This is a genomic window from Gordonia paraffinivorans NBRC 108238 (assembly GCF_000344155.1).
Taxonomy (GTDB): Bacteria; Actinomycetota; Actinomycetes; order Mycobacteriales; family Mycobacteriaceae; genus Gordonia; species Gordonia paraffinivorans.
The window spans coordinates 1-55,934 of sequence record NZ_BAOQ01000033.1 but is presented as its reverse complement, the minus strand read 5'-3'; the positions used below and the strand labels follow the sequence as shown (position 1 = coordinate 55,934).

General features: G+C 69.2%; 55 protein-coding genes, 1 tRNA gene and 1 pseudogene (1 of these 57 running past the window's edge). 38 read left to right on the top strand and 19 right to left on the bottom strand.

The window, feature by feature from the left end; all coding sequences use genetic code 11:
• A protein-coding gene (locus tag GP2_RS15840) for a hypothetical protein (RefSeq protein WP_255218646.1) crosses the window boundary here: on the top strand, positions 1-229 show its 3' end. 359 nt of this gene lie to the left of the window's left edge; only the last 229 of its 588 coding nucleotides appear in the window; its start codon lies beyond the left edge, outside the window; the stop codon is at positions 227-229.
• A 34-nt stretch (positions 230-263) separates the two neighbouring features.
• On the opposite strand, the gene GP2_RS15835 is transcribed toward GP2_RS15840, so the two are convergent.
• The 4 genes from GP2_RS15835 to GP2_RS15820 form a co-directional block, all read right to left on the bottom strand.
• Positions 264-1,661 (bottom strand): hypothetical protein, encoded by a 1,398-nt coding sequence (locus tag GP2_RS15835; protein WP_006901542.1) that lies wholly within the window; start codon positions 1,659-1,661, stop codon positions 264-266.
• 426 nt (positions 1,662-2,087) lie between these two features.
• Positions 2,088-2,163: transfer RNA gene (locus GP2_RS15830), tRNA-Thr, on the bottom strand.
• Positions 2,164-2,247: 84 nt separating this feature from the next.
• Entirely contained in the window at positions 2,248-3,108 is an 861-nt protein-coding gene (locus tag GP2_RS15825) for an esterase/lipase family protein (protein ID WP_006901541.1), read from the bottom strand.
• Complete coding sequence (locus tag GP2_RS15820; RefSeq protein ID WP_006901540.1) at positions 3,105-3,647, bottom strand: hypothetical protein; 543 nt, start codon at positions 3,645-3,647, stop codon at positions 3,105-3,107. The genes GP2_RS15825 and GP2_RS15820 overlap by 4 nt, the downstream gene beginning before the upstream one ends.
• Before the next feature lie 345 nt (positions 3,648-3,992).
• Here GP2_RS15820 and GP2_RS15815 point away from each other — a divergent pair, with 345 nt between their 5' ends.
• The 4 genes from GP2_RS15815 to GP2_RS15800 all read left to right on the top strand — a co-directional run bounded on the left by GP2_RS15815 (position 3,993) and on the right by GP2_RS15800 (position 7,631).
• Positions 3,993-4,688 (top strand): DUF8176 domain-containing protein, encoded by a 696-nt coding sequence (locus tag GP2_RS15815; RefSeq protein WP_255218645.1) that lies wholly within the window; start codon positions 3,993-3,995, stop codon positions 4,686-4,688.
• Positions 4,689-4,759: 71 nt separating this feature from the next.
• Positions 4,760-5,968 carry a hypothetical protein gene (locus tag GP2_RS15810; RefSeq protein WP_255218644.1) on the top strand — a complete coding sequence of 403 codons (1,209 nt, stop codon included), beginning with the start codon at positions 4,760-4,762 and terminating at the stop codon, positions 5,966-5,968.
• Between the two features lie 161 nt (positions 5,969-6,129).
• The gene (locus GP2_RS15805; RefSeq protein WP_006901537.1) at positions 6,130-6,837 is read left to right on the top strand and encodes a hypothetical protein; all 708 of its coding nucleotides are present in this window, start codon (positions 6,130-6,132) and stop codon (positions 6,835-6,837) included.
• 107 nt (positions 6,838-6,944) lie between these two features.
• Positions 6,945-7,631, top strand: a complete 687-nt coding sequence (locus tag GP2_RS15800) for a 4a-hydroxytetrahydrobiopterin dehydratase (protein WP_006901536.1) — start codon at positions 6,945-6,947, stop codon at positions 7,629-7,631.
• 58 nt (positions 7,632-7,689) lie between these two features.
• On the opposite strand, the gene GP2_RS15795 is transcribed toward GP2_RS15800, so the two are convergent.
• Positions 7,690-8,880, bottom strand: a complete 1,191-nt coding sequence (locus GP2_RS15795; RefSeq protein WP_040527249.1) for an NAD(P)-dependent malic enzyme — start codon at positions 8,878-8,880, stop codon at positions 7,690-7,692.
• Positions 8,881-9,158: 278 nt separating this feature from the next.
• Between GP2_RS15795 and GP2_RS15790 the strand changes: the two genes are divergently transcribed.
• From GP2_RS15790 to GP2_RS15780, 3 genes are all read left to right on the top strand, one after another.
• Positions 9,159-9,809 (top strand): GntR family transcriptional regulator, encoded by a 651-nt coding sequence (locus tag GP2_RS15790; protein WP_006901534.1) that lies wholly within the window; start codon positions 9,159-9,161, stop codon positions 9,807-9,809.
• Positions 9,806-11,074, top strand: a complete 1,269-nt coding sequence (locus tag GP2_RS15785; RefSeq protein WP_006901533.1) for an MFS transporter — start codon at positions 9,806-9,808, stop codon at positions 11,072-11,074. The genes GP2_RS15790 and GP2_RS15785 overlap by 4 nt, the downstream gene beginning before the upstream one ends.
• Positions 11,075-11,186: 112 nt before the next feature.
• Entirely contained in the window at positions 11,187-13,295 is a 2,109-nt protein-coding gene (locus GP2_RS15780) for a DUF6541 family protein (protein WP_040527232.1), read from the top strand.
• Here GP2_RS15780 and GP2_RS15775 read toward each other — a convergent pair whose 3' ends face one another.
• Entirely contained in the window at positions 13,296-14,348 is a 1,053-nt protein-coding gene (locus GP2_RS15775) for a pirin family protein (RefSeq protein WP_006901531.1), read from the bottom strand.
• A gap of 107 nt (positions 14,349-14,455) precedes the next feature.
• Between GP2_RS15775 and GP2_RS15770 the strand changes: the two genes are divergently transcribed.
• Genes GP2_RS15770 through GP2_RS15760 form a run of 3 tightly spaced genes read left to right on the top strand, consistent with a single transcriptional unit; the run spans position 14,456 to position 16,426 of the window.
• Positions 14,456-14,863, top strand: coding sequence for a winged helix-turn-helix transcriptional regulator (locus GP2_RS15770; protein ID WP_006901530.1), 408 nt, complete (start codon positions 14,456-14,458; stop codon positions 14,861-14,863).
• Complete coding sequence (locus tag GP2_RS15765) at positions 14,860-15,741, top strand: LLM class flavin-dependent oxidoreductase (protein ID WP_006901529.1); 882 nt, start codon at positions 14,860-14,862, stop codon at positions 15,739-15,741. Before GP2_RS15770 ends, GP2_RS15765 begins: the two co-directional genes overlap by 4 nt.
• Before the next feature lie 43 nt (positions 15,742-15,784).
• Complete coding sequence (locus tag GP2_RS15760) at positions 15,785-16,426, top strand: TetR/AcrR family transcriptional regulator (protein ID WP_040527247.1); 642 nt, start codon at positions 15,785-15,787, stop codon at positions 16,424-16,426.
• 29 nt (positions 16,427-16,455) lie between these two features.
• Here the strand turns inward: GP2_RS15760 and GP2_RS15755 are convergent, their stop codons facing one another.
• Positions 16,456-16,785: a hypothetical protein gene (locus GP2_RS15755; protein WP_006901527.1), complete on the bottom strand. Its 330-nt coding sequence runs from the start codon at positions 16,783-16,785 to the stop codon at positions 16,456-16,458.
• Positions 16,786-16,952: 167 nt separating this feature from the next.
• Between GP2_RS15755 and GP2_RS22245 the strand changes: the two genes are divergently transcribed.
• From GP2_RS22245 to GP2_RS15730, 6 genes are all read left to right on the top strand, one after another.
• Complete coding sequence (locus tag GP2_RS22245; protein WP_006901526.1) at positions 16,953-17,309, top strand: hydroxyethylthiazole kinase; 357 nt, start codon at positions 16,953-16,955, stop codon at positions 17,307-17,309.
• Positions 17,303-17,725, top strand: coding sequence for a hydroxyethylthiazole kinase (locus tag GP2_RS22240; protein WP_006901525.1), 423 nt, complete (start codon positions 17,303-17,305; stop codon positions 17,723-17,725). Before GP2_RS22245 ends, GP2_RS22240 begins: the two co-directional genes overlap by 7 nt.
• A 62-nt stretch (positions 17,726-17,787) precedes the next feature.
• Entirely contained in the window at positions 17,788-19,158 is a 1,371-nt protein-coding gene (locus tag GP2_RS15745) for an LLM class flavin-dependent oxidoreductase (protein WP_006901524.1), read from the top strand.
• Positions 19,155-20,090 (top strand): sulfurtransferase, encoded by a 936-nt coding sequence (locus GP2_RS15740; RefSeq protein WP_006901523.1) that lies wholly within the window; start codon positions 19,155-19,157, stop codon positions 20,088-20,090. The genes GP2_RS15745 and GP2_RS15740 overlap by 4 nt, the downstream gene beginning before the upstream one ends.
• Positions 20,087-20,815 (top strand): HAD family hydrolase, encoded by a 729-nt coding sequence (locus GP2_RS20970; RefSeq protein WP_006901522.1) that lies wholly within the window; start codon positions 20,087-20,089, stop codon positions 20,813-20,815. Before GP2_RS15740 ends, GP2_RS20970 begins: the two co-directional genes overlap by 4 nt.
• Positions 20,816-20,821: 6 nt before the next feature.
• Positions 20,822-21,478 carry a GntR family transcriptional regulator gene (locus GP2_RS15730; protein WP_006901521.1) on the top strand — a complete coding sequence of 219 codons (657 nt, stop codon included), beginning with the start codon at positions 20,822-20,824 and terminating at the stop codon, positions 21,476-21,478.
• A 98-nt stretch (positions 21,479-21,576) separates the two neighbouring features.
• On the opposite strand, the gene GP2_RS15725 is transcribed toward GP2_RS15730, so the two are convergent.
• Positions 21,577-22,296 (bottom strand): cutinase family protein, encoded by a 720-nt coding sequence (locus tag GP2_RS15725; RefSeq protein ID WP_006901520.1) that lies wholly within the window; start codon positions 22,294-22,296, stop codon positions 21,577-21,579.
• Positions 22,297-22,390: 94 nt separating this feature from the next.
• Here GP2_RS15725 and GP2_RS15720 point away from each other — a divergent pair.
• From GP2_RS15720 to lon, 6 genes and pseudogenes are all read left to right on the top strand, one after another.
• A pseudogene (locus GP2_RS15720) lies at positions 22,391-22,774 on the top strand (SRPBCC family protein); the annotation flags it as partial.
• A 39-nt stretch (positions 22,775-22,813) separates the two neighbouring features.
• The gene (locus tag GP2_RS15715) at positions 22,814-23,197 is read left to right on the top strand and encodes a RidA family protein (RefSeq protein WP_051997248.1); all 384 of its coding nucleotides are present in this window, start codon (positions 22,814-22,816) and stop codon (positions 23,195-23,197) included.
• Between the two features lie 228 nt (positions 23,198-23,425).
• Positions 23,426-24,643 carry a hypothetical protein gene (locus GP2_RS15710; protein WP_051997246.1) on the top strand — a complete coding sequence of 406 codons (1,218 nt, stop codon included), beginning with the start codon at positions 23,426-23,428 and terminating at the stop codon, positions 24,641-24,643.
• The gene (locus GP2_RS15705; RefSeq protein WP_006901517.1) at positions 24,640-26,001 is read left to right on the top strand and encodes a lipase family protein; all 1,362 of its coding nucleotides are present in this window, start codon (positions 24,640-24,642) and stop codon (positions 25,999-26,001) included. Before GP2_RS15710 ends, GP2_RS15705 begins: the two co-directional genes overlap by 4 nt.
• Before the next feature lie 501 nt (positions 26,002-26,502).
• Complete coding sequence (locus tag GP2_RS21875) at positions 26,503-26,652, top strand: hypothetical protein (RefSeq protein ID WP_168698461.1); 150 nt, start codon at positions 26,503-26,505, stop codon at positions 26,650-26,652.
• Positions 26,653-26,748: 96 nt separating this feature from the next.
• Positions 26,749-29,076, top strand: a complete 2,328-nt coding sequence (gene lon, locus GP2_RS15700) for an endopeptidase La (protein WP_006901516.1) — start codon at positions 26,749-26,751, stop codon at positions 29,074-29,076.
• A 79-nt stretch (positions 29,077-29,155) separates the two neighbouring features.
• Here lon and GP2_RS15695 read toward each other — a convergent pair whose 3' ends face one another.
• The 4 genes from GP2_RS15695 to GP2_RS15680 form a co-directional block, all read right to left on the bottom strand.
• Entirely contained in the window at positions 29,156-29,980 is an 825-nt protein-coding gene (locus GP2_RS15695) for a DUF1353 domain-containing protein (protein ID WP_006901515.1), read from the bottom strand.
• A gap of 67 nt (positions 29,981-30,047) precedes the next feature.
• Positions 30,048-31,310, bottom strand: coding sequence for a sulfotransferase family protein (locus GP2_RS15690; protein ID WP_006901514.1), 1,263 nt, complete (start codon positions 31,308-31,310; stop codon positions 30,048-30,050).
• Positions 31,307-32,419 (bottom strand): DUF1214 domain-containing protein, encoded by a 1,113-nt coding sequence (locus tag GP2_RS15685; RefSeq protein ID WP_006901513.1) that lies wholly within the window; start codon positions 32,417-32,419, stop codon positions 31,307-31,309. Before GP2_RS15685 ends, GP2_RS15690 begins: the two co-directional genes overlap by 4 nt.
• Positions 32,416-32,652, bottom strand: coding sequence for a hypothetical protein (locus GP2_RS15680; protein ID WP_006901512.1), 237 nt, complete (start codon positions 32,650-32,652; stop codon positions 32,416-32,418). Before GP2_RS15680 ends, GP2_RS15685 begins: the two co-directional genes overlap by 4 nt.
• Before the next feature lie 348 nt (positions 32,653-33,000).
• On the opposite strand from GP2_RS15680, the gene dnaK reads away from it, so the two are divergent.
• The 7 genes from dnaK (at position 33,001) to GP2_RS15645 (ending at position 39,739) form a co-directional block, all read left to right on the top strand.
• On the top strand, positions 33,001-34,851 hold the full coding sequence (dnaK, locus tag GP2_RS15675; protein ID WP_006901511.1) for a molecular chaperone DnaK: 1,851 nt from the start codon (positions 33,001-33,003) through the stop codon (positions 34,849-34,851).
• Entirely contained in the window at positions 34,848-35,528 is a 681-nt protein-coding gene (gene grpE / locus GP2_RS15670; protein ID WP_006901510.1) for a nucleotide exchange factor GrpE, read from the top strand. Before dnaK ends, grpE begins: the two co-directional genes overlap by 4 nt.
• 207 nt (positions 35,529-35,735) lie before the next feature.
• Positions 35,736-36,923, top strand: coding sequence for a molecular chaperone DnaJ (dnaJ, locus tag GP2_RS15665; RefSeq protein WP_006901509.1), 1,188 nt, complete (start codon positions 35,736-35,738; stop codon positions 36,921-36,923).
• 3 nt (positions 36,924-36,926) lie between these two features.
• Complete coding sequence (locus tag GP2_RS15660) at positions 36,927-37,322, top strand: heat shock protein transcriptional repressor HspR (protein ID WP_006901508.1); 396 nt, start codon at positions 36,927-36,929, stop codon at positions 37,320-37,322.
• A gap of 80 nt (positions 37,323-37,402) precedes the next feature.
• Complete coding sequence (locus GP2_RS15655) at positions 37,403-37,876, top strand: SRPBCC family protein (protein ID WP_006901507.1); 474 nt, start codon at positions 37,403-37,405, stop codon at positions 37,874-37,876.
• A 99-nt stretch (positions 37,877-37,975) separates the two neighbouring features.
• A complete protein-coding gene (locus GP2_RS15650; protein ID WP_006901506.1) occupies positions 37,976-38,278 on the top strand; it encodes an antibiotic biosynthesis monooxygenase family protein in 303 nt (100 codons plus the stop codon).
• A 336-nt stretch (positions 38,279-38,614) separates the two neighbouring features.
• Positions 38,615-39,739 (top strand): DUF7159 family protein, encoded by a 1,125-nt coding sequence (locus GP2_RS15645; protein WP_051997247.1) that lies wholly within the window; start codon positions 38,615-38,617, stop codon positions 39,737-39,739.
• Between the two features lie 62 nt (positions 39,740-39,801).
• On the opposite strand, the gene GP2_RS15640 is transcribed toward GP2_RS15645, so the two are convergent.
• Positions 39,802-40,953, bottom strand: a complete 1,152-nt coding sequence (locus GP2_RS15640) for a globin domain-containing protein (protein ID WP_006901504.1) — start codon at positions 40,951-40,953, stop codon at positions 39,802-39,804.
• A 132-nt stretch (positions 40,954-41,085) separates the two neighbouring features.
• Between GP2_RS15640 and GP2_RS15635 the strand changes: the two genes are divergently transcribed.
• Positions 41,086-42,225 (top strand): amidohydrolase family protein, encoded by a 1,140-nt coding sequence (locus GP2_RS15635; RefSeq protein WP_040527231.1) that lies wholly within the window; start codon positions 41,086-41,088, stop codon positions 42,223-42,225.
• Between the two features lie 27 nt (positions 42,226-42,252).
• Here the strand turns inward: GP2_RS15635 and GP2_RS15630 are convergent, their stop codons facing one another.
• Positions 42,253-43,191, bottom strand: coding sequence for a serine/threonine-protein kinase (locus GP2_RS15630; protein ID WP_040527230.1), 939 nt, complete (start codon positions 43,189-43,191; stop codon positions 42,253-42,255).
• Between the two features lie 165 nt (positions 43,192-43,356).
• Here GP2_RS15630 and GP2_RS15625 point away from each other — a divergent pair, with 165 nt between their 5' ends.
• Entirely contained in the window at positions 43,357-44,721 is a 1,365-nt protein-coding gene (locus GP2_RS15625; protein WP_006901501.1) for an FAD-binding oxidoreductase, read from the top strand.
• Position 44,722: 1 nt separating this feature from the next.
• Here GP2_RS15625 and GP2_RS15620 read toward each other — a convergent pair whose 3' ends face one another.
• Complete coding sequence (locus GP2_RS15620; RefSeq protein ID WP_006901500.1) at positions 44,723-45,874, bottom strand: GGDEF domain-containing protein; 1,152 nt, start codon at positions 45,872-45,874, stop codon at positions 44,723-44,725.
• Between the two features lie 336 nt (positions 45,875-46,210).
• On the opposite strand from GP2_RS15620, the gene GP2_RS15615 reads away from it, so the two are divergent.
• Positions 46,211-47,122 (top strand): LysR family transcriptional regulator, encoded by a 912-nt coding sequence (locus GP2_RS15615; RefSeq protein WP_006901499.1) that lies wholly within the window; start codon positions 46,211-46,213, stop codon positions 47,120-47,122.
• A gap of 111 nt (positions 47,123-47,233) precedes the next feature.
• Here GP2_RS15615 and GP2_RS15610 read toward each other — a convergent pair whose 3' ends face one another.
• The 3 genes from GP2_RS15610 to GP2_RS15600 form a co-directional block, all read right to left on the bottom strand.
• Complete coding sequence (locus tag GP2_RS15610; RefSeq protein WP_040527227.1) at positions 47,234-48,916, bottom strand: acyl-CoA dehydrogenase family protein; 1,683 nt, start codon at positions 48,914-48,916, stop codon at positions 47,234-47,236.
• A complete protein-coding gene (locus tag GP2_RS15605; RefSeq protein ID WP_006901497.1) occupies positions 48,913-49,557 on the bottom strand; it encodes a TetR/AcrR family transcriptional regulator C-terminal domain-containing protein in 645 nt (214 codons plus the stop codon). The genes GP2_RS15610 and GP2_RS15605 overlap by 4 nt, the downstream gene beginning before the upstream one ends.
• A gap of 147 nt (positions 49,558-49,704) precedes the next feature.
• Positions 49,705-51,117 (bottom strand): amino acid permease, encoded by a 1,413-nt coding sequence (locus GP2_RS15600; protein ID WP_006901496.1) that lies wholly within the window; start codon positions 51,115-51,117, stop codon positions 49,705-49,707.
• Between the two features lie 234 nt (positions 51,118-51,351).
• Here GP2_RS15600 and GP2_RS15595 point away from each other — a divergent pair, with 234 nt between their 5' ends.
• Together GP2_RS15595 and GP2_RS15590 are read left to right on the top strand one after the other, a co-directional pair.
• Positions 51,352-52,065 (top strand): GAF and ANTAR domain-containing protein, encoded by a 714-nt coding sequence (locus GP2_RS15595; RefSeq protein WP_006901495.1) that lies wholly within the window; start codon positions 51,352-51,354, stop codon positions 52,063-52,065.
• A 76-nt stretch (positions 52,066-52,141) separates the two neighbouring features.
• Entirely contained in the window at positions 52,142-53,095 is a 954-nt protein-coding gene (locus GP2_RS15590) for a ribokinase (protein WP_040527238.1), read from the top strand.
• Between the two features lie 3 nt (positions 53,096-53,098).
• Here GP2_RS15590 and GP2_RS15585 read toward each other — a convergent pair whose 3' ends face one another.
• On the bottom strand, positions 53,099-53,731 hold the full coding sequence (locus GP2_RS15585; RefSeq protein ID WP_006901493.1) for a flavin reductase family protein: 633 nt from the start codon (positions 53,729-53,731) through the stop codon (positions 53,099-53,101).
• A 121-nt stretch (positions 53,732-53,852) separates the two neighbouring features.
• On the opposite strand from GP2_RS15585, the gene GP2_RS15580 reads away from it, so the two are divergent.
• From GP2_RS15580 to GP2_RS15570, 3 genes are all read left to right on the top strand, one after another.
• Complete coding sequence (locus GP2_RS15580; RefSeq protein ID WP_006901492.1) at positions 53,853-54,593, top strand: tyrosine-protein phosphatase; 741 nt, start codon at positions 53,853-53,855, stop codon at positions 54,591-54,593.
• A 182-nt stretch (positions 54,594-54,775) separates the two neighbouring features.
• On the top strand, positions 54,776-55,084 hold the full coding sequence (locus tag GP2_RS15575; RefSeq protein ID WP_006901491.1) for a DUF2470 domain-containing protein: 309 nt from the start codon (positions 54,776-54,778) through the stop codon (positions 55,082-55,084).
• Between the two features lie 37 nt (positions 55,085-55,121).
• Entirely contained in the window at positions 55,122-55,934 is an 813-nt protein-coding gene (locus GP2_RS15570; RefSeq protein WP_006901490.1) for a mycofactocin-coupled SDR family oxidoreductase, read from the top strand.

Sequence of the window (55,934 nt, the reverse complement as noted above, 5' to 3'; positions counted from 1 at the left end):
GGACTCGGGCCGGGCGGACACGTCCTACGCCATCTATCAAGAATGCACGACTCCCCATTCGGCCTTCGGGGTGATCGACGGCTTGGCGCAGTCCTACCTGGTGAGTGGGACCGGCACGCCGGCGAACGGTCCCGGTGACGATGACGGCCACGGCGGGAACGACAGCCCCGGCGGAAACGACGGTCCCGGTGAGAATTCGGGCAACGGGAGCCTGGGCGCCCTGTTCTGACCGACTCTGGTGATCTGAGGCCTTCGGCCGGGGGTCAGGAGTTGTCGGACGCGGAATCGCCTCCGGCCGAGGCCGTTTGGCTCGATGTGCCCGGTCTCCCGGCTGTGCTCTCTCGTCCGGTGTCTCCTCCGGTGGTCGTCTCCGAGCGCTCGTCGTTCGCTGCGCTGACCTCGGTGGGGGAGTCGGACTCGCGCTCCGTATCCACCGAATCCGTCGTCTCGGTTCCCGATCCCCCATCGTCGGAGGCGGCGTCATCGTCGTGCGTGTCGCTCTCGTCGTGGTGATGCTCGTCCGGGGTCTCGTCGACGACGGGCTGGTCGATCACCGGCGGGGTGCCTTCGCCGTCGTGGCTCGCCGGTGGCTGCGTCGGGGGCACGATGCCCTGATTCGGCGCCGGGGTCGGGTTGTTCTCGGGTTCTTTGGGCTCCCCGGGGTTGGCCGGGTCGATGGGCAGCGATCCTCCCTCGTCGAGTGGGACCGCCGAAGTGTCCACCGAAGGCCGCTGGATCGGGAAGAACTTCTGCGCCTTGTCGTTCCACCGTTCGAGGTCGCTCTTGTCGTAGGGGATGCCGAGACGTTCGTAGACCACCGCGAGCAGCAGTGCGAGCGGATGTGCCGCCTCGTAGACGGCGTACGTGGTGTTGTGGCTCGTGAACAGCTTCGGCTCGCCGAGGCGCGCGAGGTCGTCGTAGGTGTGGGGCCCGTTGCCCGAGGTGATGGTGAGGTAGCCGGCGATGTTGACGATCATCGACGCGATCGGACGGTTCGGGTCCCACTGGAAGTTGCTGAGCGGGTCTCCGACGATGATGACCGAGACGACCTTCACCTTGCCGGTGGCTTGCGGGTCGCGGACGCCGTCGGTCTTGATCCCGGCGGCCTCGGCGATCGGCTTCAGCCAGGGGACCGTCTCGAGCCAGGCGTTGAGGCCCCACGGGCTCCGCGGGTCGGAGACGATGACGACGCGGTCCTTGTCCGGGAGCATGAAGTCGTCGTCGTACTCCCGGTCGTCGGTCGGCGGGATCTCGGACACGTCGCCGAGGGGCTCGGCGGTGGTGCGCGGCCGCTCGGTGACGATGACGACGGACCGCGGCTCTCCGGAGCCCGCGAACGCCTCCATGATCGCCAGGTCCTGGTCGAGGGTGACCTGCCTCGTCATCTCCTGTCCGGGGGCGACCGGCGCGAGGGCGGGCGGCAACCCGGTGGGGGTCGGGGTGCTCGGGTGGAAGACCAGGACCGGCTCCGGGCTCCCCGCGGTCAGTCCGCCGGTGATGAGCAGATCCCGGCCGTGACCGGGCGCCGGCGAGAGGCCTGCGAGCCGACCGGTGAAGATGTCGGTGGTGCTGCGGTGGCGGTAAGGGGTGCCTTCACCGACGATCTCGCGGTCGATCAGAGACTCGACCACCACCGCCACGTTGGTCGACGCGACGGCCACGGGTATGACCGATGCCAGCGCGAGGGCGCTGAACGCCAGTGAGGTCGTCGTTCGGCGAGACGGCCTGTGGAAGGCCCTCGTGGTGCGCGCCGACCACGCCTGGCGTGATCTGCGGCGTCCGCCCACGTCTCCTCCTACCTGTCGGATGGAGTGTATTGAGGCTGCGACAGGGGTGTCTGTCATCTGAACGTATTAACGGCAGGGTGTTCTCGCAGTCTCTCGCAGTCGGGTGTCTTCCGGGGCAGGTTGCGCGCCCTCGATGCTCTCGAGAGGGCGGCGCGCGACTCGACGTCGACCGGAGGAGACGAGACGATCGGAGGTCCAAGCCGCTCCGAGGCGAGTCGATGCTCGGATGCGGTGCGTGTGCGCGCTGTGAACTGAAGACGGCGGTTTCCCGAGCCGGGAAACCGCCGCGTGCTGCATCTGTGGAGCCGCCCAGGGGAATCGAACCCCTGACCTATTCATTACGAGTGAATTGCTCTACCGACTGAGCTAGGGCGGCGTGCTGCGCGAGGCAGCGCAGACGAGTCTAGCGAGTCGACGTCCCGCAACAAAACCGGCACCTGGCCGGCCGCCTCGGGCGGGGTCAGAGCGGGTAGTCGGACCCGCAGACGACTGGAACGGGGTGCTCCGGGTCCAGCGCATTGCGCACCAGCGCGGCGACCGTCGGGGAGTACGCCATGCCCACGTGACCGATCCTCGATGCCGGGCACACGTCCTGGATCAGCGTGTTCTCCACGTTCGGGCCCGGGGTCATCAAGGTCACCTGGTAGGGCGTGGAGATGCGGTCGAATCGGGTCGCGAAGTTGACGTAGCGGATCGACGGATGCCGCGGACCCCAATCCGCCTCGCCCGGGGCCCGGACGGGCAGGCGGTCGGTGATCGAACCGACACGGGAGGTCTCCTGGTGTGTGGCGGACAGCGAGACGATCGTGTCCACGTGGTCGGCCCGACCCGGTAGTTGGGTCAGCAGCTGGGCGATCGCCCCGCCCTGGCTGTGGCCGATCAGGTCGACCTTCGATGCGCCGGTGGCGGCGAGCACGCGGTCGAGGAACGCGGCGACGTGCTCGGCCGCTCGTTCCTTGTTCCCCATGCCGCCGGTGTTGCCGCTCCACGACGCCTGTCCATAGGTGGTGCTGAAGACGCAGTACCCGGCATTGGCGAGGGTCGGCGCCAGGTAGGCCCAGTTGGCGCTCTGGTTCATCGCCGTCGCGTGCAACAGGATCACCGGATCGCGGCCCTGGGCGTCACGGCAGTCCCAGCGGTTGCTGCCCGCCGGCGACTCGGTCGCCGGACCGAGGTAGTGTTCGGCGATCGCCTTGTTCACGTCGGTCGTGACGGGGAACGGCGCGGCGTGGGCCGCGCCCGGGGCGAGGGACAGACACGCGGCGGCGATCGCCGAGGCCGCCGCGACGAGACCGGACCGGATGAGGTGCATGGCACTCATTGTCGTCCATTCGGGTCACGTGTGGGTGGAGGTCCGGGCTGTTCCGGCGCTCCGACGCGCCGCAGGAACTCTGCGCCTCGCGGCGACACCGCGTAGCCGACCTCGAGACTCTCGGTCAGTCCGAGGGACTTCAGTCTGGTGACATCGGCCTTGAAAGCCGCTCTGTCCCTGCCGAGTTCGGCGGCGAGCGCGGTCGACACCACCCTGGGGCGTCGCGCGATGACGGCGAGAACGGCGCGGGTCCACGGGCCGTGCTTGGAGCGGGCGTCCATGCGATCGAGGCGTGACCGGATGGCGGCGACGTCGTCGTCGGAGAGGTCGTCGTCCGCGCGAAGCGCGATCCGTGGGTCCTCGCCGATGCAACGGAGTCCGATCCGGTACGTGGGGTTGTGGACGTTCACGCACAGAGCGGTGCGCACGTCTTCGGGAGTGTCGTATCCGGCGCGACGCGCCTCCGTCGTCGTGATGCCGGCAGGATCGATCGCCTCGAGCGAGGTCACCTCGATGACATGGCCGGAGATCGCGGGGGAACACCGCACTGGTTCCTGTGGACGACGTCTGAGACGTTGCTGAGAGCTGTTATAGGGTGACCCGGATCAGCGACGGCATGATGCCGGTTCCTTCGGGGGGATTACCTGCGGTGCCGTGCTGTCGCATGCGTGAAAGACGACGACGGTCGCCGTACGGGGGGAGGGATTCTGGTGCTGCCGCGCGCGCAGTCCCTCTGGTACCCCGCCGTCCCGGCATGGCCTTCGACCGGGACGACGCCGGCCGCCGATCTTGCTGCTCATCTCGGGCGATTCCGCGCCATCGACGCAGTTCAACCCATTTGCAGTGCTTCTCCACTGGCCGTCCTGGAAACCCCGGCGCCGGTCTCCGAGCCGGTGACTCACTTCGCCGGGCGGGGTCCATCCGAGGCGCAGGACCGTCCGTCGTCGGATCTGAATGCGTTCCTGAGGGAGGCCGAGAAGGCGGTCCGCGACAAGCGGAGGGCGTTGACCACGCCACAGCCGATGTGGCGCAGAGCGCTCGGTTCGCGACCGCGGATCGCCGGTGCGGTGGCCGCGGTTCTCGTGGTCGGGGCCACGGTGATGCTCGCCGTCTCGGTCGCGGGTGGCGATGAGCCCGAGCGGGCAGTCTCGGCAGACCCCGCCTCGTCGGTCGCCCCGACCGACGCGGCATCGACCACCGCCGCGGCTCGCGCACCGGCCTGCTCCCCGCACACCGCGGGAGCGGGCACGACGGTGTCGGACGGTGACGACGCCGGCCACCAGAATTCGGGTGCGGGGGCGATCCGCGCGTTCAATCACGCCTACTACGTACTGCGTTCGGCAAAATCCGCCCGCGCGGTGACCACGCCGGGCGCGGTCGCCTCTGAGTACGTGATGCAGCAGTACATCGATCAGCGCCCGACCGGCACGCGGCACTGCCTGAAGATCAGCGAACGGGGCCCCGGTGAGTACTCGGTGGTGCTCACCGAGCTGCAACCCGACGTCGCACCGATCACGTACCGCCAGGTCATCCACACCACGACGGTCAACGGCAAGGTCTACATCGAGTCCATCAAGGCGGTCGAATGAGCACGTGCACAGAACCATTCGGCACAGCAGAGGTCCATGCCGCGCACGCGGCCGAGAAAGGTGACAGAGGAATGAGTCAGAGTCGGGGGCGTCATCGTCGGCATCGTGTGCCGTCGGGTCCGTTGCTGTCGGTGACGTCGGCCGTGGTGGCCGCGTCGATCACCGCGGGAGCCGGTATGGCATACGCCGTTCCGGAGCAGGGCGGCACGGATCCGTCGGATGTCGCTCCGGGACAGGGCGGCACGTCGCCGACGGATGTTGCGCCGGGTGCGCCGGCTCCGGGTGAGACGATCGTCCGACCGGTGGAGGTTCCGGGTCCGGGCACGATCCCTGGTCCTCCCGTCGAGGCGCCGTACCGGTCCTACGACGAATCGCTGTCGCAGTCCTACGCCCAGCCGTACACGCCGGTGATCACCAATCCCGTTGCGCCGCGGGTGGCTCCGCCGGTGCGTCCGATCGCGCCTCCGCCGGACAAGATCCGTATCGGCAACTTCGTGTCCGACATCCCGGAGGGGTTGTCGGACAAGGACGTCAACTCGATCAACGCGTGGTCGGCGTATGGCGAGGCGAAGATCGCGCAGGGCCTGATCTCGGTGGGCGTGCCCGAGGACGAGGCGTCGCGTCGTGCGGCTGCGACGATCATCGGAGTCATGGCCGGCGGCACGGCCGGTGCTGTGGCGCTGGGGATTCCGTCGGCGGTGGTCGGTGCGGGAGGAGGCGCCATCGTGGGTGCGGTTGCCGGCGGTGTCGTCGGCTCGCTGGCCCCCTACTTCGTCCTGGGGCCGGAGTTCGCCCCGATCGGGGCCGGGATCGGCGCAGCGGTGGGCGGTGTCGGCGGCGCTGCTGCCGGGGCGGCGGTCGGCTTTGCCCTCGGTGGCACCGCCGGGGGGCTTCTGGCCTACTCGCTGGGCGCCGGTGATCCGGGTGCGAATCCGGATGAGCCGTGGAAGAACGATGGACCTCGCCGTGCTGCTCCGGAGGTGAAGGGGCCGAATCAGTTCGAGTTCCATCTGTCTGCTGATCAGGCACGCCGTTCGGGTCTTCCGGCCGTCGACTACGTGGTGAACAACCGCGGTGATGTGGACGTGAAGGTCGGTGCCTCTCGATACAAATGGTCGGGAGAGCAGGCGCGCGCGCCGTATGCGGTGCTCGGCTCTGGTGTGGAGAAGTCGGTTCGCGGCTGGACCCGAACGCAGTCGGACAACCTGAAGAGAGCTGTGCCGGGGAGTGACGTTCGGTGGCCCGGTGCAGCTGACGGTCGAAGCGGTGGCGATCGATAGTCCGGTGCGCGTGCCCGCGGGTTGTGGGGCGGCGCTGTGGATGTTGGTCCCTTGATCTCCGCGAGTGTGATGAGCCGCTGATGATGTGGGCGTGACATGGAGGGAAGAATGAGGAAGAGTCCTACGGCTACGGCGACCACCTTTTGGTTCCGTGAGGACCGATGACCGGGTCGACTCCTCTTCGCGACGGCGACCCGCAATCCTGGGATGAGCGGGCCGTCGTCGTCTGCGGCTCGGCGGGTGGCGTCGGCACGTCCGTCGTGTCGGCGCTGCTCGCGGAGCATCGCGCGGCGTCGGGTCTCGGCCTGCTGTCCTGGTGGGTCGACGCCTCGGGCAACGACTGCGACATCGAACTCCGACTTCGTGGCACCGGCGACGACGAGTTGCTGCGCACCGCGTCGGGAACAGGACTGTGGCTTCCGCCGGAGGAGGCGACCGTCACCGACGCCGTCGTCGAGGCGTGGCGCCAAGGGGCAGTGCCCGTCGTCGACGCGGGTGCGCACCCGCTGACCCTGCTGCCCGAGCTCGCCGAAGACGACCTGCCCAACCTCACACCGGTCCTCGTGATCAGCCCCCGGCCCGACCTCCTCAACCGGGCCCGCGTCGTCTTCACCGAATGGGACCGCGCCGGAGTGCTGGAGCAGACCGTCGTCGTGATCACCACCCCGCTGCCCGTACCTCAGCAGGAGGGACTTGCCGAGATGCTGGTCGGTGTGGTGTCCGGCGCGGTCGGCGGTGTGATCGGCCTCGACTACGATCCGGTGATCGGAGCGGGAACCGGCCTCGACGCCGAAGCGCGCCGCGGCTTCCTTCCGGCGACCGCCGCGACCATCGCCGAACTCGCCTCGGCCACCTCCAACCGGCGCTGAAGCCCCGGCAGGGTGCGACCTGGGGTATCGGGAGACGACACCCCGACACCCTTTGTGAACGCGGTGCCCCTTTCGGATCGGCCGCACGTGGAGCAGCATGGGGGAGTATGACCGGGTCAACTCGCACGCCATTGTCCGCCGCGCAGGTCACCGAGACCGTTGCCGACCCGTGGCGCGTGGTCGCCGGGAAACTCGCTGCCGCGTACCGCACGGGTTCGATGGTGAAGGGCGGCGAGTTCGTCTCCCGGATCATCGACGCCGCCGAGGAGGCGAATCACCACCCGGACATCGACCTGCGTTACGGCTCGGTGCATCTCACGCTCACGACACACAGTGCGCACCAGCTCACCGAGGCCGACGTGGCGCTCGCGAACCGGGTCACCGGAATCGCCGCAGACATGGCACTCGAGGTGTTGCCGGCGCCCGCGGCGGCGATCGACCTGGCGATCGACGCTCTCGACATCGCGGCCATCCGCCCGTTCTGGAAGGCCGTGCTCGGTTACTCCGACGGTCATTCGGAGGAATTCGCCGACCTCGTCGACCCGCCCGGGCGGCTACCGACGGTGTGGTTCCAGCAGATGGATTCGCCACGCAAGCAACGGAATCGGGTCCACTTCGACCTGTGCCTCCCGCACGATGTGGTCCACGGACGCCTGCAGGCCGCGATCACCGCGGGCGGTCAGCTGCTGTCGGACGACTACGCGCCCGCATGGTGGGTCCTCGCCGATCCGGAGGGCAACGAGATCTGCCTGTGCACCTGGCAGGACCCGGACGACCAGATGATGTCGCCCTGAGACGAGACCAGCGGGGGCCGAAGCCCCCGCTGGTCGAATTCTCTTGGTGGACCGATCCTTACGAGCAGAGACCCTCGTCCTGGGCGGCCTTCGCGACCGCGGCGGCGACGGCCGGGGCGACGCGCTTGTCCAGCGGGCTCGGCACGATGCGATCTGCGGCGAGGTCGTCGGCGACAACCGAGAAGATGGCGTCGGCGGCAGCGATCTTCATGCCCTCGCTGATCCGGCGCGCACCCGCGTCGAGAGCGCCCCGGAAGACGCCCGGGAACGCGAGCACGTTGTTGATCTGGTTCGGGAAGTCGCTGCGTCCGGTGGCGACGACGGCCGCGTACTTGGCGGCGGTCTCGGGGTGGATCTCCGGGTCGGGGTTCGACAGCGCGAACACGATCGAGTCCTTGTTCATCGACGCGATCAGTTCCTCGGGGATGACACCGGCCGAGACGCCGATGAAGACATCCGCACCCGCGAGGGCCTCGACCGCGCCGCCGGTCACGCCGCGCGGGTTGGTGCGCGAGGCGAGCTCGGCCTTCGACTCGTTGAGGCCGTCACGGCCCTGGGAGACGATGCCCTTCGAGTCGAGCACGATGACGTCGGTGACGCCGGCCGCGAGCAGGATGTTGGCGCACGCGACACCCGCGGCGCCGGCGCCGGAGATGACGACGCGCAGGTTGGTGATGTCACGGCCGAGATGGGTGACGGCACCCTTCAGGGCGGCGAGGACGACGATGGCGGTGCCGTGCTGGTCGTCGTGCATCACCGGGCAGTCCAGGGCCTCGATGACGCGACGCTCGATCTCGAAGCAACGCGGCGCCGAGATGTCCTCGAGGTTGACCGCGCCGAAGCTCGGGCGCAGCCGGATGAGCGTCTCGACGATCTCGTCGGGATCCTTGGTGTCCAGGACGATCGGGATCGAATTGAGCCCGGCGAAGCTGCGGAACAGGGCCGACTTGCCCTCCATGACCGGCAGCGACGCACGCGGGCCGATGTCGCCGAGGCCGAGAACGGCCGAACCGTCGCTCACCACGGCGACCAGCCGGTCGGTCCAGGTGTACTTGTTCACCAGGGTGGCGTCGGTGTCGATGGCGCGCGAGACCTGGGCGACGCCCGGCGTGTAGGCGATCGACAGGTCGCGCTGGGAGTCGATCGGCGCGCGCAGCTCGACCGACAACTTGCCACCGGAGTGAGCCAAGAAGATCTCTTCGTCGGTGATCGGCATGTCGGCGATCGAGGGTTCGGGGATGTCGCCCATGCGTGTGTCCTCCGTGCTCGTCACGGTCGGGTCCTCCTGAGTGCCGCGCACAGTGCGGCGCGGGTTGCATCGTCTCGCCGGCGACGCTGCCCGCGAGCTATTCAAATAACCGCGTCTACGCGAGCGGGTGGCTCAGCGGACGCGGTCGGGCCGCGAAGAGCGGGGGGTGGACGCTCGTCACGGCTGCATCAAGTGTCTCACCGTCCCACCCAGTGGAAGCGCCGGGGTATGGGGTGGTCAGGGCTTCATCGGGCATTGGTAAGGTACAACTTGTGTCTATGTTGCATACTTCGGCCGAATCCGCTGCTGAGCGGGTGTATGCCGAGGTCAAGGAGCAGATTCTCACCAACTCCATCGCCGGCGGCGAACTGATCAGCGAGGGCGAGATCGCCGCGAGGTGCTCGGTGAGCCGCACCCCGGTGCGCGAGGCGTTCCTGCGTCTGGAAGCCGAGGGGTGGATGCGTCTGTATCCGAAGAAGGGCGCGCTCATCGTGCCGATCGGGCAGCGGGAGAAGCGGGACGTCGTCGACGCCCGGCGCCTGCTCGAAGGGCACGCGGTGCGGTCGGTGACGTCGCGTCCGGGCGCGGTGCCCGAACTCGTCGCGCAACTGCGCGAGAACCTCGAGGCGCATCGACACGCCGATCCGTCCGACGTCGTCGAGTTCTCGCGTCTCGACGCCGAGTTCCACCAGTTGATCGCGGCGGCAGGCGACAACCCGATCCTGGCCGACTTCTACGTCACGCTCGGCGAACGTCATCGCCGCATGACGATCGCCTCGGTCCACCGCGACGCGGCCGTCGCAACCCGCATCCTCGACGACCATCTCGAGTTGCTCGACGCCATCGAGGCCGTCGACGCCGATCGTTTCGAAGAACTCCTCGCGGGGCATCTCGCCGGAGTCCACGACCTGCCGGGAGCATCCGCATGAGTCACAACACGTCCCGTCTCGGCTGGCCGGCGGTGTCCCTGGCGGTGTTCGCCACCGCGTGGGGCGGCAACGAGTTCACCCCGCTGCTGGTGATGTACCGGCAGATCAGCGGCCTGTCGCCGGTCGTCGTCGACGCCCTGCTGTTCGCCTACGTCTTCGGCATCGTGCCCGCCTTGCTGATCGGCGGTCCGCTGTCGGACCGCTTCGGACGACGTCCGCTCATGCTGCCCGCGCCGGTCTTCGCGGCACTGGGTTCGGTGCTGCTCGCCGCCGGCTCCCAGTCGGTCGCCCTGTTGACCGTCGGCCGCGTCTGCAGCGGGATCGCGCTCGGCCTGTCGATGGCCGTGGGCGGCAGCTGGATCAAGGAACTCTCCGACCGCGACGGCGCGCGCCCCGGATCGGGCGCGGGACGCGCCGCGATGAGCCTGACCGCCGGTTTCGGCATCGGCGCCGGAGTGGCCGGCGTGCTCGCCGAGTGGGGTCCGAAGCCGCACATCCTGCCGTATGCACTGAACATCGCGATCGCGATCGCGGCCGGCGTTCTGCTGACCCGAGTGCCGGAGACACGGCTGCGCCGTGCGAACCCGGGCCCGCTGCTCGACGACCTGCGCATCCCCGCCGCGGGGCACCGCCGGTTCCTGTTCGTGGTGCTGCCCCTCGCGCCGTGGGTCTTCGGCGCCGCCGCGTCGGCGTACGCGATCATCCCGGCCGTCATGGCGGTCCGCACCTCCGGCGCGCCCATCGCCTTCGCTGCGCTGTGCTGTGTGCTCGGCCTGGGCGCCGGATTCGCCATCCAGTCCGTCGGGCGTCGCATCGACGTGCCGGGGACGTCACGCGGAGTGGTCGTCGCCCTGACGACCCTCGTCGCGGGGATGGCCGTGGCTGCGGCGGCGGCACACGTCATGACCGTGTGGCTGGCGCTGGTCGCCGCGACGCTGCTCGGCTGCGGCTACGGCATGGCGCTCATCGCCGGGCTCCTCGAAGTGCAGCGCATCGCCGGGCCCGACGACCTCGCCGGGTTGACCGCGGTCTTCTACAGCGTCACCTACCTGGGCTTCGCCGTGCCGGCCCTGCTGGCGTGGATCTCCCAGACGTGGACGGCGGTCACCTACACCGAGATGTTCGGCTTCGGCGCGGTCGCCGCCGTGGGCTGTCTCGGCGTCGTCGTGGCAGGGCACGCGCGGAACCGGCCCCGGATCGAGGAGATCCTGATCGACGCCGACGCCGTCGACGACGGGGCGGTGGTCACCGGACAGTCGCGGTGACCCGTCGCCGGGTACCCTGCTGAATGTTTGGTCGGGGCCGGTCCGTCGGACGACGTGACGTGAGGTCCGACCCATTCCGGTGTGACGAGCGACTGTGGAAGGGCACGGGCTGATGGTGCTGGCGGCGTGGGTGGTCATCGTTACCGCGCTCGTGCTGATCCTCCCCGGCGCCTTCGTCGGCCGCCGCATGAGCCTGCCGTGGCCGGTCGCCTTCGCGGCCGGGCCGGCCATCACATTCGCGCTGGTCTCCGTGCTCACCGTCCTGTACTCGGCCGTCGGTTTCGTGTGGAACCCCGTGTCGGCGCTGGTCGGCCTGCTCATCGCGCTCGTCGGCGCCTGGATCTGGTCCCGACTCCTGCAGACCGGCATCGGCCTGCGACTCGCCCCCGCGCCCGCCGACACCGGTGAGCCCGGCGTCGGCCGGACCGCGATCCTGCGCGTCGCGGCGGGGCTCGGCCTGGGCGGCGTCATCATCGCCGTCACCTGCATCCGGCCGGTGGCCAAGACCGCGTTCGCCGGTCTGAACAACATTTCCCAGGTGTGGGACTCGTTGTGGCACGCCAGTTCTCTGCGGTGGATCAACGAGACGGGCATCGGCTCGGCCATGCGCATGGGCGAGTTGATGAACTACGACACCCACGGGTTCAACTACTACCCCAACACCTGGCATGCGCTGGGAGCTCTGCTGTTCCCGTTGACCGGCGCCAACCCGGTCGAGATGTACAACACCTATTCGCCGGCGGTGCTGGCGGTCACGGTGCCGCTGGGGGTCGCCTCGCTGGCCTACTGGTTCGCGCGGCACCGCTACGACGTCGACACCTCCGCCCTCATCGCCGGGGTCGCCGGTGCCGTCGGCGCGCTGTTCCCGTCGCTGCCCTACGTCGAGGTGCAGTTGACCTCGGTGCCGAACGCGGTCGGCGTGAGCCTGGCACCCGCGGTCGCCGTGCTGGTCATCAGCGTCGTCCGCGACCGCCGCCGCGTCGGACCCGCGGCCCTGGCCGTCTCCGGCGTGACGGCCACCCACCCGTCCGGCCTGATCCTGCTCGGCGTCATCGTCGCCCTGTGGTGGCTGCTGGAAGGGGCATGGCGTCCCGCGGCGAGCCGCCTCGCCGACCTCGCGACCCTCGCCGTCACCGCGGCCCTCACCCTCGTCCTGATCTTCCCGGTCGTGCTGGGCACGATCCGCGTCGCCGACACCAACGAGTTGCCGTTCTTCGACTTCCGCGAGGACGGGATCGGCGTGCTCGACGGTCTGGCCCAGGGGGCGTTCAACGGGACGATCCCGCTCAACCTCGACCACTACCCGAACTGGCCGCTCATCATCGTCACCGTCGTGGGCCTGGCCGTGCTGGCCTGGTTGCGATGCTGGGCCGGTCTCGCCGGATGGGTGGTCTTCGCGCTGGTCACCACCAATGCGGTCGTCTCGCTCGGTCCGCTGTCGTATCCGCTCGGTGCGATCGGCGGCTACTTCTACAACTCGCCGCACCGCCTCACCTTCGTCGTCGCGATGTTCTCGGCCGCGGCCGCCGGAACGGCCATCGGCGTCGCGCTCGTCGCGGTGACCCGTTTCCTCGGTCGTCGTCTCCCGCCGTCCGGAGACGACGCCGCGCCCGCGCCGACGAAGAAGTCGCGGGTGCTGGTCGCCGCCACCTACGTCGTGCTGCTCGCGCTCATCGCGGGAGCGGCCGTGGTCCGGTACCCGCCCAACGCCCAGATCGCGTCCAAGGAACGCGGCGGCAAGTACATCGGCCCCGACGATCTCGTCGCCTACGAGTGGTTGGCGTCCCAGCCCGACGCCTACGACGTCCTGGTCCTCAACAACCTCGATCAGGGCACCGGATGGCTGTACCCGGTGACCGGGGTGACGCCGCTGTTCCCGTTCTATCGGGCCAACGAGTTCTCCGACCGGCAACGCGACCTCTTCTGGGGTGCCGCGAAGATCGGCGCCGATCCGGCGATCGACCAGATCGTGCGAGACCTCAACGTGCACTACGTGATCGACTCCCCGCCCAGCTACTGGGAATTCCAGCGCGGCCGACCCGATCCCGAGAACGGCCACCAGGGAGACCCGTTCCTCGAACTCCGCGAGAACGGGGCGCCGGGTCTCACCGAGGTGTTCCGTCAGGGCGAGACCGTCGTCTACCGGGTCAACGAGAAGGTCTACCCGCCGGCGCCGGTACCGGTCCCGCCGCCGGCGGAGGCGCCGGTTCCCGCACCCTGATCAGTGACGCGGTCGCTCGACCCGGCCGTCCGGATACCGGGCGAAGCGGGTCTCCGACCGCGCATGCACCGGCGCGTCCGAGGGCCACGGCCAGCCGCCGAACCCTGTGCGGCGGTAGTCGTCGAAGGCCTGCTGGATCTCCTCGGCGCTGTTCATCACGAACGGGCCGTACTGCACCACCGGCTCGCCGATCTCGGCGCCTTGCAGGACCAGGATCGTCGCGGGCGAGTCCCCGTTGACGACGTGGAGCGCCGCCGGCCGGGACTGCTCGAACCCCTGACCGGATCCGACTGCCACGCCGTCGATCTCGACCCCGGCTCCCGTGCCGTGGACGTACAGCAGGCGAGCGGTGCCGGCGTCGGCCGCGGGCAGGTCGATCACCGCGCCCGGTTCGAGGTCGACGAGCCAGATGGCGACGTCCGACGCCGGGTCCGCCGCCCACGAGTGCGTCGGCGGGGCGAGCGCGGTTGCGTCGTCGAACCGTCCGGCGACGACTCGAAGGACGGCCCGCGAGCCGTCCTCGCCGCGCGTCACCACCGGGATGTCCTCGCGCCACTGCATCGTGAACTCGGGATCGGCGGTCTTGTCGCGCGCCGGTAGGTTGAGCCAGATCTGGTACAGCTCGAAGGGATTGTCGGAATCGGTGTCGAGCAGCGGGAACATCTCCGAGTGGGAGACGCCGCGGCCGGCGGTCACCCACTGGACGTCCCCGTCCCCGTATCGCGCACTGGCGCCGGTCGAGTCGGCGTGATCGACGACGCCCCTGCGGACGATGGTGATCGTCTCGAAGCCGCGATGCGGATGAGCGGGGAAGCCGGGGACCGTGCGCCCGTGGTACATGTTCCAGCCCGACGGATGCCCGAAGTCGCTGCCGAGTTCCCGGTCGGCGACGCCGGTGGCCGGGCCCATCTGCTCGTTGCCGGCGGGGTAGGCGTCGACGTGGTGGGCGGCGAAGAGGAACGGGCCGACGCCGCGCCACGGGTGCCCGAGGTCGACGACGCGTCCCGCTGGGGCGGTCGGGGTCGCCGGACGGCTCTGTTCGGTGAAAGTCATGGTGAAGTCCTTCCCATCGCTGTCTGCGATGCTGCCGGACTCAACACCGGCGACTCCACTCTTATTTCAAGAGTGCTCTCGTTTCGAGAGAGGCGTAGGCTCGCCGTATGGCTGAGACCCGGTCCACCGTGTCGGACGAGGTGACCGTCGACGACGTCCTGGCCGGCTCCGGGACCGTGCGCGCCGCGCTGCAGACGATCGGCGGCGTGTGGCCGATGATGGTCCTGATCGCCCTCGACACCGAGCCACGTCGCTACGGGGAACTCCGCCGCACGGTCACCGGCATCAACGACCGAATGCTCTCCCAGACGCTGCGCCGGTTCGTTCGCGACGGGCTCGCGGACCGCGGCGTGATGCCGACGCGGCGCTCCTGTGTGCAATACACGCTCACCGACCTCGGGGCCGAGGTGCGCGCGGCCGTCGCCGACCTCACGGCGGTGATCATCCGGCTCGCCCCGCGCGTCGAGCAGGCCCGCGAACGCTTTGATCGTCTATCCGGTGAGGAGTCCCTATGACCGACTACGGACAGCCGTTGCGCTTCGGGTTCTTTCCCAGCCCTCGCGCCGACAACCTCGACAACCTGCTGCGCATGGTCGAGATCGCCGAGGATCGCGGCCTCGACCTCGTCAGCATCCAGGACCACCCGTACCAGAAGCGGTTCCTCGACACCTGGACGCTGCTGTCGGTGGTCGGTGCGAGATCGTCGTCGATCCGCCTGTCGCCCAACGTCGCCAACCTCCCCCTGCGGCCTCCGGTGATGCTCGCGAAGGCGGCGGCGAGTCTCGACGTGATCACCGGCGGCCGAGTCGAACTCGGCCTGGGTGCCGGGGCGTTCTGGGACGGCGTGGTCGCCGCCGGGGGACCGAGGCGGTCGCCGGGCGAGGCGGTGCGCGCCCTGACCGAGGCGATCGCCGTCATGCGCGCCTTCTGGTCCGGCGGCACGGTCGATCTCGACGGAGAGTTCTATCCCGTCCACGGACTGCACGCGGGACCCCCTCCGGCGCACCGCATCCCGATCTGGCTCGGCGCACTCGGCCCGCGCATGCTGCGACTGACCGGCGAACTCGCCGACGCCTGGGTCCCGAGCCTGCAGTTCGTGCCGCCCGAGAAGGTCGCGGAGAAGAGCGCGGTCATCGACGACGCCGCCGAGGCCGCCGGCCGCGACCCCGGCGACATCGCGCGGATCTACAACATCGACGGCAACTTCGGGACCGGCGGCGGCCTCCTCGAGGGAAGCCCTGCGCAGTGGGCGGAGCAACTCACCGACCTCACGGTGACGCTGGGGATGAGCACCTACATCCTCGCCACCGACGATCCGGATGATCTGGCGCGTTTCGCGGACGAGGTGGTGCCCGCGGTGCGGGAGCTCGTCGCCGCGGAACGGCAGGGTTGAGCAGCCGATGCCGGCGAACCCCGAGCGACTACGATCGGCGACCGTGCCACCCGTCGACGCCCCCACGCAGCCTGCGGCCTCCGCCGGCCGGCGCGCGAATCGCCGCGGGCAGGCCACGCGCGACGCCATGCTCGACGCGGCGATCAGGTCGCTGGCGTCGGGCGACCCGGCGTCGGTGTCGGGAAACCGGATCGCCAAGGACATCGGCGCCACGTGGGGCGCGATCAAGTATCAGTTCGACGACATCGACGGGCTGTGGGCCGCGGTCCTGCGCCGCACCGCCGAACAGCGCGGCGACCTGCCGGTCAGCGTGAAACCCGAAGCGCCGCTGGCCGAGCGGGTCGAGGCGATCGTCGACCTGCTGTACGACGGGCTGTTGACGAAGGAGTCCCGGGCGATCGAGACGTTGCGGGCCGCGTTGCCCCGCGACCCGGACGAGTTCCGGCGGCTGTTCCCCAAGACCGCGGCGGAGTTCGCGTCCTGGGGTCCGTCGTGGACGGACGCCTGCCAGCGGGCGTTCGCCGATCTGGGTGTCGACCCCGACCGGGTCAAAGAGGTCGCGGCATTCCTACCGGGCGCCATGCGCGGCCTCGTGTCGGAGAAGCAGCTGGGCAGCTTCCAGGATCAGGAGCTCGCCCGAAAGGGCCTCGCGCGGGCGATCGTCGCGCTCCTCTCCTCCGGCTGAGCTGCCGACGCGATCCTCGCGCCTCGCGGTCAGCCCCGCCACACATCCATCGTTCGTGTCACCACGGTCTCGACCGCGAGGGTGACGACGCACAGCATGGCGATGCAGCCGGGGACGAAGACGAGCAGGTCGTCGATGCGTTCCCACGCAGCCGGACTCCACAGCGCGACCCAGGTGAGCACGAGTGCGATCGCGGTGGCGAGCTCACCCACGACGTTGACCGTCATGAACAGGCGTGCGCTCAGCTTGTGACGCTTCGCCATGCGGCGGGAGAAGTGGAAGTCGGCTCCGAAGGCGAGCAGCAGGACGGCGAACACCGACAGCAGCACGCCGAAGTCGTCGGCTGTGAGATCACGCATGCCGACCATCGTGGCCCATGTGAGGCGGAGGCCACATGAGGACACCTGGCACCTTTTGAAACCGGCCTGAATTTAACCGGCTTCTGGCTGGAGCACTCCGCATGCATCTGTATACAACTAAATGCAGTTCGAGTCCCGAAGTGCGAAGAACAAGGAGAACTGTGGAGATGGAGACGACCACCATCGAGTCGCCCGAGGTGCAGGCCGCCATCGCGAGCCTTCGGGACACGGCGCCGTTCGTCTACGGCCTCACCAACTACGTCGCGGCGAACCTGAGCGCCAACGTCCTGCTCGCGCTCGGCGCCGGCCCCGCCATCGGCGCCGCCCCGGGCTTCACCGCCTCGTTCCCGGCAGGCGCCGGCGCCGTCTGGATCAACGGCGCGGCCCTGATGTCGTCGGTCACGCCGGAGGCGCTCGAGGAGGCCGCGGCCACCGCGCACAAGGCGGGTACGCCGTGGGTCTTCGACCCGGTCGCGATCGGTGGGGGGGCAACGAATACGACGAGATCCTCAAGTCGTTGCTGAAGTACAAGCCGGCGATCATCCGCGGCAACGCCAGCGAGATCTCCGCGCTGGCCGGCGGCGAGGGCGGCAGCGGGGTCGACTCGACGCTCGACTCCTCCGAGGTCGTCGACACCGTCAAGCAACTCGCCGTCCGTCTCGACGCCGTCGTCGCGGTGTCGGGACAGGTCGACTACCTGTGCGACCCGGCCGGGCGTGCCACCTCCGTCGAGGGCGGCGACGCACGCATGCCGCAGGTGACCGGAACCGGTTGCAGCCTCGGCGCATTGAGTGCCGGATTCTGCGCGGTCACCGATCCGTTCACCGCCGCGCGGGCCGCACACGCCGCGTTCGCCGCAGCAGGTCAGCGTGCCGGGGCCCGAACCACCGGCACCGGGTCGTTCGCCGTGGCCTTCGTCGACGAGCTCTCCGCACTCTGACGATCCCCGCCGACGACGCGACCAGCCATCCCACCCCGATCCGTCGCAAAGGAGCGAATGACATGTCCCGCAAGCAGATCCATCTGGCCGCATTCATGAATGCAGGTCCGCAGGGAACGGTCGGGTGGCGTCATCCGGAAGCCGGCGACGGTTTCCTCACCGCGGAGCACTACCTGCACATCGCCCGGGTCCTCGAAGACGCCAAGTTCGACATGGCCTTCGTGCCCGATGCGCTCGCCGTGCCGCGCAGCCTCGGCGGCTCGTTCGAGCCCGCGGTCAGATACGGCACCGGGACCCCGCGTCTGGACCCGATGACGGTCATCACCCTGATGAGCTCGGTGACCACGAGACTGGGTGTCGCGGCGACGATGTCGACCGGCTATCAGGAGCCCTACAACCTCGCCCGCTCGATGGGCACCCTCGACCATCTCAGCGGCGGCCGGGCCGGCTGGAACGTCGTCACCAGCTTCCAGGACGCGGAGGCGCAGAACTTCAACCAGGACAAGCTGCCCGACCGCGAGGACCGCTACGCCCGGGCCGAGGAGTTCCTCGAGGTCACCACCCGACTCTGGGACTCCTGGTCCGACGACGCGCTGATCCGGGACAAGGAATCCGGCCGGTTCGCGCGGCCGGAGGAGGTCGAGGCCATCGACCACAAGGGCCGCTTCTTCCAGGTGCAGGGGCCGCTGGGCGTTCCCCGGCCGCCGCAGGGCTACCCGGTCATCGTCCAGGCCGGGGCATCGCCGACCGGACGCGACTTCGCCTCCCGCTGGGCCGACGTCGTGTTCTGCAGTCACGAATCCCTCGAGAGCGCAATCGACTTCTACCGCGACATGAAAGAACGCGCCGCCGCACACGGTCGGGACCCCGAGCAGCTCAAGATCCTGCCCGCGGCGACCACCGTCGTCGGCGCCGACTACCGCGATGAGCTCGCCAAGCACGAGGAGTTCTTCGAGCTCGTCGACCCCGAGGCGGGACTGTCCCGGCTGGCCTACCACGTCAACGTCGACCTCACGCAGTACGACCTCGACGGCCCGCTCCCGTCGCTCGAGGTCGTCGGCGTCGAAGGTCATTACCGTGAGGTCGTCGAGTTCGCCGAACGCGAGAAGCTCTCGATCCGCGAGATCGGCCGCTGGTACGGGGCACGCACCGAGGGCAACATGATCGGATCGGCCGCCGACATCGCCGACACGATGGAGCAGTGGATCGACGCCGGCGCCGCCGACGGCTTCATGATCCAGGCGACCCACGTGCCCGCGGCCTTCGAGGACTTCGCCACCCAGGTGGTGCCGGAGCTGCAGCGGCGCGGTCTGTTCCGCACCGAGTACGAGGGGGAGACCCTTCGCGAGAACCTGGGACTCAACCGGCCCGAGCGGGGCGAATGGCGCAACCGTGCCAAGAGCGTCGCGGTGACTCACGGGGCGACCGCGTGACGCAGGGCGTCACCGCGTCGTCCGGGGCGGTCGGGACCGGTTCGACGAGCCGCGGAGCCTCGCTCTCGGGTTCCCTGGTCTCTGCGGAATGGCTTCGCGACCATGCGGATTCGGTGGTGGTCCTCGACGCCAGCATCGCGCGGTCGGTGGACGCCGCCGGGCTGACGGTGTTCGATCCCGGCCACGAGGTGTTCCGGGCCGCTCACATCCCCGGGGCGCGGTTCGCCGACCTGTTCGCGACCTTCTCCGATCCCTCCTCGCCGATCGCGTTCACCAGGCCCACGGCCGCTCAGATGGCCGCCGCGGCCGCGGAACTCGGCATCACCCCGGCCGACGACATCGTCGTCTACGACCAGCTCAGCGGAGCCTACGCGGCGCGGGTCTGGCTGGTGCTGCGGTCGTTCGGATTCGAGCGCGCCCGGGTTCTCGACGGCGGTTTCGCCCGATGGGCCGCGCTGGGTTGCCCGATCGAATCCGGCGACCCCGCAGCGCCTGACGGGTCGGGACGTGCGATCGAACTCGCCGACCTCGGCACGTCGATCTTCGCCGGTCTCGACGAGGTCCGGTCGATCTCCGCGGACGAGGACTCGACGACGACGCTGATCTGCGCACTCCGGACCCCGGACTACACCGGTGAATCCGGCGGCGACCGTCCCGGCCACATCCCCGGCAGCCTGAGTGTGCCGTTTCCCGACCTGCTCTCGGACGACGGCACGTTCTCGCCGGAGCGGACACGAAAGGTTCTGGAAGGCGTCGGGATCGGGCCCGACGCCGACGTAGTCGTCTACTGCGGCGGCGGCATCAACGCATCGGGAGCGGCGCTGGCGTTCGTCGAGGCCGGATATCCGCTGCCGCGCGTCTACGACGGCTCGCTGAGCGAGTGGCGCAGCGATCCCGACCTGCCGCTCGTGACCGGACCGGATCCGCGATGACCCACGAATCCGCGCCGACCCTGGTCATCTTCGACATCGACGGGACGCTGCTCGACTCGGCCGCCACCCACGACCGGGTGGCCATCGACGTCCTCGCCCGCCACGGACTCGATGTCCTCGCCAAGCCGTGGGAGGCCTACCGCGCCTTCACCGACTCGGCAGTGACCGGCGAGGTGTGCCAGGACACGCACGGCGTGCCGGCGGACCCGGAGTTCATCGCGGAGCTGGAACGGCTGTACGACAAGGAATTCGACACCCACGTCGCCACCGGCGTGGTCGACGAGATCGCCGGCGCCCGAGAACTGCTGGCGGAGTTGGTCGACCGGGATGACGCGCACTGGGCGTTCGCCACCGGGTCGTTCCGCTCCCTCGCCCGGACCAAGCTGAGGCTGCTCGGCGTCGACGCCGACGACGTGCCGCTGGCCACCGGAACCGAACACGACGACCGCGCCGCGATCGTGCTCGACGCCATCGGCCAGGCCACCCGCGGTCGCGCAGGCGACGACTGGCGGATGGTGATCCTCGGCGACGGCAAGTGGGACGAGCTCACGGCTCGGCGGCTGCGGATTCCGCTCGTGGGCGTGCAGACCGGCGAGCATCGGTTCGCCGAGGACACGGCACTCGTCGTCGACGATCTGACCTCGGTGCGCGTCGACACCCTCGTCGAACTGTCTGCGAGGATCGAGGGACTCGCACTGCCCGCCTCGAAGTCCCACGGAAGGTGACCGTCGATGAAGAGCGCCCGCGACGCGGTCTACGAAGCGCTGCACGAGCGTCTGACACACGGCTACTACCCCGCCGACGTCGTGCTGATCCCGCAGGCTCTCAGCGAGGAGTTCGGGGTCTCCCGGACACCGGTGCGTGAGGCCCTGGGGCTCCTCGAGCGGAAGGGGCTGCTGGTCGCGGCGTCGCGGGGATTCGTCCTGCGCATCCGCAGCGACGAGGAGATGCTGGAGATCTTCGAGGTGCGGGCCATCCTGGAGTCGAGTGCGGCCGCCGCCGCGGCGGAGCGGCACACGCCCGTCGACATCGCTCGTCTCAAGGAGGCGCTGGCGCTCAGCCGCAGCCAGACCGATCCGGCCGAGATCCGCCACGCTCTCAACGTGTTCCACGACTGTGTAATGCTCGCCGCGCACAACCGGACGATCTACAACCTGGAACGGGAGCTGCGGGACCAGATCAAGGTCGGCGCACCGTGGTTCACCCCGACGGGTCGGGAGAGCTTCGACAGCTCGGTGGACGAGCACGGTCAGATACTCGAGGCGATCATCGACGGCTCCGCCGAGAAGGCGCGGCTGCTGATGCTCGAACACCTCAACCACGATCGCGATGTACGTATCTCGCAGCTGGTGTCCCGATCGATGGGGGCCGACAAGCCCTCGTCGTGACCGGCCTCGGCGTCGGAACACGCCACGCGCGGCGGTCACGCGATGCCACGAGGGTGTTGCGTGACCGCCGAGGCGTCAGCGGGTGGTGTCCGACCGTCCTACACCCGGCGCGCGACGAAGCGGGCGCCGTCGAGCGTCATCCCGTTCACCGAATACAGGGTGTGCAGGGCGTTCGGCCCGCCGACCGGGGAACCGTCGCAGATGGTGTCGCCGGGGACGCAGAACCGGACCGTCCGCGAACGGTAGGGGGCCGCGACCTTCACCGGCGGTGCGCCGACGTCGTCGATGAACCGGTCCGACGGCGCCCCGAACAGAACGATCGCCTTCACGTTGCGGGCCAGGGTCGCCGGCAGCGGCGGCGGGACGTACCGGTTGTAGGCGGCGTACTGCGGGGGCAACTCGAGACCGGCGTGGACTGCATATCCCGCGACCACCGCGCCCTGCGAGTAGCCGCCGAGGACGACCTTGGTGGCGGGGCACTTCGCGGCGAGGTACTTGACGCGGTCCTGCGTCTTGCGCACCCCGTCGGTGACGGTGCGGGCGAACTCGAGGCGGTCGCCGAACCGGTCGCTCGCGGGGTAGGGGACGCCGTATCCGACGACCGACCTGCCCGGCAGCTGGCTGCGGACGGCCTCGACGAACGACAGTCCGGTGAGGCCCAGCGGTGGTGCGGGCTCGACGGTACCGCGGGCGAAGATCACCTCCACGTCGGCACACGGGGCGGCCTGGGCGGCCGGGGTCCCGACGGCCACTGCTCCAGTGGCCGCGGCAAACAGGCAGAGGGCGGACACGCCGAGCCGTCTGATGGTTCTTCTCATGTTCGGGACACCTGTTCTCTCATCTCGTGTGCGGCGGTCGCGACGACATGACGTTCCCGCCACACGATGCCACCAAACCCGCGATCATCGGGGCATGTTCAGTCGACACGTCAGCACGGTGATCGAGGCCTCGGCGAAAGCCGTGTACGAGTTCGTCTCCGAACCGGACAATCTGCCGAAATGGGCTGGTGGCCTGGCCCGGTCGGAGGTGATCCGGCGCGGCGAGGAACTGATCGCCGAGTCGCCGATGGGCACCGTGACCGTCCGGTTCGTCCCGCGCAATCCCTTCGGGGTCGTCGACCACGATGTCGTGCTCCCCGACGGAGCGGTCGTGCACAACCCGCTGCGCGTCCTCGATCACCCCGATGGGGCCGAGGTGGTGTTCACGCTGCGGCAGCGCGACATGTCCGACGACGAGTTCGACCGCGACACCCGGATGGTCGAAGACGACCTCGCCCGGCTGAAGTCGTTGCTCGAAGCGCGCGAGGAGGCCGACGGCGCCGCGACCGGGCCACCCATGCGCCGACTCGTCTCGTCGGGCTCGCCCTACGAGCCGGAGATCGGGTTCTCCCGCGCGGTCCGGGTGGGAGACCGCGTCCTGGTGTCGGGCACCGGACCGGTCTGGCCCGACGGCTCCTGCGACCCCGACGCCGAGGTCCAGGCACGACGCTGCCTGGAGATCATCGAGACCGCACTGACCGAGGCGGGGGCGACGCTCGCCGACGTCGTCCGAACCCGCATGTTCATCACGACGCCCGACGCGGCCGCGGGCGTGAGCCGTGCGCACGGCGCCGTGTTCGGAGAGATCCGCCCGGCGGCGACGATGATCATCGTCGCCGGGCTCCTCGATCCCCGGTGGGTCGTCGAGATCGAGGCGGAGGCGCGGCCCGGTTCGGCCTGACCTTTTCGAGGCGCGCGCGGTCACCGCACGAAACCCGGTATGTCCTGGTACTTCTTTTGGCCGCGGCCGGGTTTTCGAGGATTTGGCCACAGTTGCCGTCCAGAATTGGTCTCTGACAACACCACGCACTAGATTCACTTCGGTTATCCGAATGTGATTCGGCCGTGATGGTCGGTGCCTGGAAACGGGAGCGTCGTGAACAAGCTCGTTCGTGCGTCGGTGTGCGCAATGGTGTCGGTGGTGGTCGCCCTCGGCTCCTACCTGGGAGGCGGCGTCGCAACCGCCGACACCCTGGATTCCTATCTGAACCTGCCCCTCGTCAACCGGGATGCGTCGCAGGGCCCGGGTGGCGTACACCCGAAGCTGCCGACGGACCCGAAGGTGCTGCAGAAGCTCGTCGACGAGGCCCGGGACCGCGGTCTGCCGCCGTCGTCGTACACCGCGCTGCTGTTCCAGTACTGGTTGGTCGACACCACCACGCGCGCCGGCATCGACCTCGCCTCCTGGGATCCGCGCAAGGGCGTCGCGGCCAACCACCAGAACCTGCTGAAGTCCTACCGCTACTACGAGGACCTGCAGTTGGCGCACCGTGAGCTGCAGTGGGCCGGCATGGGCGGACTGGTCGGCGCCGACTTCGGCGGCGGCCTCCTCGATTGCAAGGACGCCACCGAGATCTACGAGTTCACCCGTCTGCAGCCGGTCGTCCAGGCGATCGTCGCGAAGGTGAACGAGCTCGCCGGCAAGCAGGCCGTCGACAGCCTGCCGGCCGGCCTGCCCGCGCTCGCACGCGTCGGAGCCAAGATCACCACCGACGACCTGCGCATCGTGCAGGGGCAGATCCTGGTGATGCAGAAGAACATCTTCTCCGACCTCATGCCGATGCACCGCGCCTATGTGACCGGCGGCCTGCCGGCGCTGCGGGAGATGCACGAGGCCGGGATCTTCGACGACGAGATCATGCACCACTGGGAGGGCATCGCCTCCAAGGATCCGGAGCGGGTCGCCGCCGGCAACGCCCGTCTTCTCCAGCGTGAGCAGGGCGAGGTCATCAAGAAGCAGTGGGATGCCACCCGCAACTACCGGAACGGGGTCGGCGAGGCGATGACCTACGCCAGCACCATCCTCGCCGCGCCGTCGGTGGCCGGTGTGGTCCCGCCGCGCGACATCAATCAGGTGCAGGTGACCGGCCGCGCCCTCGACGGCCGCAAGGCCATCGTGACCCTGCCGCTGCCGGAGTGGAACTGGTCGGTCTACGAAGACCGCTGGGAGTACATCACCGAGCAGCTGCTGCCGAAGTACAAGTACCAGGTCGAGCACAACTGGCCGGCTCTGAGCGCCGCGATGCGCGTCCCGTACTTCGAGCAGATGGAAACCCACCGCCCCACCCGTAACCTGCTGCCGCTCTTCCAGTCGGTTCTGACCTCGATCAAGGTGACCTACCAGTGATTTCAACCAGCGCACGCGCCACCCGTCGGATCACGGTCGCGGCCGTCATCGCGATCGTCCTGTCCGGCGTCGGACTCGTCGCCCCGGCAGCCGCGGCCCCCAATCGGACCCCGGAGCCGGGCGAGGTGTTCAACGGCTTCTTCCTCAAGGCCATGCGCGACGGCCGGATGGGCAGCCCGCAGGAGATCGCCGAGCCGCTGCTCGAGCCGTTCCTGCGGACCGACAAGTTCTACGACGAGCCGAAACTGAAGGGCACCGAGAAGCCCGGCGACGTGCTGAAGGCCAAGAAGGTCGCCATCCAGTTCATGGGCTACCGCCCCGGCAACCTCGACGCCTACAAGCTCATGTACGTGACGCGCGGCCTGCACGACGAGCCGGAGATCTCCACCGGCCTGCTCGTCATCCCGCGTGACGGGCGCTCGGACAAGACCCGCCCCATCATCGGCTACCAGCTGGCCAACGACAGCGTCGGCGCGTACTGCCACCCCGGCACCATGTTCACCGGCGGCGACATCATGGACGGCGCCTCGTGGTCGGCGCTCGGCCCGCTCGCGCAGTTCTTCGACAAGGGTTACGCGGTCATGATGAGCGACGTCGGCAACGACGGCGACCCCAAGCCGCACGGCGTCTTCGCCGGCAAGTTCGCGGGCAAGGCGCTGCTCGACGGTCTGCGCGCCGCGATCGGCAACGACAAGACCCAGCTGTCGGCGTCGTCGCCGATCGGCGTGTTCGGCATCGCCGGCGGCGGTGTGGGCGCGGCCTTCGCCGCCGAGAACGCCAAGAAGTATGCGCCCGAGCTGAACATCAAGGGCTACGTCCTCGAGGGCATGGTCGTGGACCAGAAGAACTTCATCGCGACCGCCGACGGCTCGGTCGGTTCGGCCTTCGTCCTCGCCACGCTGCTCGGTCTCGAACCGCGCTACCCGGAGATGAAGCTCAACGAGAAGTTCACGCCGGCCGGTCGGGCCATCGCCGACGTCTTCCGCACCCAGTGTCAGACCCCGGCGTACTTCACGATGCCGTTCATCCCGATGAACACGATGTTCAAGAGCGGGCAGAACCCGGCCGACATCGCCGACTTCCAGCACGTCTACGAGGACAACCGGCTCGGCAAGGGCACGCCGAGTGCTCCGGTCCTGATCGCCTCGTGCGCCAAGGACGACTCGATCATGTCGCTGGTCCCGGCCAAGGACTCCAAGAAGCTCGCGGAGGACTACCGCTCCCGCGGTGCCGAGGTCGACTACCAGCCCACCGACTGCAACATGCTCCGGTTCCTCACCAACCTCTACGGCTGGGGAACCGACCTGTTCGGCATGCAGACGATGGACTGGCTGGCCGAGAAGCTGGCCGAGAAGTAGGGGCTTTTGGCTCGTAGTCGCGTTTTCCGCGACTACGAGCCACCTTCCACGACGCCGTGACCTCACCCCGAGGTCGCGGCGTCGACGTGTTTCCGGGACAAGCCCCGGGCTGCCCGACGACAGATCGTCCGGCACCCGGAACTGACGCCGCCCTGCTTCCGGATGCGCAGCCGCGTCGCCACCGGGCCGGCGGCCACCAGGTCGTCGGGCTCGCCGAGGCCATCGCCGTCGATGCCATGAATTCACAGCGCGGGGTCGAGCCCCGCAGTCGCGCCATCGATTGGGCGTGAAGCCGTGTGGCAGTCGGGAATTGGGTTACCCGCCAGTACGTCCGGTGTGTCGCCTGTGCGCCATGTGTGTGGTACATATTGTGACCTCGGACACCGGCGTCCGAGGTTTGTCCGCACGGAGGTTCAGCCCCATGTCCCTCGTTCTGTTGTCGGCCCGCCGACAGACGTCCCTCGGCCACGGCTCCGCCACGACGCGGCCCGGAGGCCGGTCGTGACGGCGCGAACGGTGTGGGACGCGCTCAAGACCTCCGCGGGTGTCCTCGTCACGGCGGCAGCGTTCATCGTCGGGTTCTTCGTTCTCCTGGTCGCCCAGTTCGTCGTGTTCGCGGCACGTCTCGCCGTCGATCTCCCGGGTACCTGAGCGTCGGGACGCCATTTCGCCCCTGGCATAAATCAGTCGGGAACAAACTTCCAGCCACCTGGGTTGAGTCGAACAGACTTAACTCTGGAGGCTTACATGACGCAGACATATTCACTACCGGTGCTGTTCGTGCCGGACGTCGTCGTGCTGCCCGGCATGGTCGTGCCCATCCCGCTCGACGACGCCGCGCAGGCCACGATCGACGCCGCCCGGGCGAGCGAGTCCGGCAAACTCCTGGTCGCTCCACGGCTGGAGGACCGGTACCCCACCTACGGGGTCATCGCGTCGATCGTGCAGGTCGGACGCATCCCGGGCGGCAGTGCGGCCGCGGTCGTCAAGGGCGAGAAGCGGGCGCAGATCGGAACCGGGACCCCGGGCCACGGCGCCGCGTTGTGGGTCGAGGTGACCGAGGTCGACGAGCCGGAGGTCACCGACGAGGTCCGCACGCTGGCCGGCGAGTACAAGAAGCTCGTCCTCGCCATGTTGCAGCGCCGCGAGGCGTGGCAGCTGATCGACGCCGTGAACAAGATGACCGATCCGTCGGCCCTTGCCGACACCTCGGGCTACGCATCGTGGCTGACCGACGCCCAGAAACGACAGCTGCTGGAGACGCCGGACACCGCCGCGCGGTTGCGCGTGCTCATCGAGTGGACCACCGACCACCTCGCCGAGACCGAGGTCAGCGAGAAGATCGCCGAGGACGTTCGCGCGGGGATGGACAAGCAGCAGAAGGAATTCCTGCTGCGCCAACAACTGGCGGCCATCCGCAAGGAACTCGGTGAGGACGAACCCGACGGCGCCGACGACTACCGCAAGCGCGTCGAGGAGGCCGACCTGCCGGACAAGGTGCGCGAGGCCGCACTGCGCGAGGTCGGCCGGCTCGAACGGGCCAGCGACCAGTCGCCGGAGACCGGATACATCCGTACCTGGCTCGACACCGTCCTGGACCTGCCGTGGAATGTCCGCACCGAGGACTCCACGGACATCCAGGGAGCCCGCGAGATCCTCGACGCCGACCATCACGGACTGGAGGACGTCAAGGACCGCATCGTCGAATACCTGGCCGTCCGCGCCCGGCGTGCCGAGCGCGGCCTGCAGGTCGTCGGCGGCCGGGGGTCGGGCGCGGTGATGGTGCTGGCCGGTCCTCCCGGTGTCGGCAAGACGTCGCTCGGTGAGAGCGTCGCCCGGGCCCTCGGGCGCAAGTTCGTGCGCGTCGCACTCGGCGGTGTGCGCGACGAGTCCGAGATCCGCGGCCACCGCCGCACCTACGTCGGCGCGATGCCCGGACGCATCGTGCGGGCGATCGCCGAGGCCGGTTCGATGAACCCGGTCGTGCTGCTCGACGAGATCGACAAGGTCGGCTCGGATTACCGGGGCGACCCGGCCGCGGCCCTGCTCGAGGTCCTCGACCCCGCGCAGAACCACACCTTCCGCGACCACTACCTCGATCTCGACCTCGACCTGTCCGACGTGCTGTTCCTCGCGACCGCGAACGTCGTCGAGAACATCCCGACGGCCCTGCTGGACCGGATGGAGCTCGTCACGCTCGACGGCTACACCGAGGACGACAAGGTCGCCATCGCCCGCGACTACCTGCTCCCGCGGCAGGCCGAGCGGGCGGCACTGACCACCGACGAGGTCACCGTCACAGAGGAGGCGTTGCGCGAGATCGCGGCGAACTACACCCGGGAACCCGGTGTGCGACAGTTCGAGCGGCTCCTCGCCAAGGCTTTGCGCAAGGTGGCGACGAAGCTCGCACAGGGAACGGCGACACCGCCGGTCGTGATCGACAAGCCCGACCTGCGCGAGTACCTCGGGCGGCCCCGGTTCACGCCGGAGTCGGCCGAGCGGACCGCGGTGCCCGGCGTGGCGACGGGCCTCGCCGTCACAGGGATGGGCGGCGACGTCCTCTTCATCGAGGTCAACGCCACCGACGGAGAGCCCGGGCTGAAGCTCACCGGCCAGCTCGGCGACGTCATGAAGGAGTCGGCGCAGATCGCGCTGTCCTACGTCCGGGCCCACGCCGAGCAACTCGGCGTCGACCCGAAGGCCCTCGACAAGACCATCCACGTGCACGTCCCGGCCGGGGCGGTGCCCAAGGACGGTCCGAGTGCCGGCGTCACCATGGTCACCGCGCTGGTGTCGATGGCGACCGGGCGCCGCGTCCGGGCCGACGTCGGCATGACCGGTGAGGTCACGCTGAACGGCCGGGTCCTGCCGATCGGCGGGGTGAAGCAGAAGCTGCTCGCCGCGCAACGCAACGGGCTGAAGACCGTCTTCATCCCGCAGCGCAACGAGCCCGACCTCGACGACGTGCCGGCCGAGGTCCTCGACGCCCTCGACGTCCGCCCGATGACCGATGTCGCCGAGATCGTCGCGCAGGCACTGGAACCGGCGGCCGGCGAACAGGTCGCGGCCGCCTGACGACCGATGACGGAGCGGGGCGTCGTCCGGAGAAAACCGGACGGCGCCCCGTCGTCATGTGGGCCCCGTCGTCATGTGGTCAGCGCAGCCGCAATGCCCTGGCCACGGACTCCAGCACCAGGTAGACGATTCCCGCGAGACCGGCCGCCGCCCCGGCCGGCACCAACCACAGCGCGCCGACCGCGGCGATGAGACCGGCCATCCACTGTCTCCCCCAGAGCGGGGCCGCGACGACGATCAGCGCCAGCGCAGCCACGAGCGTCCAGACCGGCTGGGAGACCGGCCACGGCCAGTCGAAGACCAGCGCGCCGAGCGAGCCGACGAACGTGGTGATGCCGACGACGCTCAGCGCCAGCCACACCACCAGGCTCAGGCGTCGCAAACCTCCTGCGACCCAGCGTGTCCGGAGCGCCACCGCCGACCACATGATCCATCGCTTGAGCCACGGGACTCCCGAGGTCCGCATCATCTCCCGGAAGAAGCGGTCGGCGAGGGCATCGCTGCGCAACGATCCGGAGTTGGCCGAGTCGGTGATGAGCTCGTCGTGCAGGATCGCCGCCAGCGTGTGACGGCCGTACGGGTCCTCGAACCACCGCATGAAGCGCGGAATCGACGCCAGGTCGGTGGGATTGTCCTCACTGGGCACGAAGGTGCGGGCGTCGTCGATCGCCCGGCGCGCCTCGCTCTCGCCCATGCCGTTGCGGACCAGCAGCGCGAACAGGTCCTTCATCACGGCGCGGTCGGAGTGGCGAAAGGCATTGCGGACGACGAAATGCCGGTCGTCGACCTGGACCATCTCGACGCTTCCCCGGCCCGAGGGGTCATCGACCTCGAAACCCGAGTCGGGCGCGACCCGCCATGGAACCCAATTCGATCCGGCATCTGTCCGCGTGGTGTCGCTCATGCCGCCTCCAGCCCTCGACACCAGCGAACATAACCCCGCCGGATGGTGAATACCAGACCCCGACCGGTCAGGACACCTGGCACGACGTCCACTCGGCCACGGCGTCGGTGTAGAACCTCATCCGCTCCCGCAGTGCGTCCGGGTCGATCCCGAATTCCTCGGGCGTGTACCGGTGTTTCCCCTTGCCGTGGCGCGGCTGCTCGGCGTTGTGCTCGGCGAGCATCGTCGTGATGTCCGGAGGGTCGACATCGGCAGCGGCATAGACCAGGCCGACGGTCTCCTCCGGGCGCGCCACCAGATCCCGGTAGTCGATGTCCACGATCGTCGCCGATCGTGCTGCGGTCGAACCCCGGAACTCCACTGCGCGCCGGAACCACAGCTCGGACTGTTCGGTCTGGAACCGCCCGACGTCGTGGCCGTCGACCTCGTCGCTGTAGGTCGACCGGTACGTGGCGAAGAGGCTGGCCCCCGACGCGACGGTCTCGACGACGTCGCGGTGCAGGTGCACGACGCAGACGCCGGGGTAGGTGGTGGCCAGATGCGCCAGTTCCGGCGTGTGCGCCGGCGCCTTCAACAGCCATCGCCGCCCCGAACAGTCGTCGAGGATCTGCAGCATGGTCCGATGCGCGGCGTACTCCCCGCCGAAGTCCTGGGTGGCCAGCCACCGGGCGTAGGAGTCCAGGCGGGTGGTGGAGCTCAGGGCCCAGTTCCGCATGGTCGTGCCCATGCCCAGGACGCACTCCTCGGGCAGCGCCGGACCGGAGTCGTGGACCGCGGCCATCGACGGATTGAGCAGATGCAGCGGATTCGGCTCGGCCGCCTGGGTTTCGATGAGCTCCTCGCGCTCGGCGGGGGAGAGCTTCGCGACCCGCCACGGCGCATACAGCTCGACCGGCCGCGGAGCGCGAAACCGCGGGTCGCGCGCCAGGAGGCGGAACAGGAAGGTCGTGCCGGTGCGCCACCCGCCGATGATCACGATCGGTGGGGCGACCTCGCGCTCGGCGACTCCCGGGTTCTCGCGCAGGACCCTGCCGAAGATCGAACGGGCCCGAAGTTTCCCGACCATGGCGTCCTGCGCGTTGCGTATTCCGACGGCGTTCAACCGCCCGTCCTCGGCCGCCGACTCCAGATACCGTTCGAGCCCGGGGCGCCAGTGCCGGGGATCTCCCAGGGCATCGACGCCGTGCGTAGCGGCAGCCTTCTCGACGAGGAGGTCGGCGGCATCCGCGCCGAGTCGGTACCGCTCGGGCCGGGCGGCCCGGTCGGCCTCGGCCGCGGCATGCATCCTCGCGGCGACCTCGCTGCGCGGTGGGGGAGTCCAGGCCGTCATCGCCGTCCTCTCAACTCGTCCAGGGAGACCACGCGTGTCGTCGGGAGGGGAGGGGTCGTCGCGGGGTGGAGGAAGCGCATCACCACGATCCCGAAATCCCTTCCCTCCGAGTCGATCCAGTCGCCGTTGCCGGGGTCCTCGGCGGCGACGACGAACCGGTAGCGGCCGTCGGCGACGGTTGCGGTCGCTCCCGTGTAGGAGACCGTCCGGTGCCGGAAGTCGAGCGAGTTGAGAAATCGGCTGTAGGCGAGGATGTTCCAGTAGCGGCAGTCCACCACCTCGCCCTCGATCACCAGGGCCTGTCCGGCGCCCAGTCGCCAGCCGCCGCGCAGGTAGTGGATGCCCGGTTCGGTGAACACCGCACCGCCGGCCATCTCCGACCAGTGGCGCAGGACGTTCGGCGGATCGAGGTCGTCTCGCACCGACGCCTCGAAGATCGTCGGGAGCATCGACGTGGTCGCCGACACCGTGGCGAGCGCGGAGCCGAAGCGCACCGGATCGATCGGCGGCGGCGTTCCGGGGTCCTCCAGCGGCTCGATCTCGGTCCAGCCCGGCCGATCCCGTGCCACGTCGTCGTGGAAGAAGCGAACCCACACCACCCCGGACCGCTCCGGCAGCGTCAGCCGGTCGGCGGACCCGGAGTCGGTCCCGGGGTCGGCCCCGCCGAGGACGATCTCGAACCCGCCCTCGTCGTCGAAGGCGATGGCGTCGCTGTCGAGGCGGTCGGTCGCCTCGGCGCCGATGCCGCCGGTGCGCCGATAGGCGGTGACGGACATGTACGTCGCATCGCCGCGGTTGCCTCGGATGCGGTAGCGGCGGTCGCCGCGGACCTCGGTCACCCAGTACCGAAAATCCGGGTTGTCCATCAAGAACTTCTGTCGCCACCCGTTGAACGGGACGAGTTCGGGGCGCTCGCGGTCGGTCTCGATGCGCGACAGCAGATTCGACAGGCCGCGGAGGAGAGCCCGGAATCCGTCGGCCTGCTCGGCCGGATCGAGTTCGGAGGTGTCGGCGGCGAGCTCCTCGCCGGCCGTCCGCACGGCGTCGACCAGTCCGTTCCACGCCGCCACCTCGGGACGCGAATCCCGGTCGTCCGCCGAGGGGCTCACGACGGGCGGACCGGGTCGTCGTGCCGGTGGTGCGGTCCCGTGTCGTCGACGAGGACGCCCGGTCCGGCGGCGACCACCGCAGGGGTGGCGTCGAGCACGGCGCGCACCGAGGCCGTGGTGATGGGGTTGGTGTGTCCCGTCCCCATCCCGACCTCGCCCGGTCCCCACGCCGCGATGCGGTGGGTCCGTCCGGTCGTGTCGGGGACGGTGCGGGCCGGGCCGGTCTGCGTCATGGATGGTCCTCGCAGGGAGTGGGGAAGTGGAACCGGGCGATTCCTGTTGGAATCTGCCGGTCCGGGTCTGATGTGTCAAGCATCACAGCCATACATCGCAAAATTGAGTGGAATCCGCTCAACTTTTTTCGAGAACCGGGAACAAACCCTGAATGGGGCCCGTTACACACTTCGAGAAACCTGAGTGAGAGGGACTCAAGTAGGTTTGACTCGACGCCCCGCTTTCAGTAGGACATTGAGTCGGATGCACTGAAGTCCGCCTCGTAGGGTTCGGACATCATCCCCGCGTCCACCGACCGCGGGGGCACAAGGACTTGGGTGCACACCCACGAACTAGGAGGAAGCCATATGTCTCGTGCTGTTGGAATCGACCTCGGCACCACCAACTCTGTCGTCGCGGTGCTCGAGGGCGGCGAGCCGACCGTCATCGCCAACGCCGAGGGCTCGCGGACCACGCCGTCCGTGGTCGCCTTCGCGCGCAACGGTGAGGTTCTGGTCGGTCAGCCCGCGAAGAACCAGGCCGTCACCAACGTCGATCGCACCATCCGCTCGGTCAAGCGCCACATGGGCGACAACGACTGGAAGGTCGAGATCGACGACAAGAAGTACACCCCGCAGGAGATCAGCGCGCGCACGCTGATGAAGCTCAAGCGCGACGCCGAGGCCTACCTCGGTGAGGACGTCACCGACGCCGTCATCACCGTGCCCGCGTACTTCAACGACGCCCAGCGTCAGGCCACCAAGGAAGCCGGCCAGATCGCCGGCCTCAACGTGCTCCGCATCGTCAACGAGCCGACCGCCGCCGCGCTGGCGTACGGCCTCGACAAGGGCGAGAAGGAGCAGACCATCCTGGTCTTCGACCTCGGTGGCGGTACCTTCGACGTCTCGCTGCTGGAGATCGGCGACGGTGTCGTCGAGGTCCGTGCGACCTCGGGTGACAACAACCTCGGTGGTGACGACTGGGATCAGCGCATCGTCGACTGGCTCGTCGAGAAGTTCAAGCAGAGCCACGGCATCGACCTGACCAAGGACAAGATGGCCATGCAGCGTCTGCGTGAGGCTGCCGAGAAGGCCAAGATCGAGCTGTCCGCATCGCAGAGCACCTCGATCAACCTGCCCTACATCACCGTCGACGCCGACAAGAACCCGCTGTTCCTCGACGAGCAGCTGACGCGCGCGGAGTTCCAGAAGATCACCTCTGACCTGCTGGACCGCACCCGTGCGCCGTTCCAGGCCGTCATCAAGGACGCGGGCATCTCGGTGAACGACATCGACCACGTGGTCCTCGTCGGCGGCTCGACCCGTATGCCGGCCGTCACCGAGCTGGTCAAGGAACTGACCGGCGGCAAGGACCCCAACAAGGGCGTCAACCCGGACGAGGTCGTCGCCGTGGGCGCGGCCCTGCAGGCCGGTGTCCTGCGCGGTGAGGTCAAGGACGTGCTGCTGCTCGACGTGACCCCGCTGTCGCTGGGTATCGAGACCAAGGGCGGCGTGTTCCACAAGCTGATCGAGCGCAACACCACCATCCCGACCAAGCGGTCGGAGGTCTACACCACTGCCGAGGACAACCAGCCGTCGGTGCAGATCCAGGTGTACCAGGGCGAGCGCGAGATCGCCGCGCACAACAAGCTGCTCGGCAGCTTCGAGCTCGGCGGCATCGCTCCCGCGCCGCAGGGTGTCCCGCAGATCGAGGTGACCTTCGACATCGACGCCAACGGCATCGTGCACGTCACCGCGAAGGACAAGGGCACCGGCAAGGAGAACTCGATCCGCATCCAGGACGGCTCCGGCCTGTCCAAGGAGGAGATCGACCGCATGATCAAGGACGCCGAGGCGCACGCCGAGGAGGACCGCAAGCGTCGCGAGGAGGCCGAGACCCGCAACCAGGCGGAGTCGCTGGTCCACACGACCGAGAAGTTCCTCAAGGACAACGAGGACAAGGTCCCGGCCGAGGTCAAGGAGAAGGTCGAGTCCGCGATCGAAGGCGCCAAGGAAGCCCTCAAGGGTACCGACACCGCCGCGATCCGCTCCGCGATCGAGAAGCTCTCGGAGGAGTCGCAGGCCCTCGGCCAGGCGATCTACGCCAACGCCGCTGCGGAGTCGCCGAACGGTGAGGCCGCGTCCGGCGCCGCCGACAGCGGTGAGTCCGATGTCGTCGACGCCGAGGTCGTCGACGAAGACGCCAAGGAGAACAAGTGACCACAGGACCCGATCAGACGAACGGGTCCGGTGAGCAGGAGCCGGTCACGGTGACCGACCGTCGTCGCATCGACCCGGAGACGGGCGAGGTGCGCGACGAGTCGGCCGCCGGGCCCGGCCCGGCCGAGGCCGAACCCGTCGCGGACGAGAAGGACAAGGCATCGGCAGACGGCGCCGAGCAGGCGGAGTCCGGGGAGTCGGACGCCCGCATCGCGGAACTGCTGGCGGACCTGCAGCGTGAACGCGCCCAGTTCGCCAACTTCCGCCGGCGCGCGGACGAGGAGAAGCAGGGATCGATCGCCTACGGCAAGCAGATCCTGATCGACAAGCTCCTCCCGATCCTCGACGACCTCGATCGTGCGCGTGAGCACGGCGATCTCGAGTCCGGCCCGCTGAAGATGTTCGCCGACAAGCTCGTCGCGGTGCTGACCGCCGAAGGGCTCGCGCCCTTCGCCGCTCCCGGCGAGGAGTTCAACCCCGAACTCCACGAGGCGGTCCAGCACGACGGCACCGGCGAACACCCGGTCATCGGCCAGGTCTACCGCTGCGGTTACCGGCTGGGCGAGAAGGTGATCCGCACCGCCATGGTGACGGTCACCGATCCCGAGCCCGGAGCCGCGCCGGCGGGTGGCGCGGGCGATCAGCCGGGTGCCGACGCTCAGGCCGGTGCAGAATAAAGCGACCGTCGAGAACCGGGCGGATCGCCTGTCGATCCCGGATGTTCGAGGAGTTCGAGCGACGAGCCACGAAGGGCTCGGCCCTTCGTGGCTCGTCCCGCACGACCCCCGGGGATCGGGTGGTCCCCCGGCTCGCGGCCGGCGGCCGCGAGTCCACAACTGAATCAACAATCCAGACAACAGAAGACTTGAAGGAGGTGACGTCTGGTGGCTCCCCAACGAGAGTGGTTGGAACACGACTTCTACAAGGACCTGGGCGTTGCTTCTGACGCTTCGGCTGAAGAGATCAAGAAGGCCTATCGCAAGCTCGCGCGCGAGCTGCACCCGGATGCCAATCCCGGGGACCCGGAGGCCGAAGAGCGCTTCAAGCGGGTGTCCGAAGCCCACAGCGTGCTGAGCGATCCCGAGAAGCGCAAAGAGTACGACGAGACGCGAGCGATGTTCGCCGGCGGGCGTTTCCGCGGCGGCAACGGATTCCCCGGCGGATTCGGCGGCGGCGGTACGACCTACACGACGGGCGGTGCGGATTTCGATCTCGGCGACCTGTTCGGCGGTACGGGCGGCAGCGGCGGTATCGGTGATCTCTTCGAGGGTCTCTTCAACCGTGGCGGCGGAACCCAGCGCACGTCGACGGCCAGCCGTCCGCGTCGCGGGAAGGATCTCGAGACCGAGACCACGCTGTCGTTCAAGGACGCGGCACTCGGCACGACCGTCCCGCTGCGGGTCACGAGCCCGTCGCCGTGTACGACCTGTCATGGCTCGGGCGCCAAGCCCGGCACCAGCCCGCGGGTGTGCCCGAGGTGCAACGGCTCGGGCTTCGTCAGCCGCAACCAGGGCGCCTTCGGGTTCAGCGAACCCTGCCAGGACTGCCAGGGCACCGGCTCCCGCATCGACGACCCGTGCACCGACTGCAGCGGCACCGGTGTGAAGGTTCGCGCTCGGACGATCAACGTGCGCATCCCCGCCGGTGTCGAGGACGGACAGCGCATCCGGCTCGCCGGGCAGGGCGAGGCCGGTCGTCGCGGGGCGCCGTCGGGAGACCTGTACGTGGTCGTCCACGTGACGCCGCACAAGTACTTCACGCGAAGCGGCAACGACCTGCGCGTGACGCTGCCGGTGCGGTTCTCCGAACTCGTTCTCGGGGCGACGGTCTCGGTGCCGACGCTCGACGGTTCGGTGGGCGTCAAGATCCCGCCCCACACGACCGACGGCCGAACCCTGCGTGTGCGGGGCCGCGGCGTGCCCAAGCGTTCGGGAGGCGCCGGCGACCTGCTGGTGACCCTGAAGGTTGCGGTGCCCGACAAGCTCGACGAGGCTGCGCTCGAGGCGATGCGTGCCTACGACAAGGCCGAGCGGGAGAGCGGATTCGACCCACGGGCCGACTGGGGGCGATGAGTGATGGCCGGTGAGAAGAACTTCGACGACGGTGCGACGTTCATGATCTCGGTCGCTGCCGAACTCGCCGGCATGCATGCGCAGACCCTGCGCACCTATGACCGCCTGGGCCTGGTCACCCCGCAGCGGACGAGCGGCGGCGGACGCCGCTACTCGCCGCGCGACGTCGAACTCCTGCGAGAGATCCAGCGTCTCTCGCAGGAGGAAGGCGTCAATCTCGCCGGCATCAAGCGGATCATCGACCTGACGAACCAGGTCGAGGCGCTGCAACAGCGCGTGCGCGAACTGACCGACGAGGTGGCCGCCGCGCAGAGCCGCCGGAGCGGAGAACTGGTGCCGGTACCGCGTACCAACGCCCTGGTCGTGTGGCAGCCGCGGCACAAGAGGCGCACCGACTGACACCACGCGGAACGAACCGGATCGTGACGATCCGGATCGTTTCGTGCTGTCCGGGCCTCTGCCGCGCGTAGGTTCGGGGCATGGCTTCCGTCACCGTCACCGCCGTCGACACGGGTCCGCGCCGTGTCTCCCGGCGGGTCGTCGTCAACGCGCCGGCCGCCGAGATCTTCGCCCTGGTCGCCGATCCCCATCGGCATCCCGAACTCGACGGATCCGGGACCGTCCGGGAGGCACCCGTCAAGGGGCCGGAAAAACTCACGGACGGTGCGAGATTCACCGTCCGGATGAAGCAGTTCGGGGTCCCGTACACGATCACGTCCACCGCGACCGAGGTCCGGGACGGCGAGGTGGTGGAGTGGAAACACCCCTTCGGTCATCGTTGGCGGTGGGAACTCGAGGCGCTCTCGCCGACCACCACCGCGGTCACCGAGACCTTCGACTACTCGACGCTCGCATTCCCGAAGGCGATGGAGCTGATCGGCTACGACAAGAAAAACGGCAAGGGGATCGAGGAGACGCTGCGGTCGCTGGCGCGACGCTTCGAGGGGGCGTAGGCCGACTGTGTCCGAGGCGACGCCGAGGGCGATGCGTTTTGCCGACACCGTGTCGGTAAGCTTGAGATGTCCATCGAGTCCGAGAACAGGAGCCGACGTATGTTCATGATCACCAACCGCATCGACGTCACCGAGAACGCCGAGGCATTCGAGAAGGCCTTCGCCGAGTCCATGCGCACCACCCTGAAGGGCGTGCCGGGACTGAACCGCGCGACGCTGTTGCGCCCGGAGGCCGACGGCCTGCCCTACGTCAGCACCATGGAGTTCGACAGCAAGGAGGACTTCCTCGCCTGGCTGAAGTCGGACTCGTTCCGCGCCTCGCACTCCGATGAGCAGGCCCCGGGTATGCAGGCGCCGTCGGCGGTCGAGCAGCACACCCTCATCGAGGAGTTCACCGCCTGATCTGCTGAGCATCTCCCCATCCCCGAGCGCGTCGGCGAAGACGCCGCGAGAGGGGTGGCGCTCACGTCGGACGAAGCATCGGCTCGTCCGGTGGGGAAGCCGCCTGACGGCGGCCCTCGCCGGGCGAGCCTTTGTCGTGAAAGAAGTTCTCCGCCGGTCGAGTTCGAGGATTCTCACGCCTTCTTTCCAAGGCTGTCGTGCCTGGCCGGGTCGGCGATTCCCCGGCGCTGCCGGGCCCCGGCCGTACCCCGGCGAGGGCGGCGCCGGGACTCCCACTGCCTCGCGGCGTCCCCTCAGCGACTAGGCTCCATGGGCAACGACGACTCGGAGGTGACGATGACCCAGGGCCCGGCGAGCGGGGGACCGTCCGCATCCGTGGTTCTCGGGATCTCGGTGGTCGACGACCAGATCGCGTCGGTGGTCCGGGACGCGGACGGCAACATCCTGGCCAGCAATCTCGTCGACCTGCCCGACCCGTCGGCGCAAGGCGCCGAGGCCGCGATCGTCGAGCTCGTCGAGTCCGTGCCGGTGGTCGTCGACCGGATCGGTGTCTCCGTGTCCAGGGAGGATGTCCGCAGGCATCTGGCCCAGGCGTTCGCGCCGTCGTCGCCGGGCACCCCGGAGTGGGCAGACCGCGTGACCGTCACCGACTACTCCGCGGCGTTGACCGAGATGGCCTGCACCCACGCGACACGCGGCGGCGTCGTCGCCGTCGTCGACCTCGACCGGGATGCCGCCCCGGCGGCCGGGACCACGCTGGCCACGGTCGACACCGCCTCGGGTGCGGTGCTCGGCACCACCCGGTTCGAGCCCGGGCAGGTCTACCCGGTCACCGATCCCGACGGCGCATCGCGGCTGGCCGCGGCCATCGGCAAGCTGCCGCGCGGCGGGGAGATCTCGTCCATCGTCGTCGCCGGTCCGGGAGCCGAGGTCCCGGGCATCGCCCCGGCCATCGAGTACGCCTCGCAGCGTCCGGTCACCGTCGTCGACAACCCGTCGCTCGCATCTGCGTTGGGTGCGGCGGATGCCGCGGCGGCTCTCGAGACGCCGGGCCCGACCCAGCGCGTCTCGACCGGGCGACGCTGGTGGTTCGTGGGCGCGGCGATCGGGGCTGCGGTGTTCCTCGGGGCCGTCGGGCTCACCCTGATCGTGGCCGCCGAGCGCGACACCCCGGAGCCCGCCCCGGTGACGGTCACCCGGACGCCGTCGGCGGTCACCGTCACCGCCGACGCGAAAACCGTCACCGAGACCCGGACCGAGGTCGAGACCCGGGAACGGACGACGACGGTCACCAGCACCCCGCGGCCGGTCACCCGGACGACGACCGTGACCGAATCCGAGGAACCGGTCGCGACGGTGACCGAGACCACGACCACCACCGTGACCGTGCCGGTGCCCGGTCAGGCCCCTGCCTACGGTCCCGGGACGCCCGGCACCCCGGGCACGTCCGGTACCCCCTGATTCGACCGGCTCTGCCCGACTGCTTCGAGAGAAGTCCCGGTTCGGGCGGGATATCGTCGGCCTCAGAACACGGGATCGTGCTGGATTCGGCTGGCCCGAACCCCGGCGATGATCAGCTTGCGGCGCGTGGTCTCGATCATCTGAGGTGAGCCGGCGACGAGAACCTGGTGGTCCTCCCAGTTGCCGGCCCGGGGGACCACGTCGGCGAGCGTGCCGATGTGGTGCTCGATGCCGAGTTCTTCCGGCGTGGCCACGGAGTTGATCCACCACGGGTCGTGTTCGTGCTCCGACACCGCGGTGACCTGCAACCACGGGTTCGTCGAGGCGATCCGGCGCAGCACCGCGAGGTCGTAGAGCTCACCGGGGTGGCGCGTGCCGTAGAAGATGTGTGTCGGCGGGTTGTCCACGCGCTTGCTCATCTCGATGAGCAACGCGCGGAGCGGTGCGAGGCCCGTCCCCCCGGCCACCATGAGGACCTTGCGATCACGGTCGACGTGCAGGGTGCCGTGACTCTGGGCGAACGTCCACACGTCCCCGACGCGCGTGTCTCCGACGATCGCCGAGCTCACCGTCCCGCCCTTGACCGCGCGCACGTGGAACTCCAGTTCGCCGGCCGGGTTGGGCGGGATCGACGACGAGAGGTTGCGCCACACCTTGGGCCACTGCGGGACCTGCACCTCGAGGTACTGGCCGGGCCGGAACCGCAGCGGCGAGTGCGCGATGAGCCGGACCACGGCGAGGTCACGGGTGATCCGGTATTTCTCGACGACCTCCGCCGTCCAGCGCGCGGGGTCGGTCGCGGTCTCGGCCGCGCCGCGCATCACGCCGGTGACCAGCATCATCGCCTGCGAGATGGTCTGTTGGGTCTCGGAGTCCCAGTATTCGGCCATGAGCTCGGCGAACTCGCCCATCAGGGCGCTGTACATGATGTGGTAGTGCTCCGGCTCCACCCCGTACTTGCGGTGGTCGCGGCCGAGTTGGGCGAGGAGCTCGACGAGCTCGGTGTGGCCGGTCGCGGCCGGGATGGCCTCGAGCACGTGGTCGATCACACGGTGGAAGGCCTCGTGCTGGGCCGCCATCGACACGCCGAAGAGATCGCGAAGGTCGGGGTCGATCGCGAACATGCGCGTATAGACCTCGGTGACGAACCGCTCCGGGTCGCGGTTCACCTCGATCCGGAGCTGATGCAAAGCGTGGCGTGTGTGACTCGCCATTCTGTCTGGGCAACCTCCGTCGGCGTTCGTCCCCGCATCCCCCAAGAAACTCCAGAGTAGTCCCTTGACTGCATCCAATTCAGGATCCGTCATCGTATGTCGGACGATCACCCGGTGTGGCAAGGTACACCCATGACGTCCCTCGATGGTGTCCTACCGGGCATCGTTGACGCGCACGTGCAGCATTGGAATCCACGCCGCACGCCGTGGGCGGCGACACGCGCATCACGCCTCTCCGGGCTCGTCTCCCGGCTGGGGGACAGGGCCTTTCCGCTGATCGCCTCCCGCGCGGATCGCGAGTTCGTTCTGAATCCGAGGATCGTGGCCCGCCCCTACGAACCGCCCCAGTACGCCACGGACTGCGCGCTCGTGCCGACCGTGTTCGGCGTGCCGGTCGAGTGTGTCGTCCACGTCGAATCCCATTGGCGCAAGGCTCTGCCCGCCGAGGAGCAGATGTCCGCGCACAGCACCGCGGTCGAGGAGACGCGCTACCTTCGGCAGCTGCCGTTCGGGAGAGACGGCGCCCCGCCGCTCGGCGCGATCGTCGCGCACGGTGATCCGCGCGACCCCGATTTCGGCGCGATGCTCGACGAACAGTTCACGGTGTCGTCGAAGGTCCGTGGCGTACGCCTCGTCGCGACCCGGCACCCGGACCCGAAGGTGCGGTCCGGCGGCGACCGCGACAACATCCTGTCGTCGTCGCGGTTCCTCGACGGCTTCGCCGAGCTCGCCGGCCGGGATCTCGTCTTCGAGGCCGCGGTCTACTCGCATCAGCTCTACGATGTCGTCGTCCTGGCCCGCGAGTATCCGGACACGACGATCGTCCTCGACCACTTCGGGATGCCCGCCGGGGTGTTCGGGCCGATCGGCACGCGCACCGGGGCGACGGCCGCGGCGCGCGCCGACATCTACCGGTTGTGGCGCGAGCGGATGACCACCCTGGCCTCGTATCGCAATGTGGTGGTGAAACTCTCGGGACTCGCGATGCCGATCCTGGGGTACGGGCACGAGCGGTGGGGCAACATCGGCGGGCAGTCGACGCTGGGGGAGATGATCGGCCCGTTCGTCGACCACGTCGTCACCCATTTCGGTTCGGACCGCATCATGTTCGGCTCGAACTTCCCGATCGACCGTCCCAATGCGGCGATCGACGTCCTCGTCGGCGCCCTCGTGGATCGGGTGTCCCAATGGGGCGACGAGGCGTTGCGGCGGATACTTCGCGACACCGCGGTGCGGGTGTACCGCCTCGACGAGCCCGTATCCGAGATCTGAGGTGTCTGCGCGTCCGCCAGGCGGATCTCACGGTTGCCGCAGGCGTCCCCACCAGCGAGACCGAGCGGGCGCCTCGGGCACCGGGACGTCGCGCAGGAGACGGGTGAGGATGTCGACGAGTTCGGTGCAGGTCCGGTAGCGGTCGGCGGGCGACTTCGCGAGGGCCTTCGCGAAGATCGAATCCATCGCCGAGGGCAGCCAGGGGCGTCGGCGGGTGAGTTTCGGCGGGTCGGCGTGGAGGTGGGCGTAGGTGATCGCGAAGGACGTGTGGCGGGGGTAGGGCGGGACACCGGTGAAAAGCTCGACGAGGGTGCAGGCGAAGGCGTAGATGTCGGTGGCCGGCGTCAGCCGCTGCGCCTGGAGCAGTTCGGGCGAGGCGTATCCGATCGATCCCTGTACGCGGCCGTTGCGGGCGAGTGGCCTTGTGTCGTCGAGGAATTGCGCGATTCCGAAGTCCGAGAGCAGTGCGTCGACCGGGGTGTCGTCGTCGGTGTCGGGGCCGACGGGGCGAGACAGGAGGATGTTGCCGGGCTTGACGTCCCGGTGGATGATCTCCTGGCGATGCGCGTGGTCGAGTGCGTCGGCGATCTGGGCCGCCACCCGCAGGATGGCGTCGACGTTCGGTTCGTCGTCGGCGGGCGAGACCAGCGCGGTCGCCGACGGGCCCGGAACATATTGCATCGCCAGCCACAGCGTCGGCCGGTGGGCCGAACCCCGCGGCGTCTCGATCTCGCCGTGCGAGTGCATCGTGACGATGTGGGGGTGGTGTAGGAGAGACGCGATGCCGTACTCGCGCTCGAATCGTTCGCGCACCCGCGCGTGGTCGGATGCGTTCGGGTGCAGCACTTTCAGCGCGACCGGCCCGCTGCCGTCGTCGCGATGGGCACGGAAGACGTCCGCGCTCGCACCCCCGCCGATGAATTCGTCGATGGTGAAGCCGGCCACCCTGTCGCCAACCTCGAACACCCTGACCAGGGTAGAGGGACGAGACACGCGAGGGCGGTCCGCCCAGCCCAGCGCGTCGGGTCGGGCCGAATGAAAGCAATTTGCTGCCCGAGCTCTTCGCGCGTGCGGCGAGAACGTACGGCGAAGCCGAGCCGGGCAGGGTGCACGGACGAATACGCTGAACCCATGAGCGCCGATCCGAGTTCGCTGGCCGCCACCCTTCCCGACGGAATGGTGATCACCGATCCCGACATCCTCGCGGGGTACCGCCAGGACCGTGCCGCCGATCCCGACGCCGGCACGCCGGTGGCGCTGGTGCGTCCCACGTCGACGGCAGAGGTGCAGGAGACCGTCCGCTGGTGCGCGTCCAACCGGGTCCCGATCATCACCCGGGGTGCGGGGACGAGCCTGTCGGGCGGCGCGACCGCGGTCGACGGCGCGATCATGCTCTCCACCGAGAAGATGCGCGACATCGTGATCGACCGGCCCACCCGCACCGCGATCGTCCAGCCGGGAATTCTCAACGCCGAGGTCAAGGCCGCCGCGGCGGCCGCGGGCCTCTGGTACCCGCCGGACCCGTCCTCCTTCGAGATCTGCTCCATCGGCGGCAACGTGGCCACCAACGCCGGCGGGCTGTGTTGTGTGAAGTACGGCGTCACCACCGACTACGTGCTGGGGTTGGAGGTCGTGCTGGCCGACGGGCGCGCGGTCCGCATCGGCGGCCGCCAGCTCAAGGATTCCGCCGGGCTGCCGCTGACGAAGCTCTTCGTCGGCAGCGAGGGGCTCCTCGGCATCATCACCGAGGTGACGCTGCGACTCCTGCCGCCGCAGGACCGGGCGTGCACGGTCGTCGGGATCTTCCCGTCGGTCCACGAGGCGAGCCGGGCGGTGCTCGCGGTCACGGCGCAGATCCGGCCGGCGATGCTCGAATTCATGGACTCGGTGTCCATCAACGCCGTCGAGGACATGCTGCGGATGGGTCTCGACCGTGAGGCCGGCGCCCTGCTGGTCGCCCAGTCGGACGCTCCCGGCGCGGCGGGGGCCGCGGAGGTGGAGCTGATCCGGCGCGCATTCGAGGACTGCGGCGCGGGCGAGGTCTTTGCCACCGACGATCCCGCCGAGGGAGAGGCCTTCACCGCGGCGCGGCGGGCCGCGATCCCGGCCGTGGAGAGACTCGGATCGTTGCTGCTCGAGGACGTCGGGGTCCCGCTTCCCTCGCTACCGGATCTGATCGGGGGCGTCGAGAAGATCGCGGCCGTCAACCGGGTGATGATCTCGGTGATCGCGCACGCCGGCGACGGCAACACCCACCCGCTGATCGTCTTCGATCCCGACGACGCCGACGAGGCGGAGCGGGCGCAGCGCGCGTTCGGCGAGGTCATGGACCTCGCGATCGAACTCGACGGAACCATCACCGGCGAACACGGCGTCGGCCGCCTCAAGAAGGGGTGGCTGCCTGATCAACTCGGGCCCGATGTCATGGAGCTGACGACGCGGATCAAGAACGCACTCGATCCGGACGGCATCCTGAACCCGGGGGTGGTTCTGTAGGTCAGGATGCGATCTCTCCGGCTCGAGTGATCGTGTAGGTGCCGCGCCGGGTCGACTTCGACTCGAAGAGCGCGGCGTCGGCCAGGGCGAAATCGCGCTGGATGCGGGCGGTCGCGGCCTCGTCGATCAGCTGCCCGCCGGGGATCGGGCCGACGGCGACGCCGAGGCTCACGGTGGTCTGGTCGCCGTCGTCGAGTTCGACCGGGCTGCCGCAGATGCGCTCGGCGACGACTCCGGCGGCCAGTTCGTCGAGGTGCACGGCGATCGCGAACTCGTCGCCGCCGAGTCGTGCGATGACGGCGGGCTCGTCCACCGCTTGCTCCAGGATTCCGGCCAGACGCTGGAGAACGAGGTCCCCGGTGGCGTGACCGTGGTCGTCGTTGATGCGCTTGAAGCGGTCGACGTCGACGATGAAGAGGGCGAAATGGCCTGCTGTGCCGTCACGCAGCAGCGTGGTCGTGGCGAGGATGAAGCCGCGCCGGTTGAGCAGGCCGGTCAACGGGTCGGTGTTGGCCATCCGCAGCTGATGCCGCAGCGTCCGTTGCATGTCGGAGGTGTATCCCTGATGCAGCGTCACGGTCGAGTTGACCGCGACCAGGATGGCGAGGGTCGTGGTGAAGGCGATGATCGGCGCGACTCCGTCGAGCCAGATGCCGACGCCCAGGACGCAGGTGACCATGCTGGAGAAGATCATGTGCGCGTACGCGACCGAGGGCTTCACGAAATGCGCGCTATAGGAGCCCACGACCGCGAACAGGACGCAGAAGCACAGCGCGACGCGGGGGTCGGCGGTGGCGAACACGCAGATCGCAGTGCCGACGTCGGCGTAGATCACGAACCACGTGTTGAAGCCGCGGACCTGCGACCTCTTGGTCCACCAGATCTCGCCGAGGTGGATGCGGCTCACCATGACGGCGGCGGGGATGGTGCTGGCCGCCGCGGTGCCGATGATCACCGAGCGGATGACGGAGCCCTGTGCGCTCGCCGGGCTGAAGAGTCCGCAGAAGGCGATGAGGCCGAAGACGAGGACGAGCGCGGCGATGGAGTATCTGATGTGGCTCTCGCGCAGCCTGATCTGCTGCAGGACGTGATGCGTCTCGTCGTAGATGGCGGTTCCACGCGCGATCTCCCTGCGGCCGGCCGATTCTTTCACCTGCTCCACTCCGGAAATCGGTGGGTGCCGGGCCATCCGGGTCCGAGACCATGGCACCGCGCGAGTTGTGGGACAGGCCGAGTGTAGACGAGATCAACGTCAGCACATCGAAGTTGAACAATCGTTGAACGGTCTGGTCGAGGTCCAGGACGAGGTGGTGCGCAACCACCGGAGAAGGCGTCCTGTCGGGGTCCCCCCGTCCCCTCCGCGGGGGGACCCCGACAGGAACCGATCTGCAACTGGTAGCTGATGAACAGTGCCAGGCAAAAGTGAGCCTATTGTCTAAAAGATCAACCTACAATCACATCAATCCGGATAACTGACAGGAGTTGATTGATGAACGTGGGTGTCGACTCCGGGCTGCGGGACATCGACCTTCGGCGTCTGCGCATGTTTGCCGTCGTGATGGAGTCACCGAGCCTCCGAGTCGCCGCCGACGCCCTGTTCATCAGCCAGCAGGCGTTGTCCTCGGCGATCAGGGAACTGGAGCGTCAGCTGGGCGTCGAGCTGTTCTCGCGGTCGCGCCGGAGCCTGACGCCGACGCCCGCCGGCGAGGCCCTCTACCGGGGTGCGGTGCCACTGCTCGCCGGTGGCGAGCAGCTCTTGACGCACGTCAGGCGGGTCGACGCCGGCGCTCCCGCTCCGTTCGTCATCGGGCACGCACCGGACCTCGCCTCGTCGGAGGTGTTCCGCATCATCGAGCCCGTCGTGCTCGCCGACCCGTCGATCCCCATCACGGTGCGTCCGGTCTTCGCCGATGCCATGCGCGAGGAGTTGCTGTCCGGCGCGATCGACCTGGCGCTGGGCCGCGGCGTCGCAGCACCGCCGGACATGGCGACGACCATCGCCACCCAGCACGAGCTGCGACTCGCGGTTCGCGGTGACCACCCGCTGGCCGCGCACGAACGCGTGGACATGGCCGCTCTGGCCGATTACGAGATCGTCGTGTGGGGGCCGGAGCACGAGTACGAGTACACCGACATCCTCGTCGGCCTGTGCCGACGCGCCGGCTTCGAGCCGCGGATCATCCTCTCGACGCTCCTGGGCACACCGCCGCACACCGCGGTGATCGCGCACCCGCAGGCGTGCGCCTTCGTCACCAACGAACCCGGCTGGCTCTACGGCGACACCATCCGGATCGTCGAGTTCACCGACCCGCCGTTCGCGCCGGTCCGCGCGATGTGGCTGCCCAACACCGCCTCGCCGCTGCGCAGGCGGATCCTCGCGGCGGCAGAGGAGGCGCGGTGAGAGGCGGCCGGCGCGACCCGGACTGCGCGACGAACCGACGGCTGGGCGGGCAACTCGCCGGATCGAGGAGGTCGCCGGTCCGACGAGGCGACCGGCGGAACCGCCTTGCTCTCAGTGTCGTTCGAGAATCGCCCCGAGATCGGTGCCGGTCGGCAGCGCGCCGTACTCGAAGCTGCGGTCCGGGCCGAGCCGCGCGGCGATGAAGGCGTCGGCGACCGCGGCCGGGCTGTAGCGCACCAGCAGCGAGGCCTGAAGTGCCAAAGCCATTGCCTCGACGGTGAATCGGGCCTGTCGCTGCGCCCCGGCGGGGTCGAGGCGCGAGAGCTCGCCGAGCTGGTCGCGCACGCGGTCGAGGTGGGTGTCGAGGATTCGGTTGGCCCCGCGGGCCTTGCCGATCTCCGCGTCGAAGGCGGCCACCGATTCCGGTTCGCGGGTCATGGCGCGCAGGACGTCGAGGGCGATGACGTTGCCCGATCCCTCCCAGACGGCCATGACCGGCTGTTCGCGGTAGCGCATCGCGAGCGGGAAGTCCTCGGTGTAGCCGTTGCCGCCGAGGCATTCGAGGGCCTCGTAGGCGTGGTGGGGGCCGCGCTTGCAGATCCAGTACTTGGCAACGGCGGTGGCGAGACGACGGAAGGCCCGCTCCTGGTCGTCGGCGTCCTCGTCGTGGGCGCGCGCCAACCGGATCGCGGTCGTGGTCGCGGCCTCGGATTCCAGTGCGAGATCGGCCAGAACGGCGGTCATCGCCGGCTGGTCGGCCAGCGTCGCGCCGAAGGCGGCGCGGTTGCGGGCGTGCCAGAGCGCCTCGGCGACGGACTGACGCATGCCCGCGGTCGAGCCGAGGACGCAGTCGAGCCGTGTCTGCGCGACCATCTCGATGATGGTGCGCACCCCGCGTCCCGGCTCGCCGACCATGATCGCGACGGTGCCGTCGAGTTCGATCTCGCTCGACGCGTTGGACTTGTTGCCCAGCTTGTTCTTCAGGCGCTGGATGCGGAAGACGTTACGGGTGCCGTCGGGCAGCACCCGGGGGAGCAGGAAGCAGGAGAGCCCTTCGCCCCCGGCGCCCTGTGCCTGGGCGAGTACGAGGAAGGCGTCCGACATCGGTGCCGAACAGAACCACTTGTGTCCGGTCAGGAGGTACTCGGTGCCGGGGCCGCCGGTTCCGGCCGGGACGGCGACGGTGGTGTTGGCGCGCACGTCGGACCCGCCCTGCTTCTCGGTCATCGACATGCCGAAGATGGCCGATTCCTTGTCTGCGCTCAGTTCGGGGGAGTAACTGCGCGACAATGCCTTCGGAACCCACGACGCCGCGACATCGGGCTGCAGCTCCAGGGACGGGATGACCGCGTGGGTCATCGACACCGGGCATCCGTGGCCCGGCTCGATCTGGCCGAACAGCATGAACGCGGCCGCGCGCACGACGTGCGAACCCGGCTGCGGATCGGCCCAGCAGCGCGTGTGCGCTCCGTGCGCGATCGCTGCGGAGATGATCCGGTGGTAGGCGGGGTGATACTCGACCTCGTCGATGCGGTGGCCCCAGCGGTCGAAGGTGTGCAGCACCGGGGTGATGGTGTTGGCCAGATGGGCGTCGTGCTTGAAGGATTCGCTGCCGACGAGTGCGCCGATCTCACGGAGCTCGGCATCGCCCCAGGCGCCGTCGTGACGCCGGACCGCTTCGACCAGCACCGTGTCGAGTTCGTACTCGTTGACGTCGACCCGCGGGGGAGCCTGGTTGAACACGCTGTGCGTGACGTGCGGCTCCGGGTGGATGTGTGTCGCGGACTGGGTCATCGTGCCTCCTGGGGTGCGTATTCGAGTGGCCGATCCAGAACCCGTTCCGGGATCTGCAGATTCGTGAAGATCACCGCGACCGCGTCCTCGAGCCGGTAGCCGAAGTCCGATCCGGTGGCGGCCTTCTGGACCGCGAGGCCGAAGATCGCCGACCAGAACGCCCTGGCCTCGACGTCGATGCCGGCCCGGAGCTCCCAGCCGGTACGGACGAGGGTCGCCATGAGGGCCTGCTCGCCGCGCTCGTGCAGCGTGCGCAGGGTGTCGGTGATGTGCGGGCGCAGGTCGGTCCGGCGGGAGACCAGCAGCATCGCGGTGGTGAACAGTTCGACGTCGCGACCGCACGGACCGAGCAGCGTTCCGACGAGGGTGTTGGTGTACTCGCGAACCGTGGTCGCGTCGGCGGCGGCCTCCTCCGCCCGGCGCCCCGCCCGCAGGATGCCGGCGCAGGCCACCTCGACGAAGAGCTGCTCCTTGGACCCGAAGTAGTAGGTGACCTGGTTGGGAAAGGCGTCGGCGCGCCGGCAGATCTGCGCGACCGATGCCGCCTCGCCGTGCTCGGCGAAGACCTCCGCGGCGGCGCGCAGGAGCGCCTGGCGGGTCGCCTTGCCCGCTTCCCGGCTCGCGCGTCCGGTGGTCGCCATGGAGATCCTGCTCGTCGGGGTCAGTGTTTGTATGGCAAACAATAACGAGGTATGGCGGGCGTCACAAGGTCGCGGTCACGGTGTACGAGCGCGACGACCGCCTGGGCGGCCTGGGCGTCGTCGAGGATGTGGGTGTCGGACGGGCGCTCAGGCCTCGCGATCGGACAGGTCTCGGGCGGAGCGCGTCCACGCCAGATATCCGATCCCGACGCACGCGAACCACACGGCGCCGACGACGAGGGCGACACGTCCGTCCTCGTCGAAGAACAGGAGAACGAACACCAGCGCGAGGAAGGCGAGCGCGAGCCACGTGGTCACCGGGGCGCCGGGGACCCGGTAATCCGAGGCAGGTAGTTCGCCACGGGCGACCTTGCGCCGGAACGCCATCTGGCAGAGCAGGATGGTCGCCCAGATCACGATGATCCCGACCGTGGATACCGCGGTGATGTAGGCGAACGCATGCCTCGGGTCGAGGGCGTTGACCACGACGCCGATCACCATCATCGCGGCGCTCGCGCTGATGCCGAGGGCCGGGACCCGGCGCTTGGAGAGGCGGGTCAGCTGCTTCGGCGCGTCGCCGCTGTGGGCCAGCGACCGGAGCATGCGACCGGTGGAGTAGATGCCGGAGTTGCACGACGACAGCGCGGCGGTGAGCAGGATGAAGTTGACGATGCCGGCCGCGCCCGGGATGCCGATGTAGGAGAACACCGAGACGAACGGGCTCTCGCCCGCGTGGTAGTCCTTCCAGCTGCGCACCGACAGGATCACGGCCATCGCACCGACATAGAAGATGCCGATGCGGAACGGGACCGAGTTGATCGCCTTGCGAAGGGTGACGCGGGGGTTCTCCGCCTCTCCCGCGGTGACGCCGACGAGCTCTACGCCCACGTAGGCGAACATCACGATCTGCAGGCTGAGCAGCGCGTTGCTGAACCCGGTCGCGAAGAACCCGCCGTCGTTCCACAGGTTGGCGACGGACGGGCCGGTCTCCGGGCCGAGTCCCGAGATCGGCAGCAGCACACCGATTCCGATCACGATCATGCCGAGGATCGCGGTGACCTTGATGGTCGAGAACCAGAACTCGGCGCGACCGAACAGCCCGACCGAGATGAGATTGGCCCCGAACAGCACACCGAGCGCGACCAGCGCGGTGACCCAGACGGGGATCGACGGCCACCAGTAGTTCACGTACTTGCCGGCCACCGTGATCTCGGCCATGCAGGTGGTCGTCCACACCGCCCAGTACGTCCAGCCCTGGCTGAAGCCGGCGAACCGGCCGAGGAACTCGTCCGCGTACTCGCTGATGCCGCCGGAGATCGGCCGGTAGATGAGGAGTTCGCCGAGCGCCCGCATGACGACGAAGATCGCCAGGCCCGCAAGTGCGTAGGCCAGGATGAGGGCGGGGCCGGCCTCCTCGATGGCGGCGCCGGAGCCGTAGAAGAGGCCGGTGCCGATCGCGCCGCCGATGGCGATCATCTGGACGGTGCGCGCGGTGAGCCCGCGCTGATAACCCTCGTTCGGCTCGACGCCCGAAGCGTCGCTGTCGTGCTCGATCGACACCTGGAGAACTCCTGATCGCCAGTGCTCATCTGGCCGTGAAAAGGGTAGACCCGTGCGACCCGGCGTGCGCTACGGACCGGATTGCCCGATTCTGGTGCGGTGGCGGCGACGTCGCGGCCGTGGGCGGCGCACCGGGGTGGGTGCTCGGCGCCGGACTCGCCCTCGCGGCCGCGATCGCCGGGTATTGTTCGCAACCGATAACAATCGAGCCGACCACGAGATGGGGTGTTGCCCATGTCCGGTACCGACGATGTCGCACCCTCTGTCGTGCTGGCCGAGTTGGCCCGCGACCTGCACGCCGAGAGCGAGTGCGGGGTCGAGGCGGTGGCCCCGCGGATCGCGCGGGCGGCCACCGACGTCATCGAGGCGGTCGAGTTCGTCGGCGTGACCCTCATGGAGGGGGACGAGGTCCGCTCGACGGTGCGCAGCGACGACGTCGCCGAACAGTTCGATCGTCTCCAGCAGGAGGCCGGCGAGGGCCCGGGGCTGGATGCGGTGCGTGTGGGGCGGATCGTCCACGCTCCGGACCTGACCAGCGACGGTCGCTGGCCCGAACTCGCTGCGCTCGTGGACGAGAAATCCCCGGTCCGGTCCGCGCTCTCGTTCGAGCTCTCCACGCGCAGGCAGGGATTGGGTGCGCTCACGCTGACCTCGACGAGCGTCGACGGATTCAGCGACGCCGACGTCGAGCGCGGGTATGCGCTCGCCGCCCATGCTGCGCTCGCGGTCGACGCGGCCCGCTGCCACGAGCAGTTCCGGAACGCGCTGGCCTCGCGCGACGTGATCGGGCAGGCAAAGGGCGTGATCATGGAGCGCTTCGCGGTCGACGATGGACGCGCTTTCGAACTCCTGCGAGAGTTGTCGCAGTCCACCAACATCCCCGTCGCGGAGATATCGCGGAGGCTCACCGCCGACGTGGGGCAGTCCGCCGACAGCGCCAAGAGCTAGCAGGGCGCGCGGAGTGGACTGTACGGCCACCGATTTCGGTGTCGCACGGCCCGGTGCCCCTGCAGAGGAGCAGGCAGTGAGTGAGTCGGAAGCGGCGAGGGTCCTGGTCATCGGGGCGGTGAATGTCGACCTCGTCGTCGAGTCCGACCGTCTGCCGGGTCCGGGGGAGACGGTCGTCGGATCGGACCTGGTCCGTCACGGCGGCGGCAAGGGGGCCAACGCAGCGGTCGCCGCGGCCCGTGCCGGCGCATCGGTCCGCTTCTGCGGCGCAGTCGGCGACGAGGACATGGGGGCGAGCGCGCTCGACGGTCTGGCCGGCGAAGGCGTCGACACCTCGCACGTCGCGGTGATCGACGGGGTCTCGACCGGTGCGGCGCTGATCGTCGTCGACCGGGACGGCGAGAACCAGATCGCCGTCGCCGCCGGCGCCAACCGCCGGGTCGATCCCGGGCGGTGCCGTGGCGCTGTCGAACACGCCCGATCCTGGGATGCGGGTTGTGTTCTCGTCAGCACGGAGATCCCGGCGGCCGCGGTCTCCGCTGCGCTGGGTGCGGCGCGCGATCAGGGAATCCCGACTGTGCTGAACCCGGCGCCGGTGTCGGCGGGCATCATCGACGTCCTGACGACAGCCGACGTCGTCACCCCGAACTCCGCCGAACTCGGCGGCCTGTACCGAGGTCTCTTCGCACCGGGGACGACGCCGTCGGTGCCGCAGATGGCACACGCCGTCGCCGAACACTGCGGTGTGACGGTCGTGGTCACGCTGGGAGCCGATGGGGCCCTCGTCGCCGATGGGAGGCGGACGACCCCGATCCCCGCGGTCTCGGTCGACCCGGTGGTGGACACCACCGGTGCCGGGGACACGTTCAACGGCGTCCTGGCGGCGTCACTGGCCGCCGGGGACGACATCACGACAGCCGTGCGTCGCGGCGTCGCGGCCGGATCGCTGTCGGTGACGAGGACAGGTGCGAGGACGGGGATGCCCACGGCCGACGCCATCGCCCGGGCGATGCGCGCCGGCTCGGCGTGATGACTAGCGCGACAACGGCTTCGGTCGCTTCATGAAGCGATGGTGCTCGTCGCTGGGGAGGAAGTAGTCGCCGAGACCGCCTGCGCGGAGCAGGGGCCGGGCGGCGGCGGTCCGGTAGGTTCGGTCCTCGCCGAGCAACTCGTTCGATATGTGCACCTTGACGACCTCGCCCAACGTCATCCAGGTGTCGACGGGATCGCCCGCGGCCGAACGCAGTTGAAAGCACTCGGTCACCCGGCACTCGAAGCTGACCGGGCTCTCGGCGACCCGGGGCACGGCCACGATGTCGGAATCCCGCGCCGTCAGGCCGGACAGCTCGAACTCGTCGGCGTCGGCGGGGATCGCGGCGGAGGTGGCGTTCATCTGCTCGCCCAGTTCGTCGGTCGCCAGGTTCCAGACGAATTCTCCGGTCGCCTTCGCGTTGGCGACGGTGTCCTTCCAGCCGACGCTGGAGAAGGCGACGATCGGCGGCACGTAGTTGAAGAGGTTGAAAAAGCTGTAGGGGGCCAGATTCCGCACGCCTTCGGGCGACACCGTCGAGATCCAACCGATCGGACGCGGCGCGATGATCGCGTTCAGCGGGTCGTGTGCCAACCCATGTCCCTCGGACGGGGCGTAGGAGTGGTAGCCGGTCATCGGTGACCTCCCTGGACTGTGTGGGCGGTGGGTCGTGCCCGTCGCGTCGATCAACGTCGGTACCGCAGCACAGTACGGCAGCACGGTACGGTGTCACCGACCTGTCTGCCGCACGAGGACGATGGAGGCCGGTGTGACATTCTCCGCAGCCGGTGGGACCGACACCGATCAGGTGCCGCGTTCACCGGCGAACGTCCGTGACCTCGGCGGGTTGCCGCTCGTCTCGGGCGGGACCACCGCGCACGGCGTCCTGATCCGCTCCGACGCCCCCTATCCCGGCGACGACGCCCCACAGGGCGTCCCCTGGCCGCCGTCCACGGTCCTGGATCTCCGCGACCACACCGAGCCGGGCGCGCAGGCCGTGTCGTGGCCGCCCGAGGTGCGCCTGGTGCACAAGCAGGTGTCGTCGGGTGCCCGGGTGGACCGGATCGCCTCGATGGCGCTCACCGACATCTACACCGCGATGCTCCGGACCGGCGGCGACCGGCTGACCGCCGCGCTCAACGAATTCGACCTCGCCGGAACGACCCTCGTGCACTGCGCCGCGGGCAAGGACCGGACCGGCGTGATCGTGGCGATCGCCCAGATGCTGGCGGGCGTCGCCGAGGACGCGATCATCGCCGACTACCAGCGCACCGAGGAGAACATCGGCGGTGTCTTCGCCCGCCTGCGCGACCGCAAGCGCATTCCGGCCGGCACCACGATCGACGCGCCGATCCTGCGTACCCCGCGCGAGGCCATCGACCTGGTGTTCGACGCGGTCGCGGGGTTCCGGGGCGGGCCGTGGGCATGGTTCGACGCCCATGGCGGCGACGTCGGCCATTTCGAGGCCTGGGTGGCGCGGTTCCGGGCCGGGAGATGAGGGGCCAGACCGCAGAGAACGTTCCGGGTGGCCCGTCGGGCGTCAAGGGGTGGGCGCCCGACGGGCCGTGCGGGAGGACAAGCGCCGGGGTGGCGCGCTTGTCCCGCGGGGTGCATGCCCGACACCATGCCCGGTCAAACACCGACGACGATGAAGTGCCGACGAAACGAGGAGAGATCCACATGTCCGACGACCAGACGCCGCAGTTCCCCGACGATGTCGTGGCCGGGGTCCTCGACCACATGAACACCGACCATGCCGACGACTCGCTCGTCATCGCCAAGGCGCTGGGTGAGCGACCCGACGCCACCGCGGCGGTGATGACCGGTCTCGACCACGAGGCCGCCGTCTTCGACGTGACCGTGCCCGAGGGCGTCGTCGAGATGCGGTTCGCCTGGGACCGTCCGGTGAAGGACCGCAATGACATCCGCATGGCCGTGGTCGCCATGTTCCGCGAGGCGCAGGCGCGCCTGGGAATCACCTCGGAGTAGCCCCGGGCCGGGTGGGGCGGTCCGTAGAGTCGCGGACATGGGACGTCTCACAGGAAAGATCGCGTTCATCACCGGCGTCGCCCGCGGCCAGGGGCGGGCCCACGCCGTCCGCCTGGCCTCCGAGGGAGCGCACATCGTCGGGGTGGACCTGGCCGGACAGCTTCCCGGGGTGCCCTACGACTCGGCGACCGAGGACGATCTCGACGAGACGCAGCGTCTCGTCGAGGCGCAGGGCGCGAAGGCGATCCTCACCCGCTGCGACACCCGGGACCTCGACGGGTTGCGGGCCGCGGCCGACAACGGGGTGGAGGCGTTCGGCGGTCTCGACATCGTGGTCGCCAACGCCGGGATCTGCATCCCGGAGACCTGGGACGAGGTCACGCCGACGAGTTTCCGCGACACCATGGACATCAACGTGACCGGCGTGTGGAACACCGTCACCGCCACGGCCGGTCATCTCATCGAGCGCGGTGGCGGGTCGATCATCCTCACCAGTTCACTGGCCGGAAAGAAGCTGCAGCCCTTCATGGTCCACTACACGACGAGCAAGCACGCGCTCGTCGGGATGTCGCGGGCGTTCGCCGCGGAGCTCGGAAAGCACGACATCCGGGTGAACACCGTCCACCCCGGCGCGGTGATCACCCGGATGGGGTCGGGCGCGATGGTCGCCCGCATCCAGCAGACGAACGAGGCCAATCCCCGTCTCGCCGGCATGGGGATGACGTTCCTGAACCAGTTCGCCGCGGAGGCCGAGGAGGTTGCCGGAGTGGTCGCCTTCCTGGCGTCGGACGAGGCGAAATTCATCACCGCCGAGGAGATCTCCATCGACGGTGGTGCCCAGCACTTCTAG

What these genes read in the sequence shown, in the direction of transcription:
- GP2_RS15825 (WP_006901541.1), bottom strand. Translation starts at nt 3,108, where the DNA reads ATGAGTGCCATGCACCTCATCCGGTCCGGTCTCGTCGCGGCGGCCTCG.
- GP2_RS15695 (WP_006901515.1), bottom strand. Translation starts at nt 29,980, where the DNA reads ATGAGCGACACCACGCGGACAGATGCCGGATCGAATTGGGTTCCATGG.
- GP2_RS15725 (WP_006901520.1), bottom strand. Translation starts at nt 22,296, where the DNA reads ATGAGAAGAACCATCAGACGGCTCGGCGTGTCCGCCCTCTGCCTGTTT.
- GP2_RS15680 (WP_006901512.1), bottom strand. Translation starts at nt 32,652, where the DNA reads ATGACGCAGACCGGCCCGGCCCGCACCGTCCCCGACACGACCGGACGG.
- GP2_RS15800 (WP_006901536.1), top strand. Translation starts at nt 6,945, where the DNA reads ATGACCGGGTCAACTCGCACGCCATTGTCCGCCGCGCAGGTCACCGAG.
- GP2_RS20970 (WP_006901522.1), top strand. Translation starts at nt 20,087, where the DNA reads ATGACCCACGAATCCGCGCCGACCCTGGTCATCTTCGACATCGACGGG.
- GP2_RS15710 (WP_051997246.1), top strand. Translation starts at nt 23,426, where the DNA reads ATGGTGTCGGTGGTGGTCGCCCTCGGCTCCTACCTGGGAGGCGGCGTC.
- GP2_RS15790 (WP_006901534.1), top strand. Translation starts at nt 9,159, where the DNA reads ATGTTGCATACTTCGGCCGAATCCGCTGCTGAGCGGGTGTATGCCGAG.
- GP2_RS15625 (WP_006901501.1), top strand. Translation starts at nt 43,357, where the DNA reads ATGAGCGCCGATCCGAGTTCGCTGGCCGCCACCCTTCCCGACGGAATG.
- GP2_RS15780 (WP_040527232.1), top strand. Translation starts at nt 11,187, where the DNA reads ATGGTGCTGGCGGCGTGGGTGGTCATCGTTACCGCGCTCGTGCTGATC.
- GP2_RS15595 (WP_006901495.1), top strand. Translation starts at nt 51,352, where the DNA reads ATGTCCGGTACCGACGATGTCGCACCCTCTGTCGTGCTGGCCGAGTTG.
- GP2_RS15795 (WP_040527249.1), bottom strand. Translation starts at nt 8,880, where the DNA reads ATGGGCGACATCCCCGAACCCTCGATCGCCGACATGCCGATCACCGAC.
- GP2_RS15770 (WP_006901530.1), top strand. Translation starts at nt 14,456, where the DNA reads ATGGCTGAGACCCGGTCCACCGTGTCGGACGAGGTGACCGTCGACGAC.
- GP2_RS15730 (WP_006901521.1), top strand. Translation starts at nt 20,822, where the DNA reads ATGAAGAGCGCCCGCGACGCGGTCTACGAAGCGCTGCACGAGCGTCTG.
- GP2_RS15805 (WP_006901537.1), top strand. Translation starts at nt 6,130, where the DNA reads ATGACCGGGTCGACTCCTCTTCGCGACGGCGACCCGCAATCCTGGGAT.
- GP2_RS15765 (WP_006901529.1), top strand. Translation starts at nt 14,860, where the DNA reads ATGACCGACTACGGACAGCCGTTGCGCTTCGGGTTCTTTCCCAGCCCT.
- GP2_RS15775 (WP_006901531.1), bottom strand. Translation starts at nt 14,348, where the DNA reads ATGACTTTCACCGAACAGAGCCGTCCGGCGACCCCGACCGCCCCAGCG.
- GP2_RS15570 (WP_006901490.1), top strand. Translation starts at nt 55,122, where the DNA reads ATGGGACGTCTCACAGGAAAGATCGCGTTCATCACCGGCGTCGCCCGC.
- GP2_RS15580 (WP_006901492.1), top strand. Translation starts at nt 53,853, where the DNA reads ATGGAGGCCGGTGTGACATTCTCCGCAGCCGGTGGGACCGACACCGAT.
- GP2_RS15785 (WP_006901533.1), top strand. Translation starts at nt 9,806, where the DNA reads ATGAGTCACAACACGTCCCGTCTCGGCTGGCCGGCGGTGTCCCTGGCG.
- GP2_RS15615 (WP_006901499.1), top strand. Translation starts at nt 46,211, where the DNA reads ATGAACGTGGGTGTCGACTCCGGGCTGCGGGACATCGACCTTCGGCGT.
- GP2_RS15610 (WP_040527227.1), bottom strand. Translation starts at nt 48,916, where the DNA reads ATGACCCAGTCCGCGACACACATCCACCCGGAGCCGCACGTCACGCAC.
- GP2_RS15660 (WP_006901508.1), top strand. Translation starts at nt 36,927, where the DNA reads ATGGCCGGTGAGAAGAACTTCGACGACGGTGCGACGTTCATGATCTCG.
- GP2_RS22245 (WP_006901526.1), top strand. Translation starts at nt 16,953, where the DNA reads ATGGAGACGACCACCATCGAGTCGCCCGAGGTGCAGGCCGCCATCGCG.
- GP2_RS15635 (WP_040527231.1), top strand. Translation starts at nt 41,086, where the DNA reads ATGACGTCCCTCGATGGTGTCCTACCGGGCATCGTTGACGCGCACGTG.
- GP2_RS15645 (WP_051997247.1), top strand. Translation starts at nt 38,615, where the DNA reads ATGACCCAGGGCCCGGCGAGCGGGGGACCGTCCGCATCCGTGGTTCTC.
- GP2_RS15755 (WP_006901527.1), bottom strand. Translation starts at nt 16,785, where the DNA reads ATGCGTGATCTCACAGCCGACGACTTCGGCGTGCTGCTGTCGGTGTTC.
- GP2_RS15640 (WP_006901504.1), bottom strand. Translation starts at nt 40,953, where the DNA reads ATGGCGAGTCACACACGCCACGCTTTGCATCAGCTCCGGATCGAGGTG.
- GP2_RS15650 (WP_006901506.1), top strand. Translation starts at nt 37,976, where the DNA reads ATGTTCATGATCACCAACCGCATCGACGTCACCGAGAACGCCGAGGCA.
- GP2_RS15585 (WP_006901493.1), bottom strand. Translation starts at nt 53,731, where the DNA reads ATGACCGGCTACCACTCCTACGCCCCGTCCGAGGGACATGGGTTGGCA.
- GP2_RS15575 (WP_006901491.1), top strand. Translation starts at nt 54,776, where the DNA reads ATGTCCGACGACCAGACGCCGCAGTTCCCCGACGATGTCGTGGCCGGG.
- GP2_RS15655 (WP_006901507.1), top strand. Translation starts at nt 37,403, where the DNA reads ATGGCTTCCGTCACCGTCACCGCCGTCGACACGGGTCCGCGCCGTGTC.
- lon (WP_006901516.1), top strand. Translation starts at nt 26,749, where the DNA reads ATGACGCAGACATATTCACTACCGGTGCTGTTCGTGCCGGACGTCGTC.
- GP2_RS15810 (WP_255218644.1), top strand. Translation starts at nt 4,760, where the DNA reads ATGAGTCAGAGTCGGGGGCGTCATCGTCGGCATCGTGTGCCGTCGGGT.
- GP2_RS15745 (WP_006901524.1), top strand. Translation starts at nt 17,788, where the DNA reads ATGTCCCGCAAGCAGATCCATCTGGCCGCATTCATGAATGCAGGTCCG.
- dnaK (WP_006901511.1), top strand. Translation starts at nt 33,001, where the DNA reads ATGTCTCGTGCTGTTGGAATCGACCTCGGCACCACCAACTCTGTCGTC.
- GP2_RS15690 (WP_006901514.1), bottom strand. Translation starts at nt 31,310, where the DNA reads ATGACGGCCTGGACTCCCCCACCGCGCAGCGAGGTCGCCGCGAGGATG.
- GP2_RS15605 (WP_006901497.1), bottom strand. Translation starts at nt 49,557, where the DNA reads ATGGCGACCACCGGACGCGCGAGCCGGGAAGCGGGCAAGGCGACCCGC.
- GP2_RS15715 (WP_051997248.1), top strand. Translation starts at nt 22,814, where the DNA reads ATGCGCCGACTCGTCTCGTCGGGCTCGCCCTACGAGCCGGAGATCGGG.